58 protein-coding genes and 1 riboswitch (2 of these 59 only partly in view) are annotated in these 54,824 nt (G+C 70.0%); of the genes, 35 read left to right on the top strand and 23 right to left on the bottom strand.

The features are described from left to right. A protein-coding gene (locus tag ACZ7LU_RS20730; RefSeq protein WP_471917538.1) for an RNA polymerase sigma factor crosses the window boundary here: on the top strand, positions 1-803 show its 3' portion. Its footprint begins 430 nt before the window's first position; only the last 803 of its 1,233 coding nucleotides appear in the window; the start codon falls outside the window, past its left edge; its stop codon occupies positions 801-803. On the opposite strand, the gene ACZ7LU_RS20725 is transcribed toward ACZ7LU_RS20730, so the two are convergent. After that, positions 773-1,705, bottom strand: a complete 933-nt coding sequence (locus tag ACZ7LU_RS20725) for a LysR family transcriptional regulator (RefSeq protein WP_471917537.1) — start codon at positions 1,703-1,705, stop codon at positions 773-775. The genes ACZ7LU_RS20730 and ACZ7LU_RS20725 overlap by 31 nt on opposite strands. Positions 1,706-1,873: 168 nt before the next feature. Between ACZ7LU_RS20725 and ACZ7LU_RS20720 the strand changes: the two genes are divergently transcribed. Both ACZ7LU_RS20720 and ACZ7LU_RS20715 read left to right on the top strand, forming a co-directional pair. Further along, positions 1,874-2,629, top strand: a complete 756-nt coding sequence (locus tag ACZ7LU_RS20720) for a sulfite exporter TauE/SafE family protein (protein WP_468558373.1) — start codon at positions 1,874-1,876, stop codon at positions 2,627-2,629. A gap of 214 nt (positions 2,630-2,843) precedes the next feature. Then, positions 2,844-3,137, top strand: coding sequence for a plasmid mobilization protein (locus tag ACZ7LU_RS20715; protein WP_471114770.1), 294 nt, complete (start codon positions 2,844-2,846; stop codon positions 3,135-3,137). Positions 3,138-3,153: 16 nt separating this feature from the next. Here the strand turns inward: ACZ7LU_RS20715 and asnB are convergent, their stop codons facing one another. Further along, positions 3,154-4,998 (bottom strand): asparagine synthase (glutamine-hydrolyzing), encoded by a 1,845-nt coding sequence (gene asnB / locus ACZ7LU_RS20710; protein WP_471917536.1) that lies wholly within the window; start codon positions 4,996-4,998, stop codon positions 3,154-3,156. Between the two features lie 239 nt (positions 4,999-5,237). After that, positions 5,238-5,801: a TetR/AcrR family transcriptional regulator gene (locus ACZ7LU_RS20705; protein WP_471917773.1), complete on the bottom strand. Its 564-nt coding sequence runs from the start codon at positions 5,799-5,801 to the stop codon at positions 5,238-5,240. A gap of 174 nt (positions 5,802-5,975) precedes the next feature. On the opposite strand from ACZ7LU_RS20705, the gene ACZ7LU_RS20700 reads away from it, so the two are divergent. Further along, positions 5,976-6,920 carry a DMT family transporter gene (locus tag ACZ7LU_RS20700; protein ID WP_471917535.1) on the top strand — a complete coding sequence of 315 codons (945 nt, stop codon included), beginning with the start codon at positions 5,976-5,978 and terminating at the stop codon, positions 6,918-6,920. 106 nt (positions 6,921-7,026) lie between these two features. Here ACZ7LU_RS20700 and ACZ7LU_RS20695 read toward each other — a convergent pair whose 3' ends face one another. Further along, on the bottom strand, positions 7,027-8,487 hold the full coding sequence (locus ACZ7LU_RS20695; protein WP_471917534.1) for an MFS transporter: 1,461 nt from the start codon (positions 8,485-8,487) through the stop codon (positions 7,027-7,029). Between the two features lie 296 nt (positions 8,488-8,783). Here ACZ7LU_RS20695 and ACZ7LU_RS20690 point away from each other — a divergent pair, with 296 nt between their 5' ends. The 4 genes from ACZ7LU_RS20690 (at position 8,784) to ACZ7LU_RS20675 (ending at position 13,035) form a co-directional block, all read left to right on the top strand. Next, positions 8,784-9,668 carry a Gfo/Idh/MocA family protein gene (locus ACZ7LU_RS20690; protein WP_471917533.1) on the top strand — a complete coding sequence of 295 codons (885 nt, stop codon included), beginning with the start codon at positions 8,784-8,786 and terminating at the stop codon, positions 9,666-9,668. A 518-nt stretch (positions 9,669-10,186) separates the two neighbouring features. Further along, the gene (locus ACZ7LU_RS20685) at positions 10,187-11,008 is read left to right on the top strand and encodes an MmyB family transcriptional regulator (protein WP_398306648.1); all 822 of its coding nucleotides are present in this window, start codon (positions 10,187-10,189) and stop codon (positions 11,006-11,008) included. 117 nt (positions 11,009-11,125) lie between these two features. After that, positions 11,126-12,166: a PhlD gene (locus tag ACZ7LU_RS20680; RefSeq protein WP_471917532.1), complete on the top strand. Its 1,041-nt coding sequence runs from the start codon at positions 11,126-11,128 to the stop codon at positions 12,164-12,166. An 80-nt stretch (positions 12,167-12,246) separates the two neighbouring features. Further along, positions 12,247-13,035: a GNAT family N-acetyltransferase gene (locus ACZ7LU_RS20675; RefSeq protein WP_471917531.1), complete on the top strand. Its 789-nt coding sequence runs from the start codon at positions 12,247-12,249 to the stop codon at positions 13,033-13,035. Positions 13,036-13,068: 33 nt separating this feature from the next. Here ACZ7LU_RS20675 and ACZ7LU_RS20670 read toward each other — a convergent pair whose 3' ends face one another. Continuing rightward, positions 13,069-14,295, bottom strand: coding sequence for an acyl-CoA dehydrogenase family protein (locus ACZ7LU_RS20670; protein WP_471917530.1), 1,227 nt, complete (start codon positions 14,293-14,295; stop codon positions 13,069-13,071). 181 nt (positions 14,296-14,476) lie between these two features. On the opposite strand from ACZ7LU_RS20670, the gene ACZ7LU_RS20665 reads away from it, so the two are divergent. After that, positions 14,477-15,127, top strand: coding sequence for a TetR/AcrR family transcriptional regulator (locus ACZ7LU_RS20665; protein ID WP_398306656.1), 651 nt, complete (start codon positions 14,477-14,479; stop codon positions 15,125-15,127). A gap of 5 nt (positions 15,128-15,132) precedes the next feature. On the opposite strand, the gene def is transcribed toward ACZ7LU_RS20665, so the two are convergent. Next, positions 15,133-15,696 carry a peptide deformylase gene (def, locus tag ACZ7LU_RS20660; protein ID WP_471917529.1) on the bottom strand — a complete coding sequence of 188 codons (564 nt, stop codon included), beginning with the start codon at positions 15,694-15,696 and terminating at the stop codon, positions 15,133-15,135. Positions 15,697-15,848: 152 nt separating this feature from the next. Between def and ACZ7LU_RS20655 the strand changes: the two genes are divergently transcribed. The 5 genes from ACZ7LU_RS20655 to ACZ7LU_RS20635 all read left to right on the top strand — a co-directional run bounded on the left by ACZ7LU_RS20655 (position 15,849) and on the right by ACZ7LU_RS20635 (position 20,391). Next, a complete protein-coding gene (locus tag ACZ7LU_RS20655) occupies positions 15,849-17,087 on the top strand; it encodes a MurT ligase domain-containing protein (RefSeq protein WP_468308109.1) in 1,239 nt (412 codons plus the stop codon). 38 nt (positions 17,088-17,125) lie between these two features. Then, positions 17,126-17,854, top strand: a complete 729-nt coding sequence (locus tag ACZ7LU_RS20650; RefSeq protein ID WP_398306662.1) for a type 1 glutamine amidotransferase — start codon at positions 17,126-17,128, stop codon at positions 17,852-17,854. A 187-nt stretch (positions 17,855-18,041) separates the two neighbouring features. Further along, positions 18,042-19,067: a 6-phosphofructokinase gene (locus ACZ7LU_RS20645; RefSeq protein ID WP_398306664.1), complete on the top strand. Its 1,026-nt coding sequence runs from the start codon at positions 18,042-18,044 to the stop codon at positions 19,065-19,067. Between the two features lie 127 nt (positions 19,068-19,194). Beyond that, positions 19,195-20,145: a cytochrome c oxidase assembly protein gene (locus ACZ7LU_RS20640; RefSeq protein WP_468088825.1), complete on the top strand. Its 951-nt coding sequence runs from the start codon at positions 19,195-19,197 to the stop codon at positions 20,143-20,145. An 87-nt stretch (positions 20,146-20,232) separates the two neighbouring features. Beyond that, positions 20,233-20,391 (top strand): hypothetical protein, encoded by a 159-nt coding sequence (locus tag ACZ7LU_RS20635; RefSeq protein ID WP_398306668.1) that lies wholly within the window; start codon positions 20,233-20,235, stop codon positions 20,389-20,391. 68 nt (positions 20,392-20,459) lie between these two features. Here the strand turns inward: ACZ7LU_RS20635 and ACZ7LU_RS20630 are convergent, their stop codons facing one another. Continuing rightward, on the bottom strand, positions 20,460-20,858 hold the full coding sequence (locus ACZ7LU_RS20630; RefSeq protein ID WP_471917528.1) for an SSI family serine proteinase inhibitor: 399 nt from the start codon (positions 20,856-20,858) through the stop codon (positions 20,460-20,462). A gap of 244 nt (positions 20,859-21,102) precedes the next feature. On the opposite strand from ACZ7LU_RS20630, the gene ACZ7LU_RS20625 reads away from it, so the two are divergent. Both ACZ7LU_RS20625 and ACZ7LU_RS20620 read left to right on the top strand, forming a co-directional pair. Next, positions 21,103-21,852 carry a lysophospholipid acyltransferase family protein gene (locus ACZ7LU_RS20625; protein ID WP_398306672.1) on the top strand — a complete coding sequence of 250 codons (750 nt, stop codon included), beginning with the start codon at positions 21,103-21,105 and terminating at the stop codon, positions 21,850-21,852. Between the two features lie 80 nt (positions 21,853-21,932). Then, entirely contained in the window at positions 21,933-22,982 is a 1,050-nt protein-coding gene (locus ACZ7LU_RS20620; RefSeq protein ID WP_471917527.1) for an NAD-dependent epimerase/dehydratase family protein, read from the top strand. Between the two features lie 85 nt (positions 22,983-23,067). On the opposite strand, the gene ACZ7LU_RS20615 is transcribed toward ACZ7LU_RS20620, so the two are convergent. Both ACZ7LU_RS20615 and ACZ7LU_RS20610 read right to left on the bottom strand, forming a co-directional pair. Next, positions 23,068-24,696, bottom strand: a complete 1,629-nt coding sequence (locus ACZ7LU_RS20615; protein ID WP_398306675.1) for an alpha/beta hydrolase — start codon at positions 24,694-24,696, stop codon at positions 23,068-23,070. Positions 24,697-24,885: 189 nt separating this feature from the next. Then, a complete protein-coding gene (locus tag ACZ7LU_RS20610) occupies positions 24,886-25,623 on the bottom strand; it encodes a hypothetical protein (protein WP_471917526.1) in 738 nt (245 codons plus the stop codon). A gap of 1,692 nt (positions 25,624-27,315) precedes the next feature. Between ACZ7LU_RS20610 and ACZ7LU_RS20605 the strand changes: the two genes are divergently transcribed. The 4 genes from ACZ7LU_RS20605 to ACZ7LU_RS20590 all read left to right on the top strand — a co-directional run bounded on the left by ACZ7LU_RS20605 (position 27,316) and on the right by ACZ7LU_RS20590 (position 30,676). After that, positions 27,316-27,453 (top strand): hypothetical protein, encoded by a 138-nt coding sequence (locus ACZ7LU_RS20605; protein WP_471917525.1) that lies wholly within the window; start codon positions 27,316-27,318, stop codon positions 27,451-27,453. 113 nt (positions 27,454-27,566) lie between these two features. Further along, positions 27,567-28,997, top strand: a complete 1,431-nt coding sequence (locus ACZ7LU_RS20600) for an SRA domain-containing endonuclease (protein WP_471917524.1) — start codon at positions 27,567-27,569, stop codon at positions 28,995-28,997. Between the two features lie 187 nt (positions 28,998-29,184). After that, positions 29,185-30,189, top strand: coding sequence for a hypothetical protein (locus tag ACZ7LU_RS20595; RefSeq protein ID WP_471917523.1), 1,005 nt, complete (start codon positions 29,185-29,187; stop codon positions 30,187-30,189). Then, the gene (locus ACZ7LU_RS20590) at positions 30,173-30,676 is read left to right on the top strand and encodes a hypothetical protein (RefSeq protein ID WP_471917522.1); all 504 of its coding nucleotides are present in this window, start codon (positions 30,173-30,175) and stop codon (positions 30,674-30,676) included. Before ACZ7LU_RS20595 ends, ACZ7LU_RS20590 begins: the two co-directional genes overlap by 17 nt. Before the next feature lie 378 nt (positions 30,677-31,054). Here the strand turns inward: ACZ7LU_RS20590 and ACZ7LU_RS20585 are convergent, their stop codons facing one another. Together ACZ7LU_RS20585 and ACZ7LU_RS20580 are read right to left on the bottom strand one after the other, a co-directional pair. Further along, positions 31,055-31,549, bottom strand: coding sequence for a nucleoside deaminase (locus ACZ7LU_RS20585; protein WP_471917521.1), 495 nt, complete (start codon positions 31,547-31,549; stop codon positions 31,055-31,057). Next, the gene (locus tag ACZ7LU_RS20580; RefSeq protein WP_471917520.1) at positions 31,546-32,157 is read right to left on the bottom strand and encodes a DsbA family oxidoreductase; all 612 of its coding nucleotides are present in this window, start codon (positions 32,155-32,157) and stop codon (positions 31,546-31,548) included. The genes ACZ7LU_RS20585 and ACZ7LU_RS20580 overlap by 4 nt, the downstream gene beginning before the upstream one ends. Before the next feature lie 112 nt (positions 32,158-32,269). On the opposite strand from ACZ7LU_RS20580, the gene ACZ7LU_RS20575 reads away from it, so the two are divergent. The 4 genes from ACZ7LU_RS20575 to ACZ7LU_RS20560 all read left to right on the top strand — a co-directional run bounded on the left by ACZ7LU_RS20575 (position 32,270) and on the right by ACZ7LU_RS20560 (position 36,974). Beyond that, positions 32,270-32,629 (top strand): MerR family transcriptional regulator, encoded by a 360-nt coding sequence (locus ACZ7LU_RS20575; protein WP_398306681.1) that lies wholly within the window; start codon positions 32,270-32,272, stop codon positions 32,627-32,629. 163 nt (positions 32,630-32,792) lie between these two features. Beyond that, a complete protein-coding gene (locus ACZ7LU_RS20570) occupies positions 32,793-33,899 on the top strand; it encodes a hypothetical protein (RefSeq protein WP_471917519.1) in 1,107 nt (368 codons plus the stop codon). Between the two features lie 363 nt (positions 33,900-34,262). Beyond that, on the top strand, positions 34,263-35,096 hold the full coding sequence (locus ACZ7LU_RS20565; protein WP_468308062.1) for a PIG-L family deacetylase: 834 nt from the start codon (positions 34,263-34,265) through the stop codon (positions 35,094-35,096). Positions 35,097-35,225: 129 nt separating this feature from the next. Then, on the top strand, positions 35,226-36,974 hold the full coding sequence (locus ACZ7LU_RS20560) for a chitinase (RefSeq protein ID WP_471917518.1): 1,749 nt from the start codon (positions 35,226-35,228) through the stop codon (positions 36,972-36,974). Positions 36,975-36,993: 19 nt separating this feature from the next. On the opposite strand, the gene ACZ7LU_RS20555 is transcribed toward ACZ7LU_RS20560, so the two are convergent. The 8 genes from ACZ7LU_RS20555 to ACZ7LU_RS20520 all read right to left on the bottom strand — a co-directional run bounded on the left by ACZ7LU_RS20555 (position 36,994) and on the right by ACZ7LU_RS20520 (position 42,530). Beyond that, positions 36,994-37,779 (bottom strand): urease accessory protein UreD, encoded by a 786-nt coding sequence (locus ACZ7LU_RS20555; protein WP_471917772.1) that lies wholly within the window; start codon positions 37,777-37,779, stop codon positions 36,994-36,996. Between the two features lie 41 nt (positions 37,780-37,820). Further along, positions 37,821-38,504, bottom strand: a complete 684-nt coding sequence (gene ureG / locus ACZ7LU_RS20550; protein ID WP_398307086.1) for an urease accessory protein UreG — start codon at positions 38,502-38,504, stop codon at positions 37,821-37,823. Between the two features lie 67 nt (positions 38,505-38,571). Further along, positions 38,572-39,246 (bottom strand): urease accessory protein UreF, encoded by a 675-nt coding sequence (locus ACZ7LU_RS20545; protein ID WP_468088860.1) that lies wholly within the window; start codon positions 39,244-39,246, stop codon positions 38,572-38,574. 29 nt (positions 39,247-39,275) lie between these two features. Beyond that, complete coding sequence (locus ACZ7LU_RS20540) at positions 39,276-40,997, bottom strand: urease subunit alpha (RefSeq protein WP_398306691.1); 1,722 nt, start codon at positions 40,995-40,997, stop codon at positions 39,276-39,278. Then, a complete protein-coding gene (locus tag ACZ7LU_RS20535; RefSeq protein ID WP_398307088.1) occupies positions 40,990-41,301 on the bottom strand; it encodes an urease subunit beta in 312 nt (103 codons plus the stop codon). The genes ACZ7LU_RS20540 and ACZ7LU_RS20535 overlap by 8 nt, the downstream gene beginning before the upstream one ends. A gap of 50 nt (positions 41,302-41,351) precedes the next feature. Beyond that, positions 41,352-41,654 (bottom strand): urease subunit gamma, encoded by a 303-nt coding sequence (locus tag ACZ7LU_RS20530; RefSeq protein ID WP_398306692.1) that lies wholly within the window; start codon positions 41,652-41,654, stop codon positions 41,352-41,354. A gap of 222 nt (positions 41,655-41,876) precedes the next feature. Next, positions 41,877-42,089 (bottom strand): hypothetical protein, encoded by a 213-nt coding sequence (locus ACZ7LU_RS20525; protein WP_471917517.1) that lies wholly within the window; start codon positions 42,087-42,089, stop codon positions 41,877-41,879. A gap of 162 nt (positions 42,090-42,251) precedes the next feature. Beyond that, complete coding sequence (locus ACZ7LU_RS20520; protein ID WP_471917516.1) at positions 42,252-42,530, bottom strand: type II toxin-antitoxin system Phd/YefM family antitoxin; 279 nt, start codon at positions 42,528-42,530, stop codon at positions 42,252-42,254. A gap of 169 nt (positions 42,531-42,699) precedes the next feature. Between ACZ7LU_RS20520 and ACZ7LU_RS20515 the strand changes: the two genes are divergently transcribed. From ACZ7LU_RS20515 to ACZ7LU_RS20505, 3 genes are all read left to right on the top strand, one after another. Next, entirely contained in the window at positions 42,700-43,347 is a 648-nt protein-coding gene (locus tag ACZ7LU_RS20515) for an ATP-dependent Clp protease proteolytic subunit (protein ID WP_471917515.1), read from the top strand. 7 nt (positions 43,348-43,354) lie between these two features. Further along, entirely contained in the window at positions 43,355-43,663 is a 309-nt protein-coding gene (locus ACZ7LU_RS20510) for a hypothetical protein (protein ID WP_471917514.1), read from the top strand. A 357-nt stretch (positions 43,664-44,020) separates the two neighbouring features. Continuing rightward, positions 44,021-44,197, top strand: a riboswitch (cyclic di-AMP (ydaO/yuaA leader). Between the two features lie 3 nt (positions 44,198-44,200). Continuing rightward, entirely contained in the window at positions 44,201-44,674 is a 474-nt protein-coding gene (locus ACZ7LU_RS20505; RefSeq protein WP_398306700.1) for a C40 family peptidase, read from the top strand. A gap of 43 nt (positions 44,675-44,717) precedes the next feature. On the opposite strand, the gene ACZ7LU_RS20500 is transcribed toward ACZ7LU_RS20505, so the two are convergent. Next, positions 44,718-45,170: an ATP-binding protein gene (locus tag ACZ7LU_RS20500; RefSeq protein WP_398306702.1), complete on the bottom strand. Its 453-nt coding sequence runs from the start codon at positions 45,168-45,170 to the stop codon at positions 44,718-44,720. A 272-nt stretch (positions 45,171-45,442) separates the two neighbouring features. Here ACZ7LU_RS20500 and ACZ7LU_RS20495 point away from each other — a divergent pair, with 272 nt between their 5' ends. Next, a complete protein-coding gene (locus ACZ7LU_RS20495; RefSeq protein ID WP_398306704.1) occupies positions 45,443-46,306 on the top strand; it encodes a helix-turn-helix domain-containing protein in 864 nt (287 codons plus the stop codon). A 9-nt stretch (positions 46,307-46,315) separates the two neighbouring features. Further along, complete coding sequence (locus tag ACZ7LU_RS20490) at positions 46,316-46,540, top strand: DUF397 domain-containing protein (RefSeq protein ID WP_468088869.1); 225 nt, start codon at positions 46,316-46,318, stop codon at positions 46,538-46,540. A gap of 33 nt (positions 46,541-46,573) precedes the next feature. Here ACZ7LU_RS20490 and ACZ7LU_RS20485 read toward each other — a convergent pair whose 3' ends face one another. After that, complete coding sequence (locus tag ACZ7LU_RS20485; protein WP_471917513.1) at positions 46,574-47,803, bottom strand: 8-amino-7-oxononanoate synthase; 1,230 nt, start codon at positions 47,801-47,803, stop codon at positions 46,574-46,576. Between the two features lie 120 nt (positions 47,804-47,923). On the opposite strand from ACZ7LU_RS20485, the gene bioB reads away from it, so the two are divergent. The 5 genes from bioB to ACZ7LU_RS20460 all read left to right on the top strand — a co-directional run bounded on the left by bioB (position 47,924) and on the right by ACZ7LU_RS20460 (position 53,234). Next, positions 47,924-49,150 (top strand): biotin synthase BioB, encoded by a 1,227-nt coding sequence (gene bioB, locus ACZ7LU_RS20480; protein ID WP_471917512.1) that lies wholly within the window; start codon positions 47,924-47,926, stop codon positions 49,148-49,150. Next, positions 49,143-50,432 (top strand): adenosylmethionine--8-amino-7-oxononanoate transaminase, encoded by a 1,290-nt coding sequence (locus ACZ7LU_RS20475; protein ID WP_471917511.1) that lies wholly within the window; start codon positions 49,143-49,145, stop codon positions 50,430-50,432. The genes bioB and ACZ7LU_RS20475 overlap by 8 nt, the downstream gene beginning before the upstream one ends. 1 nt (position 50,433) lies before the next feature. After that, positions 50,434-51,168, top strand: coding sequence for a dethiobiotin synthase (bioD, locus tag ACZ7LU_RS20470; RefSeq protein WP_471917510.1), 735 nt, complete (start codon positions 50,434-50,436; stop codon positions 51,166-51,168). Positions 51,169-51,393: 225 nt separating this feature from the next. Beyond that, the gene (locus ACZ7LU_RS20465; protein WP_471917509.1) at positions 51,394-52,317 is read left to right on the top strand and encodes an esterase/lipase family protein; all 924 of its coding nucleotides are present in this window, start codon (positions 51,394-51,396) and stop codon (positions 52,315-52,317) included. Between the two features lie 245 nt (positions 52,318-52,562). Continuing rightward, positions 52,563-53,234, top strand: coding sequence for a class I SAM-dependent methyltransferase (locus ACZ7LU_RS20460; protein WP_471917508.1), 672 nt, complete (start codon positions 52,563-52,565; stop codon positions 53,232-53,234). Between the two features lie 7 nt (positions 53,235-53,241). On the opposite strand, the gene ACZ7LU_RS20455 is transcribed toward ACZ7LU_RS20460, so the two are convergent. After that, positions 53,242-53,613 carry a fic family toxin-antitoxin system, toxin component gene (locus tag ACZ7LU_RS20455; protein ID WP_398306719.1) on the bottom strand — a complete coding sequence of 124 codons (372 nt, stop codon included), beginning with the start codon at positions 53,611-53,613 and terminating at the stop codon, positions 53,242-53,244. A 4-nt stretch (positions 53,614-53,617) separates the two neighbouring features. Then, positions 53,618-53,866: an antitoxin gene (locus tag ACZ7LU_RS20450; protein ID WP_362988728.1), complete on the bottom strand. Its 249-nt coding sequence runs from the start codon at positions 53,864-53,866 to the stop codon at positions 53,618-53,620. 164 nt (positions 53,867-54,030) lie between these two features. Between ACZ7LU_RS20450 and ACZ7LU_RS20445 the strand changes: the two genes are divergently transcribed. After that, positions 54,031-54,824, top strand: partial view of an ABC transporter ATP-binding protein gene (locus ACZ7LU_RS20445; RefSeq protein ID WP_468314664.1) — the 5' portion only. It continues 76 nt past the right edge of the window; 794 of the gene's 870 nt are visible here — the first part of the coding sequence; its start codon is at positions 54,031-54,033; the stop codon falls past the right edge of the window.

The raw sequence follows: 54,824 nt of genomic DNA, 5'->3' as shown, positions 1-54,824 counted from the left end.
CCCGGGCGCATCTGGTGCCCCAGGCGACGATGGCGCAGAGAATTAGCCGGGCGAAGGCGCGGATCAAAGGGGTGCCCTTCTTGCAGCCGGGGCCCGAGGACCGCGACGCGCGGCTCACCGTGGTCCTCCAGGTGCTCTACCTGATCTTCAACGAGGGCTACACGGCGACCTCCGGCGAGGCCCTGCACCGCGCGGAACTCGCCCGCGAGGCGATCCGCCTGGCGCGTTCGGTACGCCGCCTCCTGCCCCACGAGGGCGCGGTGACGGGTCTGTTGGCGCTGATGCTGCTCACCGAGGCCCGCGGCGCGGCGCGGACGGGGCCGCACGGCGAGCTGATCCCGCTCGACGAGCAGGACCGCACCCGCTGGGACCGGGAGGCGATCACCGAGGGCACGGCGCTCGTCGAGGAGGCGCTGTCCCAAGGGCCGCCCGGCGCCTATCAGTTGCAGGCGGCGATCGCGGCGCTGCACGACGAGGCGGAGCACGCGGAGGCCACCGACTGGCCGCAGATCCTCGCCCTGTACGACGTTCTCGTACGCCGCGCGCCCGAGCCGATGGCCGAGCTGGGACATGCCGTGGCCTACGCGATGGTGCACGGGCCCCGGGCCGGGCTCGGTGAACTGGCCCCGCTGGAGGACCGACTGAAGGGCCATTACCGCCTGGAGGCCGTGCGCGCCCATCTGCTGGAGAAGGCGGGCGACACCGAAGGGGCCCGCGCCGCCTACCAGTTGGCGGCCCAGGGCACCCTCAGCCGCCCCGAGGCCCACTACCTTCAGACGCGCGCCGCCAGACTGGCTCCCTGAGCGGGGACCGCGCCGAGCGGCGCGCAGTGTTCGGCGACGGTGTCGGCGAAGGCGCGGGCCAGCGGGCTCAGCGCGTCCCAGCGGCGCACCGCCCAGCCCACCGAGAGCGGCGGCAGCTCCGGGACCGGGACAAGGCAGAGGCCCGCGGGGCCGCTCTCGCGCCAGCCGGGCAGCGCGGGCACGACGGCCTGGCCGAGCCCGAGCTCGGCGAGGAGGACGGCGGTGTCCCAGTCGGCGACGCTGGTGACGGTCGGCAGCACCACATCCAACTGGCCGAGGTGCGCGTCGAGTTGACCGCGCGAAGTCGAGCCCTCCGGGGGTGTGATGAGCTGTCCCGAGGCCAGCTCGGCGGGCTCGACGCGCGGGCGGCCGGCCAGCGGGTCGTCGGTCCGGACGGCGAGGACCCAGGGCAGCTCCACGACGGGCCGCTGCTCGATGCCGCGCACGGGTTCGCCGAGAGTGATCCAGGCGAGGTCCAGGTCGTCGGCGGCGAGCGCGTCGAAGCAGCCGCGGCTGGAGCTCACGGTCTGGAATTCCAGGCTGACGCGCGGATAGCGGTCCCGGAAACCGACGACGGCTTCGGCCATGAAGTGCCGTACGGAGGTGGCCCCTGTGGTGATCCGTACCGCGCCGCCGTCGCCGCGCACCTGCTCGCGCAGCCGGCGCACGGCGAGGTCGATGCCGCCGATGCCGTCGGCGGCGGCTGCCCGCAGGGTGCGCCCGGCCGAGGTGGGCACGACGCCCCGCGCGTGCCGCTCCAGGAGACTGACGCCGAGCTCCCGCTCCAGGCGTTTGACGTGCTGGCTCACCGCCGACTGCGTACAGGACAGGTCGCGGGCCACGGCACTGAGGCTGCCTGCGCGGCACACGGCGATGAAGATGCGAAGGTCGTCGAGGGTCACGAGGGCGAAGTTATCCCTTGGAGGGCTACAAGGAAACCTGAGGATTGACTTGGGTTTTCGCCGTGCACCAAGATCGTCCATGGCCCGGGCGGCGACCCGGCGACGGGCGTCGACCCGGGGTTCATGGATCCCCGGGGGCGCGGGCCATCGACTCGGGAAAGGTGACGTGTGGAAGCGCTCGAGATGGTGGCCGTCGGGGCCGCCGGTGTCGCGGCCGGCGGGCTCAACGCGGTGGTCGGGTCCGGCACCCTCATCACCTTCCCCACCCTGATGGCGTTCGGCCTCCCGCCGGTGCTCGCCAACGTGTCGAACAACCTCGGCCTGGTGCCGGGCACCCTGAGCGCCGCGTACGGCTACCGCCGTGAAATGAAAGGGCAGTTGAGACGCCTGGTCCGGTTCGGCGCGGCCTCCCTCATCGGCGGCCTGATCGGCGCGCTGCTCCTCCTGCGACTCCCCGCGGACGCCTTCCAGGCGGTGGTCCCGGCGCTCATCCTGACCGCGTGCCTGCTGGTCCTGCTGCAACCCTGGCTGAACCGCAGGCTCAAGAACCGCCGGAGCGAAGCGAACCGCGACGGCGGCGCCCCCATGTGGTGCGGAGTCCTCGTCACCGGCGTCTACGGCGGCTACTTCGGCGCGGCCCAAGGCGTGCTGCTCATGGCGCTCTTCGGCACCTTCCTCCCGGACGACCTGCAACGCCTCAACGCCGCGAAGAACGTCCTCGCCTCCCTCGTGAACGGTGTCGCGGCCGTCGTCTTCATCGCCGTCGCGGACATCGACTGGACGGCGGCCGGCCTGATCGCCGCGGGTTCGACAGTGGGCGGCCTGATCGGCGCCCGCTTCGGGCGCAAGCTCCCGCCGCTGGCCATGCGCACGTTCATCGTCGTCGTGGGGACGACGGCTTCAGTGATCATGCTCATGCAGTAGCGACGACGTAACGCAGGTCACAGCCCCGGCCCCCCGGGTCAGGGAACCCCGATCCATGGTTTATCGTTGAACATGATGTGACCCCGACCGAGATTCCCCCGTCCGGTCGGGGTCACATTCCATTCATGGGGACGTCTTCCCCTGTTTTCACGCCTTCGAGGGCGAATATGCCAACCGCACCGCGTCACACACGCCCGGGCGGCATCATGCGTCCATGGACGGTGCCAAGCCTGTGCAGGTCTTGTTCACGCCCGATGAGTACGCCGCGATCGCGCGTCACGCGGATCACCTCGGGATGCCGGTGGCCGAGTTCGTCCGCCGCGCCGTGACCGTCCGGACCGAGGAGCGGTCCGGCCCGTGCCAGACGTCCGACAGCCGGCGCGGAGCGGCCGTTCCGCCGGTCCAGCGGGGGCTGGGGAGGGACGGGACGCCCGCGCTCAAGCGGTTCCTCGACACCCTAGCCACCTCGGCCGAGCCGAAGGCCCTGGGAGGCGAGCGGGACCGGTGAGAGGTCGGGGCGGGAGTCAGCTGCTGAGGGTGATCTCCGGCTTGTAGAGGTCCAGCCAGAGCGCCAGGTCGAGCGTCCGCTCCAGGTCACGGCGGGAGGCCTGGGTGATCTGCGGCGCCTCCCGGTCGGCGGCCCGCGCGGCCCGCTCGCGGTCCACCAGATCGAAGACCGGGTGGCCGGGCCGGGCGAGCAGTTCCTTGACGTGGCCCTGGAGCGCGACCGCGTACTTGGGGTCCTGCGTCGACGGGTACGGGCTCTTCACCCGGTCGTAGACCGACCGCGGCAGCACATCGGCCGTCGCCTCCCGCAGCAGGCTCTTCTCCCTGCCGTCGAAGGACTTCAGCGCCCACGGCGTGTTGTACACGTACTCGACCAGACGGTGGTCGCAGAACGGGACGCGCACCTCGAGGCCGACGGCCATGCTCGCGCGGTCCTTGCGGTCCAGCAGGACGCGGACGAATCGCGTCAGGTGCAGATGGCACATCTTCCGCATCCGGTACTCGAAGTCGCTCTCGCCGTCCAGGCGTTGGATACCGGCGACGGCCGTCGCGTAGCTCTCCTTGATGTACGCGGGGAGGTCGAGCGCGGCGGTCAGGTCGGAGCGCAGGACACCGGCGTCGTCCCCGAAGTGGTCGGCGAACCGCACCAGCCAGGGGAAGGTGTCGGCCGTCCGCGCCGTCTCGTCGAAGAACTGCAGATAGCCTCCGAAGACCTCGTCCGCGGACTCCCCCGACAGCGCCACCGTGGAGTGCTCGCGGATGGCGCGGAAGAGGAGGTAGAGGGACGCGTCCATGTCGCCGAAGCCCATGGGGATGTCCCGTGCGCGGATCATCTTGGCGCGCACGTCCGGGTCGGCGAGGGCGTGCGAGTCCAGGACGATGTCGCGGTGCTCGGTGCCTGCCGACTTCGCCACGTCGTGCACGAAGGGCATGTCGGGCGTGGAGCGCAGCTCGTCGGCGACGAAGTTGTCGGCCTGGCCGACGAAGTCGACCGCGAAACTCCGCACCGTCTCGCCCGTCTCGGCCAGCTGACGCGCCGCGAGTGCCGTCATCGCCGAGGAGTCGAGGCCACCGGAGAGCAGCGTGCAGCGCGGCACGTCGGAGACGAGCTGGCGGCGCACGATGTCGTCGAGGAGCTCCCGCACCTTCGCGACGGACGCGTCGCGGTCGTCGGTGTGCGGACGCGTCTCCAGCGACCAGTAGACGTGCCGCCGCAGCCCCGCGCGGTCGACCGTCACGACGGTGCCGGGCTCGACCTCCCGCATGCCGTCCCACACGGCGTGCCCGGGCGTCTTGACGACCGTGAAGACCTCCCGCAGGCCGTCCAGGGTGACGCGGCGGCGGGCCAGCGGGTTGGCGAGGATCGCCTTGGGCTCGGAGCCGAACAGGACGCCGTCGGACGTCTCGTAGTAGTAGAAGGGCTTGATGCCCATGCGGTCCCGGATCATGACGAGCCTGTCGTGGCGCGCGTCCCAGATCGCGAAGGCGTACATGCCGTTCAGCCGCTCGGCGAGGGCCTCGCCCCATTCGAGATAGCCGCGCAGCACGACCTCGGTGTCGGACTCGGTGGTGAACCGGTGGCCGCGGCCCGCCAGTTCACGGCGGAGCTCGGTGAAGTTGTAGGTCTCGCCGGAGTAGACCAGGGCGACGGTGCCCGTCGGTGTCTCGACGGTCATGGGCTGGCGCCCGCCGGGCAGGTCGATGATCGCGAGGCGACGGTGTCCGAGCCCGGCGGGGCCGCCGGTCCACGTGCCGCGGTCGTCGGGACCGCGGCAGGACATCGTCTCCGTCATGGCGTCCAGGGTGGTGGACTCGGCCGTCAGATCACGGTCGAAGGAGACCCAGCCGGTGATGCCGCACATGCGCATTCCTTCCGCTCGCCGAACTAGGTGTATCTAGCACCTATATAGGCAGAGTGCGCCTCCGATTGCGTACGGTCAACGCGCCGACTGCGCGGCCGTCTCACCGACCCCGACGATTCCGGCCGCTTTTTACCAAGGCCAGAGCCGCGTCGAGCAGGGGTAGCCCCCTTTCGATCCGCCCCGGCGCGCAAGCCGCCCCTTCAGCGGAACGAAACATTCCGGCCATCGGCAAAGACTTGTCAACGATCCCCCTTGGCCGCCCTCAACAGCCCTGCGGCATCCTCGCGCGCCTGCTCGACGGCGGCGGGGAACACCTGGAGGCCGTGCGCCACGAGCGCGCCCTCGTGCAGCAGCATCAGCGTCCGCCCCAGGCGCGCCGCCCCGCGCGGCGCGATCTCTGCCGCGAGATCGGTGAAGAGCGCGAGCATCCAGGCCTTCTGGCCGGTGATGACCGCGTACGCGGGGTGGCCGGGGTCACTGATCTCGGCGTGCGCGTTGACCATGCCGCACCCCTTGGCCGAGTGCTCATCGACCCAGTCCCGCAAGGCGTCGAAGACGGCCAGGATCCGGGCGCCCGGCGATGGCGCGACCTCCAGATACGGGGCGAGGAAGGCACGCCAGCGCTCGTCCCGGTCGGCTAGGTACTCGACGACGATCTGCTCCTTGGAGCCGAACCGGTCGTAGAGGGTCTTCTTGGTCACCCCGGCCTCGGCGGCGATCAGGTCCACCCCCACGGCGTGGATGCCTCGCTCGTAGAAGAGCCGCCCCGCGGCGTCGAGGGCGCGGCGCGCGCCCGGCGTCATGACGATGCGGCGCGGCGCCGCCACCCCGCCCGCTTCCGTTCCGTGCATGCCGTTGCTCACGAGTCCATCTTAAGCCTGCAGTAGACCGATCTGTATACTCGACGTTCCACTGAGGTATACAGATCGGTCTACTGGCTCACCGGCTCAGCCGCATCGCACGACGGGGAGGAATCCATGAACGTCCTGCTGTCGGCCGCATTCGTACTCACCTGGAGCTCCGGGTTCATCGGCGCCAAACTGGGCGCGGGCAGCGCGTCCGCGGTGACGATCTTGATGTGGCGCTTCCTGCCCCTGGCCGTGGTGCTCGGGCTCGCCGCCCTGGTCCTCGCGCGTGCCTCCTGGCGGGGCCTGACGGCGCGTGACCTCGGCCGGCAGGCGGCTGTCGGCGCGCTGTCGCAGAGCGGCTACCTCCTCACCGTGTACTACGCCATCCAGCTCGGCGTCTCCAGCGGGACCACCGCGCTGATCGACGGCACCCAGCCGCTCGTCGCGGGAGCCCTCGCCGGGCCGCTGCTCGGCCAGTACGTCTCCCGCACCCAGTGGATCGGGCTCGTCCTCGGCGTGAGCGGAGTCGTCATCGTCACCGCCGCCGACTTCTCCGGCGGTGGCGGCGCCCCCTGGTGGGCCTATCTCGTGCCGTTCCTCGGCATGCTCTCGCTGGTGGCGGCGACGTTCCTGGACCGGCGCGCACCCCGCCCGGTCGGCCCTTCGGTGTCGATGACGGTCCACTGCGTCACCAGTGCCGTGGTCTTCACGGGACTCGCGCTGGCGGCGGGAGCCGCGACGCCGCCCGCCGAAGCGTCGTTCTGGACGGCCATCGGGTGGCTGGTGGCGCTCTCCACGTTCGGCGGGTACGGCCTGTACTGGCTGATCCTGCGGCGCTCCGGGGTCACCCAGGTCAACACCCTCATGTTCCTCATGGCTCCGGTGACCGCGCTCTGGGGCGCCCTGATGTTCGGCGAGCCCTTCGGCCCGCAGACGGTGTCGGGCCTGGCCGTCGGACTCGCGGCGGTGGTGGTCGTACGGCGGGGTGCGGGCCGGTCCGCCGCAGTCGCGCCGGGGGACCGGGTCAGGGCGGGGTCGGGAAGGCCCGCACGGCGGGCGCGTACCGGTCGGTGATCTCGTCGGTCTCCGCGGCAGGTGAGCAGGTGAGCAGGTGAGCAGGTGACGACCATGTGGCGGCCGGGCTCGGCGCGGGCGGTGCCGTTACGTTCCTCCCCTCATGTCACCTTCCCTCCAGTGCCGTCCCCTCGGCGGACCCGCCGCGCCGGGTGGTCCGTCGTGCGGTCTCCGGGGCCGGTTCCGAAGGTATGGCCAGGGCGACGGCGCAGGCGATGAGTGCGACCGTTCCCGCCAGGGTGAACGCGAGGTGGTAGCCGCCCAGCGTGGGGACCTGCACGCCGTCGACCGACGACGTGTGCCGGACGAGCACGGCGGCGACCGCCGCGCTGGAGAGACTCTGGCCGATCGTCCGCATCAGGACGTTGACGCCGTTCGCGGACGCGGTCTGCTCCACCGGCACCGCCCGCAGGATCAGCGTGGGCAGCGCCGAGTACGCGAAGGTCGTCCCGGTCGCCACGACCGCGGCGCCGACCACGATCACCCACAACTCCCGGCTGTCCACGATGCGTACGAGATAGCCGAGCGCCATGATCGCGCCGCCGACGGCAAGGGTCACCCGAGGGCCACGAGCCGTCGAGACGCGGGCCGACACCGGCGACAGGACCAGCATGACCACTCCGTTGGGCAGCAGGCACAGGCCGGTCGCCACGATCGAGAGCTCCAGGCCGTAACCACTGCCGACGGGCGCCTGCAACAGCTGCGCGGTCAGCAACGAGTTGGCGTAGAAGGCGAATCCGGCGAGCAGCGCGGTCACGTGCGGCAGTGCCACGCGGCGCCCGGACGCCAGGCGCAGATCCACCAGGGGCTGTTCCGTCCGCAGCTGCGTGCGCCACCACAGGGGCAGGATGACGACGGCACCCGCGAACAGGCCGAGGACCGGGCCGCTCCCCCACCCCCACTGGCCGCCCTGCGACACCGCGAGCAGCAAGCAGACCAGTCCGGCCGTGAGGCCCAGCGCGCCCCGGATGTCGAAGCGCCCCGGTGAACGCACGGGTGACTCCCGCACGGCCCACCGGGTGAGGAGGAGACCGAGGGTGCTCAGTGCCGCTGTGGCCCAGAACATGGCGTGCCAGTCCGCGTACTGCACGATGAGCGCGGCCAGCGGCAGACCGAGTGCGGCGCCGATCCCGACCGTCGAGCTCATCAGGGCGACGGCGGAAGCGGTGCGCCGCGGCGGGAGTTCGTCCCGCAGGATGCTGATGGACAGCGGCACCACCGCGGCGGAGCCGCCCTGCAGGGCGCGCGCCGCGATCAGCAACCGGACGTCGGACGTGAGCGCGCAGAGCACCGAGCCCGTGGCCATCAGGCCGAGGGCGAGCAGCAGGACGCGGCGCTTGCCGTACATGTCGCCGGCCCGGCCGAGGACCGCGCCGGCCAGCAGCGTCGCGGTGACCAGCCAGGACACGACCCCGGCCGAACTGCCGGTCAGCCGGGGCAGATCGGGCAGCAGCGGCACGACCACCGTCTGCGTGACGGCCATGAGGATGCCGCCGAAGGCCAGGACGGGAACGGTCAGCCGGGCTCGCAGCCCCCGTGCGTCACCCGGTTCCGGAACGGACCCCATGACGTCTCCCCCGCCCGATCATCTCTCGGCCCCGCCCGCACACGGTGAATTCGAATTCACCGTAGTGGGTGAATGGCAATTCACCACCGGGAATTCGCCCCGCAATCTCCACCTCAATCTCTCCCTCCACCTCTACCGATGGAATCGAAGATTCTGTGGGTCGGACCGGATGATCCCCGGATCGCCCCGTGCCCGGCCCCTGCCCGGCCCCTCCCTGGCCGTGAACCGCCTCGCCGGACCGGCGGACCACCGCCGCGGGAGGTCACCGTGGGGCGGCTTCGGTCATACTGCGGCCCATGAATCGACTCCGAATCGGCCTGGTGGGCACGGGTCCCTGGGCCTCCGCCACGCACGCCCCCGCACTGGCCCGGCACCCGGGCGTCGACCTCAGCGGCATCTGGGGACGCCGCCCCGAGGCGGCTGCCACCCTCGCGGCCGCGCACAAGACGACGGCGTACGCGGACGTGGACGAGTTGTTCGCCGTCAGCGACGCGGTGGCGTTCGCGGTACCGCCCGACGTACAGGCGCCGCTCGCCGCGCGGGCCGCGGCGGCGGGCTGCCACCTGCTGCTCGACAAGCCGGTGGCCACGACCGTCGACGGGGCACGGGACCTCGCCGCCGCGGTGGAGCGGGCCGGAGTGGCGTCCGTGGTCTTCTTCACGCTGCGCTTCGCCGCCGACACGTCGGCCTGGCTGTCCGAACAGGTCGCGACGGGCGGCTGGTTCACCGGCCGCGCCGACTGGTACGGCTCGTTCTACGGCCCGGACGGCACCGAGGCGTTCTCGTCACCGTGGCGTGCGAGCCGGGGCGGCCTGTGGGACGTGGGCCCGCACGCCCTGTCCATGCTGATACCCGTACTCGGCGACGTGAGCGCCGTGACGGCCGCGCCGGGCCCCGGCGACACGGCCCATCTGATCCTGCGGCACACCGGCGGCGCGTCCAGCACGGCGACGCTGAGCCTGACGGCACCGGCGAAGTGCGCGGGGCTGACCGTCGAGCTGCGCGGCGAGAGCGGCACCGTTGTGCTGCCGACGTGGGAGCCGGGCGAGGCGTTCCGGACGGCGGTCGACCAGCTCGTCGAGTCGGCGGGCAGCGGCACGGCGCACCCGTGCGATGTCCGGTTCGGGCTGCGGGTCACCGAGATCCTGGCGCAGGCGGAGGAGCACATCACGGCCGCGTGATCCGCCCGGCACCAGCGAGGTGAGCCGGGATCCGGCCGAGTCCGGCCATGGGGTTCGGCGAGAGCGGCCACGGCGTCCGCCCGGGGCAACCACGGGCGGCCGGTACCGTGGCCGCTACGTAATGGCGAGTGACGGCACCGACCGCAGCCGGGGATCCTACGGAGCCACCGCGGGAAGTAGCGCCGTGCGGTCCTGCGCTGCTCCGATTCCGACCACTCCGACGACTCGGGCCGAAATACGAACAGTTGTCCCACACGCTTCCCGCATCAGCCTCAGTAGGCCTAGGGGGTACCCAATGCCGGGGAATTTCAGCCATTCTCGAACTCCCCGGACAAGATGCCCCGCTGTTGCGCACGGGCGTCACCCGACGATCAAACCTGCAGGTCGGTGACCCCGCACGCTCCATGATGCCCCAGCGACTGATCGTTTTCTTCGGGCAATGTTTACTACCAAAGCCGATGTGAATATTTAGACTGATCACGCTCCAACTCGGCGTGCACCAAGAGGGATTACCCACCATGAACAAGACGGCGCTCCGCGCTCTGCTCCGCGAACGACGCGCCCTCATAGCCCCCGAATCGCACGGCTTCGCCCGCCCCACAGGTCAGGGCCGGCGCGCCCCCGGCCTGTCCCAGCACCAGGTCGACCAGTTGCTCCACCGCACGTTCGGGACGTATCACCGCCTCGAGTCCGGCAATTACCCCAATCCGCCGACCTCGTTGCTCCGGGACGTGGCCCGCCTCTTCGGGCTCAACGAACAGGAGTGGGTCTCCCTCTGCCGCTACGCACTGCTCCAGGACCCGCCGGGACCGCTGCATCTCTCCTCCGGCAAGGAGGTGCCCGGAGTCTGGCAGGAGGCCGTCGACGGGATCGGTCACATGGCCTACGTGACGGACGCGTCCTGGGAGATGCTCGCCTACAACACGGCCTTCGCGGGCATGTTCCCGAACGGCAAGGTGCCGGGCAACACGCTGCGCTGGATGCTCCTCGACCCGCACGGCCGCGAGACGCTGATGAACTGGCACACCGCTTGGGCCCCCATGGTGCTGCCGCAGCTGCGGGCGGCGCTCGCCACCAGGCCCGACGACGACATACTGCGGCAGATCGAGAAGGAGATCCTCGCCGATCCCGAGCTCGCCGACCTCTACACCGCGGGCAACTCCCACCCGCACCCCGACGGTGACGAGCGCCCCCTGCTGCACGCCCTGGAAGGCCCCGGCTGGGTCACCATGTGTGCCGCTCAGCCCCTGACGGCGCCCGGCTCCCGGCTGATGATCCTGGTGTTCCACCGCGGCACGCAGCGCACCCACTCGCGCGCGTCCATTCTCCGCTCGGACTGACGCGCCCTGCCCCGGGCGGACCACCCCCGCACACGGCGCTCAACAGGGCACTTCGGCCCCAGTGCAGTACGTTGGCCACATCCCCACCCGCTCTGCCGATCCTCGGGGAGCCGCCTCGTGACCGCTCACGTACTCAGACCCCGTACCGTCCTCGGCGACCACAAGGTCACCACGGCCGAGATCGCCGACGATGTGAGCAGGCACCACGCCGACCACCCGCGGCTGCGCGCGATCCTCCGCGTCATCGGCAACAGCGGTGTCCAGACCCGCCACTTCACCCGCCCCCTCGATTCCCCCACCGTCTCCGGCACCGCCGACGTCGGGGAGCGCGCCCGCACCGCCTTCGGCGACGCGCTCGCCATGGCGGAACGGGCCGCGACCGGGGCCCTGGCCGACGCGGGGCTCGCCGCGCGGGACATCGACGCGATCGTCACCACGCACACCACGAGCTGGGCCGTCCCCCACCTCGACATCAACCTGGTCTCCCGGCTCGGCCTCCGCCCCGACCTGCGGCGCGTCGCACTCGCCACGGTGGCCTGCACGGGCGGCACCCAGGCGCTCGCCCGCGCCGCCGACCTCGTCGCCGCGCGACCGGGCAGCAAGGTCCTCGTGGTGGCCGCCGAGGTGCTCTCCAGCATCTACCACCACAGCGACACCACCATCGAATCGATGATCTACAAGGCGCTGTTCGGCGACGCGGCCGCCGCCACGATCGTCACCGACACACCGCTGGGGCCCGGTCTCGCCGTCGAGGACACCTTCGAGTACGTCCTGCCGGACAGTGTCGAACGCCAGCGCGGCCGGATCTCCACCGACGGCATCCACTTCGACTCCACGAAACAGGTCCTGGCCGCCGTCACCGACGTGCTGCCCCCGCTCCTGGAGTGGCTCGGGCCGCGCCGGCCCGACTTCGCCCTCATCCACCCCGGCAGCCCCCGCATCATCGACGACACGGCGGACGCCCTGCGCCTGGACGAGCACGCCGCACGGCACTCCACGGACACGCTCAGCCACGAGGGAAACCTCGGCGGCGTGAGCATTCTGCGCGTCCTGGAACGCACCCACGCCGATCCCCCGCACGACGGCGCACACGGCGCGGCCGTCGCCTTCGGCCCCGGCTTCGCCACCGCGGCCGCGCGCTGCCGCTGGCAGGCATGACCCACAGCCGCTGACAGGGCCGAGCCCGCCGCCCGCCAAAACCGGTTGCCGCCACCGCACCGCCCTGCTGAGGTGACCCCATGGATCATGCAGCGGTATTGACCGCGTACGACCGGCAGCTACGGCACGACACGCAGGGCGAGGGCGGCGACACGCGGGTCGAGCGGACCGGCGGTGTCGTGCGGGTGACCGGCTCGGCACACGACTGGAACGGCGTCCTGTGGGCCGGCATCGACGCGTCGACGGCCGACGCCGTCATAGCGGAGCAGGTGCGCCACTACACCGCGGCCGGGCGCGAGTTCGAGTGGAAGCTGCACTCCTACGACCAACCCGCCGACCTCGCCGAACGCCTCCTCGCGGCCGGCTTCGAGGCCGAGCCGGTGGAGACCGTGATGGTCGCCGAGGCCGCCTCGCTGCCCGCGGGGCCCGAACTGCCCGACGGCGTGCGGCTGCTCCCGGTGACGGACGCCGAGGGCGTGCGGCTCATGGCCGAAGCCCACCTCGCGGCCTTCGGGGAGGGCGACGCCGCGCTGAGCGAGCACCTCGCCCGGCGCGTGCTCGCCCAGCTCACCGAGGCGCCCGACGACATCGTCGCGGTCGTCGCCATGGCCGGTGACCGGCCGGTGTGCGGAGCGCGGATGGAGTTCCGTCCCGGCACCGACTTCGCCGGCCTCTGGGGCGGCGGCACCGATCCGCAGTGGCGCGGCAAGGGCATCTACCGCGCGACGGTGGCCCACCGCGCCCGCATCGCCGTCGAGCGCGGCTACCGCTATCTCCAGGTCGACGCCTCCGCCGACAGCCGCCCCATCCTGGACCGCCTCGGTTTCACCACGCTCTGCACGACCACGCCGTACGTGTACCAGCCGTAGGGACGCCCGCGCGGGCCGCGCCGGCGCGCCGGTCTAGCGGATCGGCATCCCCGACAGCGTGCGCGCGATGACGAGGCGCTGGATCTCGCTCGTGCCCTCGAAGATCGTGTAGATCGCGGCGTCGCGGTGCATGCGCTCCACCGGGTACTCGCGGGTGTAGCCGTTGCCGCCGAGGATCTGCACGGCCTGCGCGGTGACCTTCTTCGCGACCTCGCTCGCGTACAGCTTCGACATGGAGCCCTCGGCCGACTCGAACTTCTTGCCGGTCGTGGCCATCCAGGAGGCGCGCCACACCAGGAGGCGGGCCGCGTCGATCTGGGTGCGCATGTCGGCGAGCTGGAAGGCGACGCCCTGGTTGTCGATGATCGGGCGGCCGAACTGGGTGCGCGTCTTGGCGTACTCCAGGGCCTCCTCGTACGCGGCGCGGGCCGTGCCCACCGCCATGGCGCCGACCGCCGGACGGGACGCCTCGAACGTGGCCATCGCGGCGTTCTTCACGCGCTCGCCGCCGGACTTGGCGCGCTCGCGGGCGCGGGCGAGGCGCTCGTCGAGCTTCTCCTTGCCGCCGAGCAGGCAGTGGCCGGGGACGCGTGCGTCCTCCAGGACGACCTCGGCGGTGTGCGAGGCACGGATGCCGTGCTTCTTGAACTTCTGGCCCTGCGCGAGGCCGGGGGTGTTCGGCGGGACGATGAAGGAGGCGTGGCCCTTCGAGCCGAGCTCGGGGTCGACGACCGCGACGACGACGTGGACGTTGGCGATGCCGCCGTTGGTCGCCCAAGTCTTCGTGCCGTTGAGGATCCACTCGTCCTTGGCCTCGTCGTAGACGGCGCGGGTGCGCATCGCGGCCACGTCGGAGCCCGCGTCGGGCTCGGAGGAGCAGAAGGCGGCGACCTTGACGTCGTTCACGTCGCCGTACATCTGCGGGATCCAGGTGCCGATCTGCTCCTCGGTGCCGTTGGCGAGCACGCCGACGGCGGCCAGGCCGGTGCCCATGATGGACAGGCCGATGCCCGCGTCACCCCAGAAGATCTCCTCGGTGGCCATCGGGATGCCGAGGCCGGAGGGGTCGAAGAACTGCTGGGCATAGAAATCGAGCGAGTAGATCCCTATCTTCGCCGCTTCCTGGATGATGGGCCACGGGGTCTCTTCGCGCTCGTCCCATTCGGCGGCCGCGGGGCGGATCACCTCGGCGGCGAATCCGTGGAGCCAGTCACGGACTTCCTTCTGTTCGTCGTTGAGCTCCATGGTGAACTCGGCCATGACCCCTCCAGGACCTGCGATCAGCTGCGGCTGCGATCAGCCACGGCGTTACTTGCGGTAACCAGAAGTGTGTTACCGGCCAGTAGTCCATGTCAACTCCCGGCGGCCCGTTCGATGCCTGTCGGCCGCCGGGTGTTACGTTGCGCGTGCGTCACCGATTCAGCACGGGCGGGGAGAAACGATGGAGACCACGCAGCAGACCGATCAGCCACGGTCCGCGGATCATCAGCGGCGTCGGCGGGAGCTGCTCGAGGCCGCGGACCGGGTCGTGCTCCGCGACGGCCCCGGCGCCTCGATGAACGCCATCGCCGCCGAGGCGGGCATCACCAAGCCGATCCTCTACCGCCACTTCGGCGACAAGGGCGGCCTCTACGCCGCGCTCGCCAAGCGGCACACCGACGCACTCCTCGAAGCCCTGCGCGCCGCCCTCGACGCACCCGCCGAGCGCAGGGAGCGGGTCGAGGCGACGCTCGACACCTATCTCTCGGCGATCGAGGCACGCCCCCAGGTCTACCGCTTCCTCATGCATCCGTCGGAGGCCCCCTCACCCGGCGAGCAGGGCTTCGACGTCGGCCTGCACTCGGCCCCCCTGCTGCGCCGCCTCGGCGAGGAGCTCGCCGAGGTCATCGAGGAGCGCGTCGACCTCGGGCCGGAGAGCGCCGAGCTCGCCCGGGTGTGGGGGCACGGCATCGTCGGCATGATGCACGCGGCCGGCGACTGGTGGCTCGGCGAACGGCCGTGCTCACGCGCCCAGTTGGTGCGCAGCCTCGCCGACCTGCTGTGGGGCCGGCTCGCGGCGGCGGGCAACCGCGTCGGCGGTCCCGGGTTCTGAGCCCTTCAGGAGTTCCCGCTCCCGGCCTCTCGGGAGTTCCACGAAGCCCTGGCGGCGGCCCGCAGCACCCTGCGGCGCCGCCAGCCCGTGAGGCGGTCGGTGTAGACACCGCCGTCCAAGTGGTCGCACTCGTGCTGGAGACAGCGCGCGAACCAGCCCGTCCCGTGCACCCGCACGGGCTCCCCCCGCACATCGACGCCCTCGACCACGGCGTGGTCGAAACGCGGCGTGCCCGCTTCGAGTCCCGGCAGCGACAGGCAGCCCTCCGGGCCGCGCACCGTGACGCCGTCCACCTCGACGAGTGTCGGGTTGACCACGTGCCCGAGGTGCCGGACGTCCTCGTCGTCGGGGCAGTCGTACACGAACACCCGCCGGCCCACGCCGATCTGGTTCGCGGCGAGTCCCACGCCCCGCGCGGCGTACATCGTCGCGAACATGTCCTCGACGAGACGCGCCAGTTCGGGCCCGAAGTCGGTGACCTCCTCGCAGGCCGTGTGCAGCACGGGGTCACCGAGCAGGGTCAGAGGTCGTACGCGCCCCGAGGCGCCCGGGATCGTGCCGTGTCGCATGGCGGCAAGAGTACGGTCCTCGGCATGGAGCGGCACCGCCGAGGTGCCGAGGTGGTGCCGTGATTCGGGCTTGTCAGTGGATCTCGATAGGCTGAGCAGCGAAACGATGCCGGGGGCAGGCGCGGCGCCGTACGCAAGGAGGATCTCGACAGATGTCAGGCAACACGGACCCGCTGTCGCCGCGGGCCAAGCTGGCCGTGACGGCGGGCAAGGCGGCCGCGGCGGTCTCGCGGGCTGCCGGCCGCGGCAGCGGATCGGTGATCGGCGGCAAGGTCGCGCTCAAGCTCGACCCCGAGCTGCTCGGACGGCTCGCCACGCACCTGGACGTGGTCCTCGTGTCGGCCACCAACGGCAAGACGACCACCACGCGCCTGATCGCCGAGGCGCTGCGGGCCAGCGGCCCCGTCGTCTCGAACGCGCTCGGTGCGAACATGCCCGCCGGAATCACCTCGGCGCTCGCCGGCGGGTCCGACGCCAGGTTCGGTGTGATCGAGGTCGACGAGAAGTACCTCGCGGGTGTCGCCCGTGACGTCGACCCCAAGGCGATCGCCCTGCTGAACCTCTCGCGCGACCAGCTGGACCGCGCCGCCGAGACCCGCATGCTCGCCGAGAAGTGGCGCGAGGGCCTGGCGGGCTCCAAGGCCGTCGTCATCGCCAACGCCGACGACCCGCTGGTCGTCTGGGCGGCCTCCTCCTCACCGAACGTGGTGTGGGTGGCCGCAGGCCAGGAGTGGAAGGACGACGCCTGGTCGTGCCCGTCCTGCGGCGGCGTCATGCAGCGCCCCGGGGACGACTGGTTCTGCGGCGAGTGCGGCTTCCGCCGCCCGGCGCCCAGCTGGGTGCTCTCCGGCGACCACGTCCTGGACCCGCACGGCTCGGCCTGGCCGATCCACCTCCAGCTGCCCGGCCGCGCCAACAAGGCCAACGCCGCCACCTCGGCGGCCGTCGCCGCCGTCTTCGGCGTGCCTCCGCAGGTCGCCCTGGAGCGGATGTACCAGGTGCAGGCGGTCGCCGGACGCTACGACGTCGTGCAGTTCCAGGGCCGCGACCTGCGCCTGCTCCTGGCGAAGAACCCGGCGGGCTGGCTCGAAACGTTTTCGCTGATCGACCCGCCGCCCACCCCGGTGATCCTTTCCGTGAACGCCCGGGGGGCGGACGGCACGGACACCTCCTGGCTCTGGGACGTCGACTACACCCGGCTCGCCGGTCACCCGATCTTCGTGCTCGGCGACCGCAAGCTGGACCTGGCCGTCCGCCTGGAGGTCGCGAACCTGGACTTCCGGGTCTGCGAGAGCGTCGACGAGGCGGTGCAGTTCGCCCCGCCGGGACGCATCGAGACGATCGCGAACTACACCGCGTTCCAGGACCTGCGCCGCCGCGTCGGCAACTGACCCGCCCGGCCTCTAGATCTTCGTAGGGACAAATGAGCATGAGCGACAACAGCCTGCGGCTGGTGTGGGTCTACCCCGACCTGCTGAGCACGTACGGAGACCAGGGCAACGCCCTGGTCGTGGAGCGCCGCGCCCACCAGCGCGGCCTCCAGGTCGAGCGCTACGACGTACGCAGCGACCAGCCGGTGCCCACCTCCGGCGACATCTACCTGATCGGTGGCGGCGAGGACCGCCCGCAGCGCCTCGCGGCCGAGCGGCTGCGCCGCGACGGCGGCCTGCAGCGCGCGGTGGGCAACGGAGCGATCGTCTTCTCGGTCTGCGCCGGCTACCAGATCCTGGGCAACGAGTTCATCAACGACCTCGGCCAGCGCGAGCCCGGTCTCGGCCTCCTCGACGTGGTCTCCACCCGCGGCGAGGGCGACCGGTGCGTCGGCGACGTGCTCGCCGACATCGACCCGCAGCTGGGCCTGCCCCCGCTGACCGGCTTCGAGAACCACCAGGGCATCACGCACGTCGGCCCGGCCGCGCGGCCCTTCGCCCGCGTCACCCTCGGCCGGGGCAACGGCACGGGCGACGGCACCGAGGGCGCGTACAACGGCACGGTCTTCGGGACGTACATGCACGGCCCCGTCCTCGCCCGCAACCCGCTCATCGCGGACCTGCTGCTCAAGCTGGCCCTCGATGTGAACGCGCTGCCGCCGACGGACGACCGGTGGTACGAGGCGCTGCGCGCCGAGCGCATCAACGCCGCGCAGCAGCCCGCGTAACACCCCGGAACACCCCGGAACACGCCGGATCGAAGCCCGCTTGACGCCCCGCCCGCACATGTGAGCGGGGCCGTCCAGCCTTCGGACGCGAGGTGCGGCCCCGCCCCCCGGCGCCTATAGGGTGGCGGGGATCCAGCCGGACGACGTGGTCCGGTCATCGACCCACGTTGCAAAGGTATTCCGGGCAATGCGCATTGGTGTCCTGACCTCCGGCGGCGACTGCCCCGGCCTGAACGCCGTCATCCGCTCCGTCGTGCACCGCGCGGTGGTGGACCACGGCGACGAGGTCATCGGCTTCCACGACGGCTGGAAAGGCCTCCTGGAGTGCGACTACCGCAAGCTGGACCTCGACGCGGTGGGCGGCATCCTCGCCCGCGGCGGAACGATCCTCGGCTCCTCGCGCGTCCAGCCCGCGCACCTGCGGGACGGCGTGGAGCGCGCCAGGGGGCACGTCGCCGAGCTCGGCCTCGACGCGATCATCCCGATCGGCGGCGAGGGCACCCTCAAGGCGGCCCGGCTCCTCTCCGACGCGGGCCTGCCCATCGTCGGAGTGCCCAAGACCATCGACAACGACATCGCGGTCACGGACGTCACCTTCGGCTTCGACACGGCCGTCGGCGTCGCGACCGAGGCCCTCGACCGCCTCAAGACCACCGCGGAGTCGCATCAGCGCGTGCTCATCGTCGAGGTGATGGGGCGGCACACCGGCTGGATCGCCCTGCACTCGGGCATGGCGGCGGGCGCGCACGCCATCGTCGTCCCGGAGCGCCCCTTCGACATCGAGGAGCTGGCCGCGAAGGTCGGTGAGCGCTTCTCCGCCGGCAAGAAGTTCGCCATCGTCGTGGCCGCCGAGGGCGCCAAGCCTCGCGCGGGCTCCATGGAGTTCGACGAGGGCGGCAAGGACGTCTACGGCCACGAGCGGTTCGCCGGCATCGCCCGGCAGCTCTCCCTCGAACTGGAGCAGCGCCTCGGCAAGGAGGCCCGCCCGGTCATCCTCGGCCACGTGCAGCGCGGCGGCACCCCCACGGCGTACGACCGCGTCCTCGCGACCCGCTTCGGCTGGCACGCCGTGGAGGCCGTGCACCGCGGCGAGTTCGGCCACATGACCGCCCTGCGCGGCACGGACATCACGATGGTGCCGCTGGCCGAGGCCGTCGAGACGCTGAAGACGGTGCCCGAGGAGCGGTACGCCGAAGCGGAGTGCGTGCTCTAGTTTCCGTCGCCCCGCGTACTACTCGCCTTATTCGCTTTACTCGCCCCCGGTCGCAGCAGCGGCCGGGGGCGGTTCTACTCTGGTGCGGACACACGTCGCACAATCCGCACGAATCAGGAGCCACTGGATGGATCACAGCGGGCACGGCATGAACATGGATCTGCCGCCGTTCACGCTGGGGCGAGGCCTCGAACTGTCGGCCGATCCCTTCTTCCTCATCGGCTGCCTGGTGGCGCTCGCCCTGTACGGGTGGGGGGTGGCGCGGCTCGTGCGGCGCGGCGACAAGTGGCCGGTGGGCCGCACGATCTCGTTCGTGCTCGGCATCCTGACCGTGCTGCTCGTGATGTGCACCAAGCTCAACGACTACGGCATGGTCATGTTCAGCGTGCACATGGTGCAGCACATGGTGATCAGCATGCTGTCGCCGATCCTGCTGCTACTCGGTGCGCCCATCACGCTGGCGCTGCGCGCGCTGCCGGTCGCCTCCCGCGGCAGCAAGGGCCCGCGCGAGTGGCTGCTCTGGCTGCTGCACAGCCGGTACATCAAGATCATCACGCATCCCGCGTTCACGATCCCGCTGTTCATCGCGAGCCTGTACGCGCTCTACTTCACGCCGCTCTTCGACACGCTGATGGGCTCCAAGCCGGGCCACATCGGGATGATGGTCCACTTCCTCGCCGTCGGCCTGGTCTTCTTCTGGCCGATCATGGGTGTCGACCCGGGGCCGCACCGGCCGGGCTACATCATGCGGATGCTGGAGCTGTTCGCGGGCATGCCGTTCCACGCGTTCTTCGGCATCGCGCTGATGATGGCGACGCAGCCGATGATCGGCACGTACATGCACCCGCCCGCCTCGCTCGGCATCGACGCGCTGGAGGACCAGGAGGCGGCGGGCGGCATCGCCTGGGCGTTCAGCGAGATCCCGTCCGTGGTGGTCCTGGTAGCCCTGCTCTTCCAGTGGCGGCGCTCCGAGGACCGTGAGGCGCGGCGCAAGGACCGTGCCGCGGACCGCGACGGTGACAAGGAGCTGGAGGCGTACAACGCCTATCTGGCCTCACTGGCCGCTCGCGGACGCTAGCGCCAGAGGGTCTTCCCGGGTCACGATGGTCTTCGGACCGCGGTCCGGGCGCGTGGGCGCCGCGGACTGCCGGGAGGAGGCTGAGCGATGCCCGGTTCCACGAAGACCATGGGTGGGTTCACCATCGGAGGCCTGGTCATGGTGACGGCCTATACAGCGGCGCTCGGGAGCAACGGCTGGTTGTGGTTCGGCTGGGTCGTGCTCGGTCTGATCACACTGGCGATGGTGCTGTCGCGCGCCGCATGAGCGCGGTACCGCGCGACAGCCGCCACGACGCGCGAAGCCCTGCCACGGAACTGTCAGAAGCGCGGGGCTCAGAAGCGGAAGACGTGGCCGGTGTCCGCGTCGAGCGCGCAGGCGTTCGGGTACGTCTTGCGCCAGCCGACCGGCCGGCCCTTGTACGACCCGGTCACCTTCACGCTGACCGGCTCGTACTCCTTCGTGCACGCGTGCGGGTCGTCGGGGAGCGCGTCGAAGTTCCCCCTCGCCCGAGCGATCGCCTCGCAGGCCTCGGCCGCCTGCGGGTGGGGACCCGACGGCCCGGGCTCGCAGCGCAGCAGCACACCGCGGATCCAGGTGTTCTGGGCGCCGGTGACGGTGAGGAAGAGGCCGCGCTTCGGGGCCGGGGCCGGGTCCGCCGCCTGGGCGGGAGTGAGCGCGCCGAGGGAGCCGAGGGAGAGCAGAGCGGCGGCGGCGAGGGCGAACGGACGCATGGGGAACCTCCGGGATACAGGTCGGACGCGACGGCGTCTGCGACGTCGACCGGGACGGTGACGTTCCGTGGCGTCGACGACGCCGGGGCGAGCCCAGGGCACCCCTCGTACGCGCCGCCCGGCGAACCGCCGCGCCGGTCGTTCCCCCGCTCGGCCCCGCGCAAGGGCCCGAACGGGCTCTCGCATCCGCGCCACCGATTGACTACCGTGCGTCGGCACCGGGACGAGGGGGAAGGCTGCCGCCATGTTCTACCTACTGCTCAAGCACGTGATCCTCGGCCCGCTGCTCCGGCTGATGTTCCGGCCCAGAATCGAGGGCCTGGAACATGTGCCGGACTCCGGCGCGGCGATCGTCGCGGGCAACCACCTGTCGTTCTCCGACCACTTCCTTATGCCGGCGATCATCAAGCGCCGCATCACGTTCCTCGCGAAGGCCGAGTACTTCACGGGGCCGGGCATCAAGGGACGGCTGACGGCCGCGTTCTTCCGCAGCGCCGGGCAGATCCCGGTGGACCGGTCCGGCAAGGAGGCGGGGCAGGCGGCGATCCGTGAGGGCCTCTGCGTGCTGCGCAAGGGCGAACTGCTCGGCATCTATCCGGAGGGCACCCGCTCGCACGACGGCCGGCTGTACAAGGGCAAGGTCGGCGTCGCGGCGATGGCGCTCAAGGCCCAGGTGCCGGTCGTGCCGTGCGCCATGATCGGCACGTTCGAGGCGCAGCCACCGGGCCAGAAGGTCCCGAACCTCAAGCGGGTGACGATCCGCTTCGGCGAACCCCTCGACTTCTCCCGATACGTCGGCATGGACAACGAGAAGGCCGTCCTCCGCGCCGTCACCGACGAGATCATGTACGCGATCCTCGGGCTCTCCGGGCAGGAGTACGTCGACAAGTACGCGGCGGTCGTGAAGGCGGAGGAAGCGGCGGAGGCCGAGCGTGAGCGCGCGGCGGCGGGCGCCAGGGAGCGCCGCAGGTTCCCGAAGCCGCCACTGAGCTGAGCACCGCTCCCCTGCCTTCGCCCGTCTGCCGAGAGCAGATCCCTCTTCGGCGCACGTATGCCGGGACGTACGGTCCGATCATGAAGAAGACATTGGTGATCGGCGCGACGGGGCAGATCGGGCGCGTGGCGGTGCGAGCCCTCGCGGAGGACGGCTGGGCGGTGCTGGCGGCGTCGCGGGGTGCGGACCGCGACGTACGGTGGCCCGAGGACGTACGAACGGTGCGGCTCGACCGGGAGGACGACACGGCACTCGCCGAGGCGCTGGGAGACGGCGTGGATCTCGTGGTCGACACGGTGGCGTTCACCGCGGCGCACGCCCGGCAGTACGCCGGCCTCGGCGATCGGATCGGGGCGGCCGTGGTGCTCTCCAGCGGAGCGGTCTACCGGGACGGGCGGGGCCGCAGCTTCGACACCCAGGACCAGCCGGACGGCTTTCCCGAGTACCCGGTGCCGATCCCGGAGAGCCAGCCCACCGTCGAGCCCGGTGACTCGACGTACGGCACCCGGAAGATCCGGATCGAGCGGGAACTCCTGGCGCTCGGCGAGCAGCTGCCCGTGACGCTGCTGCGGGCCGGGGCGGTCTACGGCCCGTACTGTCGTACGCCGCGCGAGCTGTACTTCGTGAAGCGGAACCTGGACGGGCGGCGTACGCGCGTACTGGCGCACGGTGGACTCAGCCGCTTCCATCCGGTGAGCGTCCACAACATCGCGGAGCTGGTGCGGCTCGCCGCCGCGCGGCCCGGTTCCCGGGTACTCAACGCGGGCGATCCCGACGCGCCCACGGTCGCGGAGATGGGCGCGGCGATCGACGCCGTGATGGGGGTCGGGGGCGAGACGGTGACTGTGACGGTGCCGGGTGCGGCGCCGGCCCGGAACGTCGGCGTCACGCCCTGGACCACGCCGCACCCGGTGGTCTACGACATGTCCGCGGCGGAGCGGGAACTGGGCTACCGCGCCGTGACGACGTACACCGACTCGGTGGCGGAGACAGTGGGCTGGCTCGCCGAGCGGCTGGGCGACCGCGACTGGCGTGAGGCGTTTCCGAAGATGGCGAAGAACTACGATCCGTCGGTCGACCTCTTCGACTACGCGGCGGAGGACGAGTGGCTGGAGCGGCAGAGGTCCTGAGGCCGGGCACGGGGGCAGGTGCGGGGGCGGCCGCCGCCGGAAGTCGATCCGGTGACGGCCGCCCGCGCGTCTGCGCGTCTGCGCGTTACGGCTTCGGCGTGGCGTGCGGGGCGCAGGTCACGTCGGAGGCGTCGAGTTTGCCGGTCAACAGGTAGGTGTCGACGCGGTCGTTGAGGCACGGGTTGGCGATGTTGGTGATGCCGTGCGAGCCAGCGTCCTTCTCCGTGATCAGGCGGGAGCCCTTCAGGCGCTCGTGCAGTTCGACGGCGCCGGGGTAGGGCGTGGCGGCGTCACGGGTGGACTGGACGATCAGCGTCTGCGGCAGGCCCTTGTGGGTGCGGATCTCCAGCGGCCGCTGCTGCTTGCTCGACCAGGTCGCGCACGGCAGGTTCATCCAGGCGTTGCCCCAGGTGAAGAAGGGGCTGGTCCGGTGGATGCGGGTGTTGTCGCGGTCCCACTTCTTCCAGCTGCGGGGCCACTTGGCGTCGGCGCACTCGACGGCCGTGTAGACCGCGTTGCTGTTCTCCTGGGCGATGTTGCCCGCGGTGTCGGCCATGTCGGGGCTCGCCGCCTCGACGAGGGGCTTCGGGTCACCGGCGACGTACTTGCTCCAGTTCGTGGCGATCTCGACCCAGTACGAGTCGTAGTACGGCGCGTTCTGGAAGTAGGAGTGCAACTCGGCCGGGCCGACGACGCCGTCCAGGGGCTGCTTCTTCGCGGTGGCGCGGAGCTTGTCCCACTGGGCGCGGACCTTGTCGTAGGTGTCGCCGAGGTGGAAGGCGGCGTCGTTCTTCGCGACCCACGTCATCCAGTCGATGAGGCGCTTCTCGAAGGCGACGTCCTGGTCGAGGTTGACCTCGTACCAGATCTTGTCCGTACGCGGGTTCACCACGGAGTCGAAGACCATGCGGCGCACGTGCGTCGGGTACAGGGTGCTGTAGACCGCGCCCAGGTAAGTGCCGTAGGAGACGCCGAGGAAGTTCAGCTTCTTCTCGCCGAGCGCGGCGCGGATGACGTCCAGGTCGCGGGCCGTGTTGGGCGTCGTCATGTGCGGGAGGAGGTCACCGCTGCGCTCCTGGCAGCCGTCCGCGTACTCGGCGGCGAGCTTGCGCTGGGCGCGCTTGTCGGCCTCGCTGTCGGGGATCGGGTCCAGCTTCGGCGCCTTGACGAACTCCTGCGGGTCCACGCAGGAGACGGGGGCCGAGTGGCCGACGCCGCGCGGCTCGAAGCCCACGAAGTCGTACGCCTTCGCCGTCTTCTCCCAGAGCTTGCTCTTGGTGACGACGCGACGCGGAAAGCGCAGGCCGGAGGCGCCGGGGCCGCCGGGGTTGTAGACGAGGGCGCCCTGGCGCTCGCTCTTGCCGCCGGTGTTGCCGATCCGGTCGACGGCGAGCTTGATCTTCCTGCCGTTGGGCTTGGCGTAGTCGAGCGGGACGGTGACCCAGCCGCACTGGATGGGCTTCTCCAGACCCCAGTCGGCGGGGCAGTCCCGCCAGTCGATCCCGGCCTTCGCGGCACGCTGCGCGGCGATGGCGGCGCCTCGGGCCTCACGGTCCTTGCCGGAACCGGAATGGGACGTGCCGTCGGCGGTCGCCGTGGGTGCGGCGACGCCGCCCGCTATCAGCGTCGCCACGACGAGACCACCCGCGGATCCGAGCACCGCCGTCCGCCGCCTGCTCCCTGGGCTCCTTCTCAAGTGAGGCCTCCCGCACATAGATTCGAACACTGTCGATCAGTACGGGGATCCTTGCGCCTGAGGGGCGCCGGGGACAGGCACGGCGGGGGTTCTTTACCAATCCGATAAACGGATTGATCCGACCCGGTGAGCGGTCGCCGCAAGTCAGAGGCCCGGTCCCCCTATGGGATCGGGCCTCTGACGTCCTGTGAGTGTCCAACTGAGTGACTACGGCTCCCGTGGCCACGGAGTGGCCGCGGCGAAGATGTGGTCTAGCGCGGTGAGGTATCCCGCCATGAGCGGTGCGGGGCCGATCCGGCGCAGGTGCAGCACGGGGGAGAGTGCAGGCGCCAGGCCGTCGACTGGTGTGGTGACCAACATTTCGTCATCGGCTCGAACCAGGTCTGCCCGCAGTTCCGGATGTGCCACAACCTTGATGCCGGGAACCTCAAGTAGCGAGGGGAAGACGTCCGCTACCGTGGCCAGCCTTACTGAGTCGGGAGTGGAAGCGGCCAAGCGGACGCGTACACCGGCCTCAACCTTTTCGGCGAGCACCTTTCGCAGATCCCAGACAGCATCGGCGAGGAAGACGACGTTGGCAGACGCGAGATCGATCACGCTTGTGGCACTGAGCAGCGTCGTGCGCCATAGGTCGTACGGGACCGCACCACGGCTTGGGTAGCAGGCCAGAAGCTCATCACGTGGGCTCACACTGGAACGATGCCGTTCGTCCAGCCTCGGCCACAAGTAGTACGGGTCGGTGCCGAGCGCCTTCGCCGCAGCATGGGCATTGCGCGCATGGGGAGTGCGGGTAGTCGCGATCCACCGGTCCACACTCTTCGGGTCGATCCCCAAGTGGGTTGCTAATCCTTCCACGGTGACGTTGGCGGCGATCATTGCGCCACGCAGACGCTCGTTCGCCGGTGCATGATCTTCTGCCAGGATGGAGGCAGGTCGATTCGACATGGCTAGGACTCCTTCGAATCGGTCGGGCCGTGTCCGCTCCAACCGGGCACGGCCCGCTTGCTGCTTGTTCAGCTACCCGTGGGCTCGTTCGATTTCGCCCAACGTGCGACCGTGGCCCGTGGGATGCCTGTTAATTCTTCGATGCGGCGATATGGGAGGCCGACACTCACCGCATCAGCTACCGCGGGCCGGAGTTCGGCCTCGACCTCTCGGAGTTCCTTTGCTAGCAAACGGCGTCGCTCGCCGGGGCCTACGATCCGTCGCACTGCCGCCGCTCGCCGTTCTTCGGGAGTGTCGTCGGACGCCGACGGGTATGTGGTGCTAGGCCTATTGGGCCCTGATCGGAGTTGCGGCGCTGGGGACTTGCGTCGCTGCCTACCTCGCCGAGTGGACATGAACTAATAGTGTGCGGGTGTCCCAAGTGAGACAACCCTCCCGTCGAGAGACGCATATGCCAGTTCGGGACGAGCGGAAACGTACTGGTGGAAGCGATATCAGTCCTCACGGAGAGCCGTGCGGTAGAACTTTCCCTACTTCATCAAGGCTCGCTGCGCTCGCGGCCGTCCATGGCCAGCCGCGAGCGCCAACCATCCCTTGGCCGGGGCTTTGGCCCCTGGTGAAAGCGGGTGAGCCCACCGCGCACCGCCACCACGATCCGGCCTTGGAGGGGGAAGACCTCAAAAGCCGTAGGACCTCAAGCGCACGCACGGACACAAGCACCCCATCAAGACCACAGACCCGAGCCGTCCCCGAAGGGGATCAATCCAAGGACCGAGGGCCACACATCAGCGGGGCGGCGCCGGTCGGCCGCCGCCCCGCTGCCTCCATGTCTCCGCCACCGGCTGCGCGGCGGCGTCCGCCCGTCACCACCCACAAGCGGCCAAAACCCAGCACCGGGCCATAGGGCACAGGGGAGAGCCGCACAGCAGGTCACAGAAGCTTTGGGTTACCGAATAGGCCGGATCGCGGCGGCGGCACACAGCGGGCTAACCCACCACCCGTGGCCACGGCCCCAAGCCGGGATGGTGGACCCCACTGGAGCTGTGGCCGGCCCCCTGCCGCACGCCTCGAAGGCAGCAGGAAGACCACCCCGGCAGCGCACCCGGGCAGGACCCGCACCGCCAGCCGAGCCCGCGGGAGCTTCCAGCGCGCCAGCACGGGATCACCCTGCCGGCCGTGGACCACCATTCGCCGCGGTGGGCAGGAGGCGGGGGAAGGAGAGGTGGGATGGGGGTGGGGAAGGTGGTGGGCTGGGGCGGTCGGTTCCACGGCTTTAGGCAGCCACTTTGGGGCGAGCCTCTAAGATCATGGCCCCGATTCGGACCTTGCGGGCAGGTCCACTGACTGCCCGAATCGCGATGAGCTTAAGGGGCCATGATCACTCGCCCCAAAGCAGCTCCAGCCCAAAGCCGCTCCACCGACCGCGAAGCCAGGGTGCAGGCTGCGGAGGGTGCCGTATCGGCATACAGGTAGTAGGTGTGACCGGGCAGGTGGTCAGCCAACCGGCGTCGTGGGTCGGCTCAGTGGGGGTGCCTGCCGGTCGGCACCGCTGTCCTGATGCCCAAGGGCAGCACGAACCTGGGAGGGCGCACAAGGTCGTTCAGACAGTGGGGTGCTCCACCTTGTGCGCCCTCCCAGAACCGTGCCGGGCGAAGCCCATCAGGACAACGGCACCGACCTAGGGAGCACACCATGACCTGCACCAACCCCCAGTGCGACGACGGCATCGTTCCCAACCCGTACGCCGAGGACCCCGAGGACGTCACCCTCTGCCCGGACGAGAACCCCGGCTACGACCCCCGCGACTTCCTCGACTACTGCGAAGGCTAAGCACCACGGGCCCCGGCTCAGGTCGGGGCCCAAAACCGCTCCACCGTCCGCGTGGGCAACGTCCCATGAGGACCCGAGCACGACAACGATCGGCTTCCGTACCACTCAAGCCCATGACCAGGGATGTTCTGGGCTCAAAGTCCGTTGTCAGTGCCGTGATCTACAGTCTCCTTCACGACGCGACCGACCCCGGGGGACTCATGGCTACTTGGCTGCTGAACTGCAACCCGAAGACTTTCAAGCTTGACGAATACCGCGACGCCGGCGAGGTTCTGACCTCGTGGACTATCGCCCGGCACAAGGACGAGGTTGCGGCGGGTGATGAGTTCGTCCTGTGGGTGAGCGGTCCCAGCGCAGGTATCGCGGCCTACGGCCACTTCACCGGTTCGGCAGAGTACGGGCAGGTGGATGAACGCTATTGGACGACAAATCCTGGCCAGAAGCACTTCGTACCCCTCGAAGTCGACAGATGGCTTGACCTACGCATCCCTAAAGCGCAGCTAGTCGGCGACGCGCGCATGGCCGGAGCAACGATCCTTCGCCAGCCCTTCGCGGGCAGCCCTCACCGCTTGACTGACGACCAATGGCAGGCCATTCGCGAGGCCATCGACGTTTCTGAGTCCAGCGACCCGGATTGGCACCTGAATCCCGGCGACACTATCCGTCGCACGGATCTGCATGCGCTCTATGGCGGGAGCACCCAGAATGGGATCTCGCCTTCTGGGACGTCAGACAACATCCTCATCTTTACAGCGGCGAGCTCAGGTCACCAGCACGGCTACTTCGACACCTGGAACGAGGACGGGACTTTTCACTACACCGGCGAAGGCCAGACTGGCAACCAGAGGATGGTTCGAGGAAACAAGGCCATCCTTGAACACCGCGAGACTGGCAAGCGCCTGCGCCTCTTCGAGGGGGCCCGCGGGACGGTGCGCTACCTCGGCGAGTGGATGCTAGACCCGGAGCATGCTTACACGTGGGCAGAAGCACCGGAGACGGGAGGCGGCCCCCTGCGGCAAGTCATCCACTTCCACCTCGTTCCCGTACGGGTGACTATTACAACGCCGGAGGTGGGGATCGGCCAGAGCTACGCTGTCGTAGACGAAGACGTCTCACCCACGCCGGCAGTCCCGAGTACGCCGGACCCCGACCTTGTTGGTCGCAACCTGTCGACGCACCGCAGGCTCCAGAACCATCTGGCTCAGGAGGCACAGAACCGTGGACTGACCGCCTTGTCCCCTGGCCCCACTGATCCCGATTTCGATCTTGCTTGGCGCGACGATCAGAACCGCTTCACTGTCTGCGAGGTTAAGTCCCTAACACGCGCCAACGAGGCGCGCCAGCTCCGAGCCGGGCTTGGCCAGGTCTTGGACTACAAGGACCAACTGCGCGACCGCGCCACAGACGTAACAGCGGTTCTCTGGATCGAGCGCGAGCCGACCGAGATCAGGTGGGTCACCCTTTGCCGGCAGGTTGGTGTCGTGCTCGCGTGGCCCGATCGGGAAGACACGGCCTTCTCCCGTGCCCACCACAGCACCGAGTAGATCCGCCCCGGCTCACGCCGAGGCTTCTGATCTTGCTCCGGCACCTCCCCAGCTCTCGAAGCCCGCGACCCTGTCGGCGACGGTAAGGAGTGGTCACAGTCTCCTCCACCCCATCCACTTCGCTGACGGATGAGCCGAACAGGCGCCACTGTGCGATGATCTGACGCTCAGTCTGGGAGGTGCAGCGATGTCCAAGCATACGTTCGCAAGCTACGCGGTCAGGATCCGTCGAAGCCGAGAGAAAGACTTTCTTCCTCTTAACAATTTCGACGGAGGCGGCGCGGACCTACTGAAAGAATTCTATGGCTTCTTTCAGCACCTGCAGGAGCGACCGCATGAAATCCCAGATAAGGAGCGTTCCCTCGAAGCGCACGACATTTACACGAAGGATCGCTCCCTACGAGTCAAACTGGCGCACGGTTCATACGGCGCACAATCCAGGATCCGGGATCGAAATTCTGGGCAAATCGTGTTCCAAAAAGAAGAAGACCATGTAGATCTCACCGATCTCCGGAATTACTTGATTTTGCCTGAGGACTGGAATGCCGGCCTTCTATTCACTGAGCGCTTTCAGGGAAACGGCGTTATCGCGTCACTAGGAGAATCCTTCAAGAAGGCATTCGCGGGCAAGTACCACGGGTATACGCTGGAGATCAACAGCATGACTTCAGAGGCCGCATTCGGCGTGTACATGGAAACGGGCGAACTTAAGAAGATCCGACTAGTTCGGCATGCCATCCCGGATGACGTTGCAGATGCGCTAGGAATGGGCAACACGGAGAGGGATTTGGGGTCCCTCGAACTGATGCTGCGCCCCCCACGAACCGGATCTTTCCACAAGAAGAAGATCCAATCCGTACTCAGTGGGGAAACAGATGTTTCATCCCTCTTGGAGTGGCGTGAGGTTACCTTCCGAGAGATGAAGGTCGAGGTGAAGATTGCCAACTCCACGCGAACCCTGTCAGTCTCGTCTGGTACAACACCTGCCATGCTCTATGACCTCGACTCCGAGATGCAGCGGGATGGAGTGACCGAGTTGAGCGATACATATGCATATCGGAAGGCAGAAGAGCTCGCAGAAGATCTAGGCGACAACATGGGACTCTCCCGCGATCGAATGCGCCGCGCTTTCCAGTGGCCAGGCGTTTGGGATCACTACAGGCTGGAGGTCCCTGTTGACCACAATGATTGACCTCACCCCAATCATAAAAGACCATCTTAACTCGCTGCGCAGTCACGCAACAGGCAAGATCATGTGGAAGCAAGTGGCGTTCTTTTACGGACCGCCCGTACTGCTTTCGTCAGGCGGATGTGCCCTCAACTGGAGAATCAGTGGAGTCGATAACATCCTGGCCGCTTTCGCCATCTTGACTGGACTTCTATTCAATCTGCTGGTACTGCTATTTGACGTAGCAGCTAAGGCCGCCGCAAGCGTCGGTGGCACAACAGATCAGAACACTCGACTGAAACTCGCTAAAGAGCTACAAGCGAATGTCACCTACACGCTACTCCTCGCGCTCGCGGCCACTACCATCCTCGGCGTGTGCGCAGGAATGAACATCGACAAGTTGAATCGGTGGGTCGGCGCAGCGATCCTGCTTCTCCTTTCGCATTTCACGCTTACGCTGCTAATGATCCTGAAACGCATCCGATCAGCTTTCTTAAATTCCGTAAGCTGAATACGACTTGCCAATCCACGAGATAATCACGACGTGAGATCATGGCGGCTCGCAGAGCCACTAACCAAAACAATGGAAGTCAACGACGCCGTCATTACCGTACTCGCTGAGCATCTTCTAAACGCCTAGCCACATCCACAGCATCGCAGTGCTGAGTGTCTAACTGCGTGACAACGCCGGCGAACAACGGCACACACCCACGCACGCCCACGGACCATCGCAGCACCTCAGCGGCACATAGACCCACGGCCACGCGCTCCCCCTGATTACCAATCCGATAAACGGATTGATCCGACCCGGTGAGCGGGTCGTGACCGTCACCGGTGGGCGGGCTGCTGGTGTCCTTGATGTGGCGTGGGTTACGGGAGGGGTGGCGGGTTAGGGGTGGTCGGTGAAGTCGGGGGTGTGCAGGGCGAGGTAGCGGATGAAAGGGGTCAGGCTCCGCTCCACGGTGAGGTGTCGGGCCGTTGTCGCCAAGGGCAGTCGGTCGGTTCCGTCGGCCTCGTAGCCGGCCCGGTAGTCGAAGCCCCACGCGGCGGCGGTGTCGCGGTCGACGGCGAAGCGGACGGCGGCGATGCCGTGAGCGGCGGCGACGCGGTAGCACAGGGCGCACGGCTCCCCCGTCGCGAGCAGGGTCGCTCCCCGCAGAGCGGCACGGCCGCGGGCCCGGACGGCCTGCCGCAGGGCGACGATCTCCGCGTGAGCGGTGGGGTCGCCGGTCTCTTGGACGAGGTTCACGCCGGGGTCGGAGACCCACCCGTCGTCGGCGACGAGCACTCCGACGAAGGGGACCCCGCCGGACTCGACCCTGCGGACGCAGGCCTCCACGGCGTCGGCCATCAGAGCCGTGAGCCGGGGCGTGTCCGCGCTCACGCGGCGGCCGCTTCGCGCAGGGCCCGGCGGATCACGCCCTCGGTGGCGACGCCTTCGATGCGCCGGGTGCCGATGACGATCGTGGGGACGACGGTGATGTTCATCCGCGCCGACTCGGCCAGTGCGCGCCGGTGCCGCTCCGCGTACTCCTGCTCGTCGAGGGCCGCCGCATAGGCGACCGGGTCGAGTCCGGCCTCCTCGGCCAGGCGGGCCAGGACCGCGCGGTCCCCGATGTCGAGGTCGTCACGGAAGAACGCCGTCATCACGCGACGGTGATAGGCGCGTGCCCGCCCTTGCTCCGAGGCGTACTGGGCGCCCCGGAAGGCCCGTTCGGTGTAGGGCTGCGGCGAGACGGTCGGCAATCGCATCGGTACTTGGTGGTGGTGCGCCATCGGGTACACGGCACGTTCCCAGATGTCGGGCAGGTACGGGTCCTCCGGCCGCAGGGTGGCCGCCGGCCGGGCCCGCAACTCGTGGGCGTGGTAGACGACTTCGACATCGGGCCGATCGGCGATCGCGCGCTCGACCAGCTCGTCGGCGATCAGGCAGAACGGGCAGACGTAGTCCGACCACAGATGGATCCGAGCGGGATGGGTCTGAGCAGTCACGTCGGCCTCCGGCCCTCCGAAGCACCCCGGCGGGTGCGACACCCAGATCGTGTAACTTCACGCCGGTGTCAACTTCAAGGAACGGAAGTCGGCGAACAGTTCAGGAGGTTTCATGCGTATCGGTGAGCTGGCGGAGGCCAGCGGCGTCAGCACGCGGTCTCTGCGGTATTACGAGTCGCACGGGCTCATACGCTCCGAGCGCACCCCCGGCGGGTGGCGCGACTTCGACAGCTCGATGGTGGAGCGGGTCGTCATGATCCAGCACCTGTTCGCCGCCGGTCTGGGCAGCGCCACCATCGACGAAGTGCTGCCCTGCATGGAGGCCCCGCCCGAAGAGCGCAACGGCGTCATGGAGCAGCTGTTCGCCCAGGAGGCCGAGCGCCTGGAGGCCAAGCGACGCGACATCGACCGGGAACTCGACACGCTGCAGGCGCTCCGCATCGAAACGGCCTTGCCCGGCGAAGCCCCGTAGCCGACAGGCGGTAGGCAGTAGGCAGTAGGCGATAGCAGCGCGCGTCCGGGCCGTCGGGCGGAGAGTCGGCGGGCGGAGATCTGGGAGTTCCCTCACTATCCCGCATGTGGTACACCGTGTGTGATCAACCCGTCGCTTTACGCAACGACTTCGGGAGCCGTGCATGCAGGGACAGGACCAGAAGCCGGCCGTCGTCCACCGAGGCAGGACCCTGGCGTGGGAGGGGTTCTGCATGGGGCCGGAGCTGCTGTCGCGCGCGGAACTTGAGCAGGTCTCACTGCGCCTGCTCGGGCTGGACCTGGCCGGCGCTGCGGAGGCGGCCCGTGCCGAGCTGGTGCCGTTCGGCGCGCCCTGCGGACAGGTGCCGGCCATCGTGCTCGGTACCGCGTCCACGCTGAAGGGCTGCTTCGAGGCCGATGTGGCCCACTTGGCCCAGGGCCGGTCGCCGGACGACTTCTCGGCGTACAACGAGGCACGGTCGGTGTATCTGGCCGCGCCGGGCGACCTGGTCGTGGGGCGCGGGGAGCCGTGGCAGCAGGCCGTGGCGGCGTCCGAGGCAGTTCCCGTACAAGTGCCCGAGATGCGCTATTACTACCTGACCCACGCACTCCTTGCGATGGCGGTCGCCTCTCCCCCGGACCGGCCGGCCGCACCGCTGGAGCAGCTGATCCGACAGCTGCGCGCGGCACCGCAGACAGTGGTACGGCTCTTCGCGATCGACCCCGAGGCGCGGATGCTGCTGCTGTGGCTGAAGCGCGCGGCGGGCCTGGAGCGGCTGCGCTTGGACGCCAACGGGCCGGAGTTCGCCGAGGGGTGGAACCGCAAGACGACGCTGTATCCGATGGTCGAGGACCCGGTGGAAGTGCCCGCGCCACGACCGGATGACGACCCGTACGCCACCCTGGCCACCGAGGCCGGAGCAACCGCGTTCCACCGAAAGTTCGGCGTCTGTCTGCCGCGGTTGCCCAAGCTACTCGATCACCCGGGGGCCGAGGCCGACAAGACGCTGCTGCGCGAGCGCCATGGATTGCCGCTGGGCTGCTTCAAGCCCGCCGAGGCGCTGACCGGCAGCCGCATCCGTGTCGCGGTGCCGTTGGCCGACGACGCGGCGCTGGACGCACTGGCGGACCAGGCGATGGAGACCGACGAGGGCTACGTCCTGGAGGCGCACACCGACTACCTGCGCCACCGTGCCCCCATTACGAGTTCATCCTGGCGCCTTCCGCCCACGTGGTGGCGGGAGAGCTCGCCGAGGGCGGCACGGATCTGATCATTGGCAGATCATTGCCAGGAGGGCGGCACAGGCAATTCGAGCCGTTCACAAGGCTGTCCCACCTATGCAATTCAACATGAAACGATCTAAGGGGTCGGGTTCAGCGGGAGATTCGCCGGGGGGTTGACCACGTCGAATTCGAAGACGTATGGGTGGGCGAGATCAATTCCGGCGAGGCGGGCGACCGCCCGGCCGGGCCGACGCATCGTCCGGCGCATGCCATGAAGACCGAGTGGCCGCCCCGGGAACAGCCTGTCCGGTCGGCGCTGTTGCACCGACCAGGGGCCTCGTCGCCCCTGGTTTGCGGTATGACCGCCGCGTTATTCGATCAAGACCTTACTTCTGCAGGAGGACCGACTCATGGCCGACCGGCCTTTGACGCTCATGGCAGTACACGCCCACCCCGACGACGAGGCCACCGGAACCGGAGGGATCCTCGCGCGGTACGCGGCGGAGGGTGTGCGCACGGTTCTCGTGACGTGTACCGACGGCAGTTGTGGTGACGGGCCGGGGGGTGTGAAGCCCGGTGAGCCCGGACACGACCCGGCGGCCGTCGCTCTGATGCGCCGTCACGAACTCAAGGCGAGCTGCGACGTCCTGAAGATCAGCGATCTGGAGATGCTGGACTATGCCGACTCCGGGATGATGGGCTGGCCGAGCAACGACGCCCCCGGGTCCTTCTGGCAGACCCCCGTCGAGGAAGGCGCCGCCCGTCTCGCGGAGCTCATGCGGCACTACCGACCCGATGTGGTCGTCACCTACGACGAGAACGGCTTCTACGGACACCCCGACCACATCCAGGCCCACCGCATCACGATGGCGGCGCTGGAGATGACCTCGCTGACACCGAAGGTGTACTGGACGACGATGCCCCGCTCGGGAATGCAGCGGTTCGGCGAGATCATGCGCGAGTTCGGTGAGGACATGCCCGAGCCCGATCCCGCCGAGGCCGCCGCGCTGGCCGACATCGGCCTCCCCGACGACGAGATCACCACGTGGGTGGACACCACCGCGTTCAGCGGCCAGAAGTTCGACGCACTGGCCGCGCACGCCAGTCAGGGCGAGAACATCTTCTTCCTCAAGATGGGCAAGGAGAGGTTCGGCGAGCTGATGGGCATGGAGACCTTCGTACGCGTCAAGGACACCACCGGCGCGACCGTGCCCGAGAACGATCTCTTCGCCGGGCTGCGCTGACGCCCCACGCTCACACGGGTTCGGCTCTCCCGAGGTCTTGACAACTTGATTGGTCTGGACCAACGATGCGCACAGCAGCGGTGGCCACCGTCGTTCACTTCCTCCCCCACCCCTCCCTGGAGGCACCCCGTGGACCGTGTACGTCAGGGCAGAGCCGGTGTTCGACGGAGACTCGGTGCGGCGATCGCCGTCGGCGCGGCCGCCGCGCTCGCCGTCACCGGGCTCGCCGCACCCGCACAGTCGGCGGACGCCAAGACGGCCGACGTCAGCGCGGCGAACGCCACAGCAGACGTCAACGTCGTCAAGAACGCCGGGTTCGAGTCGGACCTGAGCAACTGGACCTGCGCCGCCGGCAGCGGCGCCGTCGTCTCCTCCCCCGTGCACGGCGGCACGAAGGCGCTCAAGGCCACCCCGTCCGGCCAGGGCACCGCCGAGTGCTCACAGATCGTCGCGGTGAAGCCCAACTCGACGTACAAGATCAGCAGTTGGGTGCAGGGCAGCTACGCCTACCTCGGCGCCCGCGGCACCGGTACCACCGACGTGTCGACCTGGACGCCCGGCACCTCGTCCTGGCAGCAGCTCTCCACCAGCTTCACCACCGGCGCGAACACCACGTCGGTCACCGTGTACACGCACGGCTGGTACGGGCAGAGCGCTTACTACGTGGACGATGTGAGCGTCTTTGGGCCCGACGGGGGCGGCGGCACCGACCCGGTAGAGATACCCGCCGTGCCGGCCGGACTCGCGGCGGGCGCGACGACGCCCACGACGGTGGACCTGTCCTGGACCCCGGTGTCCAAGGCCACCGGTTACACCGTCTACCGCGACGGCACGAAGGTCGCCTCCACCAGCGGCGCCTCCACGACCGTCACCGGCCTCACCCCCGACACCGCCTACAGCTTCCAGGTGAGCGCGTCGAACGCGGCGGGTGAGTCCGCCAAGTCGACGGCCGTGACCGCACGGACCGCCAAGGGCGACGGCGGCGGGGACAGCACCGTGCCCAGGCACGCGCTGACCGGCTACTGGCAGAACTTCGACAACGGCGCCACCGTGCAGAAGCTGCGGGACGTGTCCTCGCAGTACGACATCATCGCCGTCTCCTTCGCCGACGCCACGCCCACCCCCGGGCAGATCACCTTCAACCTGGACCCGGCCGTCGGCTATGCCTCCACCGCCGACTTCAAGGCGGACATCGCCGCGAAGAAGGCAGCGGGCAAGTCCGTCATCCTCTCGGTCGGCGGCGAGAAGGGCACCATCTCCGTCAACAGTGACGCCTCCGCGACGGCGTTCGCGAACAGCGCCTACGCGCTGATGCAGGAGTACGGGTTCAACGGCGTCGACATCGACCTGGAGAACGGCCTCAACCCCACCTACATGACGAAGGCGCTGCGCCAGCTCGCGGCGAAGGCGGGCCCGAAGATGGTGCTCACGATGGCGCCGCAGACCATCGACATGCAGTCCACCTCCGGCGGCTACTTCCAGACGGCGCTGAACGTGAAGGACATCCTCACGGTCGTCAACATGCAGTACTACAACAGCGGTTCGATGCTGGGCTGCGACGGCAAGGTCTACAGCCAGGGCAGCGTGGACTTCCTGACCGCGCTCGCCTGCATCCAGCTGGAGGGCGGCCTCGACCCGTCGCAGGTCGGGATCGGCGTCCCCGCCTCGACGCGTGGCGCGGGCAGCGGTTATGTGGCTCCGTCGGTCGTGAACAACGCCCTGGACTGCCTGACCCGCGGCACCGGCTGCGGCTCCTTCAAGCCGTCCAAGACGTACCCGGCGCTGCGCGGCGCCATGACATGGTCCACGAACTGGGACGCGACCGCGGGCAACGCGTGGTCGAACGCCGTCGGCCCGAAGGTGCACAGCCTTCCCTAGTGAACGGGTAGGGAACGGGTCAGCCCAGGCGGCGTACAGCCTCGTCCATCACCCCGCGCACCAGGAGCGCATCCGGCGCGACAGCGGTGACCAGCACCCCGGGGCCCGCGAGCGGCGTGATGGCGGCCCACTCCCCCAGCGGCCCCGCGGATGGCTTCTCGTGCGCGAACTCCGGTCGTACGACGATCAGTTGCCCGAGCGCCCGGTGGCCGGCGAGGACCGCCGGGCCGTCCCAGCCACCGGGCGCGCCGGGGCCGCAGGACAGCTCCTGGTCGAGGAGGAGCTGTCCCGCGCGGCGCACGGTGAGGCGGCTCGTCAGACGGCCGGGGGCTTCGCCCGTGCGGCCGAGGACCTGCTCCTCACGCAGCACCAGGCGCGCACCGGCGGCGAGCTCGGCGCGCGTGGTGACACGCAGGTCGCTGTCGCACACGGAGATCAACTGCTCGGGCAGCCAGTACAGTTCTGCGCCGTCGGCGACGGTGAGGCGTACGTCGTAGCGCGCGGTCGCCCGGGTCTGGCCCGGCAGCGCGAGGGTGGCCGCCGCCGATGCGATGTGCAGTGCCGAGCCCTGGTGGGCGGTGGCCTCGACGGTGAGGTGGTCACCGCCGAGGGGACCGCTCATCGCGCCGACGAGCGTGACGCGCGCCGCGTGGCCGGTGGAGCGGGTGCGGCGCAGCGCGAGCGGGCCCTCGCCGTCGAGGACGGGGAGCGACGTGCCGCCCCGGCCGTCGGCACGCGCCTCCAGGCGGGCGGTCGCGCGGATGCCCGCGCCGCCCGCCTCGGCGCCGGTCGCGGCCGACGACAGCAGGCTCGTGTCCGTGGCGACCCGGGGGGCCAGGTCGACCGTCACGCCGACGCGGTCCACGTCGCGTACTGCTCGCGCACCCACGCGGCGACCGGGCCGACGCCCTCGCCGGACCTCAACGACTGAAAGATCACGGGGAGTTCGGCGCGCTGCGCCTTCGCGTCGGCGGCCATCCGGGCGAGGTCGGAGCCGACGTGCGGGGCGAGGTCGGTCTTGTTGACGACGAGCAGGTCGGCCGTGGAGACACCGGGGCCGCCCTTGCGCGGGATGTCGTCGCCACCCGCGACGTCGATGACGAAGATCTGCGCGTCGACGAGGCCCTTGGAGAAGGTGGCCGTGAGGTTGTCGCCGCCGGACTCGACGAGGATCAGGTCGAGCGGACCGACCTCGTCCTCCAGGTCCTCGACGGCCTCCAGGTTGGCGGAGATGTCGTCGCGGATCGCGGTGTGCGGGCAGGCGCCGGTCTCCACGGCGGTGATGCGCTCGGGCGGCAGGACGGCCTCGCGGAGCAGGAACTCGGCGTCCTCGCGGGTGTAGATGTCGTTGGTGACGACGGCGAGGGAGAGCTCGTCGCGCAGTTCGCGGCAGAGCGCCGCGACGGTCGCCGTCTTCCCGGAGCCGACCGGGCCGCCGAGCCCGATGCGCAGCGCGCGGCGGCGGCCGTCGGGACGGTGGGCGTCGGCGGAGACGGCGGCGGGGCCGTCGTGGGAGTGGTCGAGGTGCAGCATGACAGCTCCATGGGTCGGGGGTGGGCCGCCGGAGGGGGCGGGCAGGGGCAGTGGATCGGGGGTGCTACGACGCGAAGAGGCGTACCGGCCAGGCCGCGTGTACCTCCGCGCTGATCTCCAGGAGCGGCGCGGAGGCCGCGGGCAGCGCGTCGACGCCCTCGTGGACGGCGCGTCTCGCCGCGTCGGCGGCCTGGAGTGCCACGTGGTCGACGTCGGGCGTGAGCCGGGCCAGGACCGCCGTGGCGTCGAAGGGGTCGAGGCTGAGCAGCCGCACGGTGGCGGTCGCCGGTCCGCTGATCCCTTCGTACGCCGAGCAGTACGCCGCGTCCTCGGGCCCGAGTCCGGCGGCGCGGGCGGCGAGTCCGAGGACGACGGGCTGGTGGGCGCCTTTAGGGAACTGCCGGGCCAGCGCGTCGAGTTCGGGGTGCGGCCAGGTGGCGCGGGCGGCCCGCATCATCTGCCGGCCGAGGCGCCGCGCGGCGGTGCGCAGGGCGGGCGAGGGCGTGCGGGCGTCCGCCACCGAGTCCAGGGCGCTCGGGTCGACTCCGAGGGCGGCGGCCGCCGCCAGGGCGGCCGACACGAGCCCCGAGGTGTGCAGCCGGCCCCGGCAGAAGGCCTCCAGGCTCGCGGCGCCGGTGATGCGGCCCGCCTTGACGGCCGCCTCGGCGCCGCCGGAGTGGGCGTGCCCGCCGGCGGGGAAACGGCCGTCGGCCAGGACGAGAAGTGCTGCTCTGGACATGGGTGGGGTCGCCTGGTGTCGTCGGGCCGTCAGAAGAGGAAGTAGCGCTGCGCGAGCGGGAGTTCGGCGGCGGGCGACGGTTCGACGAGTTCGCCGTCGATGGTGACGGCGAAGCTGTCTGCGGCGACCTCGACCCGGGGCAGCGCGTCGTTCTCGCGCATGTCGGCCTTGCTGCGGCCGCGGGTGGAGCGGATCGCGGCGAACGGCTTGGCCAGACCGAGGCGCTCCGGAAGGCCGTCGTCCAGCGCCGACTGGGTCACGAAGTTGACCGAGTTGAGTGCCGGGGCCCCGCCGTGCGCCCCGAACATGCGGCGCGGCAGGACCGGCTGCGGGGTGGGGATGGAGGCGTTGGCGTCGCCCATCTGCGCGTACGCGATCTGTCCGCCCTTGAGGACGAGCTGCGGCTTGACGCCGAAGAAGGCCGGTTCCCACAGCACCAGGTCGGCGAGTTTGCCGGGCTCGACCGAGCCGAGCTCGTGGTCGATGCCCTGGGCGACGGCCGCGTTGATCGTGTACTTGGCGACATAGCGACGTGCGCGGTGGTTGTCGGCGCGGGTGTCCCCCGGCAGGAATCCGCGGCGCCGCTTCATGACGTGCGCGGTCTGCCAGGTGCGCATGATGACCTCGCCGATGCGCCCCATGGCCTGGGAGTCCGAGGACATGATCGAGATGGCGCCGAGGTCGTGGAGGATGTCCTCCGCGCCGATCGTGGTGGGCCGGATCCGGGACTCGGCGAAGGCGAGGTCCTCGGGGACGGCCGGGTTGAGGTGGTGGCAGACCATCAGCATGTCGAGGTGCTCCTCGACGGTGTTGACGGTGTGCGGCCGGGTCGGGTTGGTGGAGCTCGGCAGCATGTTGGGCAGCGAGACCGCCGTGATCATGTCGGGGGCGTGGCCGCCGCCCGCGCCCTCGACGTGGAAGGCGTGCAGGGTGCGGCCCGCGACGGCGTCGAAGGTGGCGTCGATGAATCCCGCCTCGTTCAACGTGTCGGTGTGGACGGCGAGTTGGGCGCCGGTCTCCTCGCAGACGTTCAGGCAGGCGTCGATCGTGGCGGGTGTGGCGCCCCAGTCCTCGTGGATCTTGAAGCTGACGGCTCCGGCGCGGAGCTGGGCGTGCATCGACTCGGCGTTGACGGTGTTGCCCTTGCCGAGGAAGCCGATGTTGACGGGGCTGGACTCCAGCGCCGCGAACATCCGGGACAGGTGCCAGGCGCCGGGCGTGATGGTGGTCGCCTTGCTGCCCTCGGCGGGCCCGGTGCCGCCGCCGAAGAGGGTGGTGACGCCGGAGGCGAGCGCCTCGTCGACGATGGTCGGCGAGATGAAGTGGATGTGGGTGTCGATGCCGCCCGCGGTGAGGATCTTGCCGTTGCCCGCGATGACCTCGGTCTCGGGGCCGATGACGAGATCGGGGTGGACGCCGTCCATCGTGTCCGGGTTGCCGGACTTGCCGATGCCGGTGACGCGGCCGTCGCGGATGCCGATGTCGGCCTTGACGATCCCCCAGTGGTCGATGATCACCGCGCCGGTGATGACGGTGTCGGGGGCGCCTTCGGCGCGGGTGGTGCGGGACTGGCCCATCGACTCGCGGATGACCTTGCCGCCGCCGAAGACGGACTCGTCGCCGGAGCGGCCGGGGCCGCCCGAGCGGTCCTCCTCGATCTCGATGAGCAGGTCGGTGTCGGCGAGCCGGATGCGGTCGCCGGTCGTGGGGCCGAAGAGATCCGCGTACGCGGCACGGGACAGCTCAGGCATCGAGGGCACCTCCGGTCTCGCCACGCAGACCGGGCACCACGCGCTTGCCGGCCAGCGGGACGAGTTCGACGTCGACGGGGATTCCGGGCTCGAAGCGCACGGCGGTTCCCGCGGCGATGTTGAGCCGCTTTCCGTGCGCGGCGCCGCGGTCGAAGTCCAGACCCGGGTTGGCCTCGGCGAAGTGGTAGTGGGAGCCGACCTGGACGGGGCGGTCGGCGGCGTTGAGGACGGTGAGGCGGGTGACCTCGCGGTTCTCGTTGAAGGGGACGGGCTCGTCCGCGAAGAGGATCTCTCCGGGGACCAGGCCGTGGGCGGTGCCGTGCGATGCGGCATGCATGAGGCGCGAGACTCCCGTCAGACGATCGGCTCGTGGACAGTGACGAGCTTCGTGCCGTCCGGGAAGGTGGCCTCGACCTGGACGTCGTGGATCATCTCCGGGATGCCGTCCATGACGTCGTCCCGGGTGAGGATCCGCCGCCCCGAGGACATCAGCTCGGCGACGGTGCGGCCGTCGCGGGCGCCTTCGAGGATGTGGGAGGTGATGAGGGCGATCGCCTCGGGGTGGTTGAGCCGCAGTCCCCGCGCCCTTCGCTTCTCGGCCACATCCGCGGCCACATGGATGAGCAGTCTCTCCTGCTCGTGCGGGGTCAGTTGCACGCGTCCCACCTCACAGTCCTCGCTCCGAACCGTGCGGGGTCCGGCTGCCGCGGCCACCGCGACGGATATAGATGTAACACACAGCGAGTGCACGCGATCTTGCGCACCCAGGTCAGAAAACCCGCTGGTGGCGTGGCACGGGAGAGTAGTTGGGAGGAGTTTCAACGAGGTTAACCAGTCGTTGACCGCCCCATGACCGTCAGCTGGGCTCCGCCATACCCATCAGGGCCCGCAGCCCGCACCACACCCCGTGACCTGCCGCTCGGCGCCGAAGGACCGGGTCCGTACCGGATCCGTATACGACGCGATCGTCGCCGCGTCCGGCGTGCCGAAGCTGCTCACCGCGACGGCTGCGAACCCGGTCGTCGCGCAGTGGCCGCGGCAGGCCGTACGGGAACAGGCCCCCGGCTCCACCGCGGTGCCGACGGCGGCCACGCTCGCGCACAGCCGACTCGGCGGGCACGCCAGCAACTGGTGCGCGGCACCGGGGGCGTTGGGTCTGACGACGCTCGCAGCGAGCGCTACCGTCGCCGGGCTCGCGGCCTGCTCGGCGCCGCGGGCGTCGGGGCCGGCCCCGACGCTCGGGCGGATGTTCCGCTACGTCGCGCTCGGGCCGCGGTGTTCGGCCGCGATGCCGAACCGCTGCCGCTCCGACGGGGCGGGCGACGTCGACTCGATCGAGGTGACGGTACTGACCGTCCGCTCCTCGGAGGCCTCCGCGAGCCCTTCGAGGCGTTCGAGGTCGGCGGCGGAGACCAGCGCCACGAGCGGCTTGCCGTGCCGGGTGACGACGACCCGCTCGCCGCCGTAGACGACGCGGTTGATCAGCTCGGCGAGCTCTGCGCGGGCTTGCGTCACCGGAATCTCGTAGGCCATGCGTCCAGCTTAGACGCCGCTCTTCACACGCTCCGGGCGCGAGCGACCTCCACGGACGTCCTGATCGTCGAATCCGACACCGCGCACCGGGCCCGCATCTAACGTACGTCCTGTACATTTTTTACAGAGCCGGACCGCACCGTGGCGACCGGAAGAAGAGAGGCGCGTCATGAATCACTCGTCCGCCCGTCCAGCTGCCCGTCATGTCCTGCCCGAGTTCACCGAACGCACCAGTTCGGGAGCGCGGACCATGGACCCGTACTCCAAGCTCCTCGAAGAGCGGATCGTCTTCCTCGGCACCCCCGTCGACGCCACCTCGGCGAACGACGTGATGGCGCAGTTCATGCACCTGGAGTACCAGGCGCCGGACCGCGACATCTCGCTGTACATCAACTCCCCCGGCGGCTCGTTCAGTGCGATGACCGCGATCTACGACACGATGCGGTTCGTCAGCTGCGACGTGGAGACGATCTGCCTGGGCCAGGCCGCGTCGGGCGCCGCCGTCCTGCTCGCCGCCGGCACTCCCGGCAAGCGGTTCGCGCTGCCCGGCGTGCGCGTCCTGATCCACCAGCCGGCCATCTCCGAACCGATCCAGGGCCAGGCCACGGATCTGGCGATCCAGGCCGACGAACTCCTGCGCACCAGGAGGCAGTTGGAGGACATGCTCGTACGACACACAGGGCAGAGCCCGGAGCGGGTCACCGCCGACATCGAACGGGACAAGATCTTCGACGCCCCGGCGGCCCTGGAGTACGGGCTCGTGGACCGGATCATCCCGAGCCGCAAGACCTCGCTCGCCGCCCGCGACCCGAGGTGAGCCACCGATGCTGCCGCCCGAACTGCCGCCCCTGCCCGCCCTCACCCACGCCGAGGCGGAGGTGATCGACCGCTATCTCGAAGTCGTCGACCTGCTCGGCCGCATCAATCCGGCCCGCGCCGAGCACACCTACCGCGGACTGCGCGCCGCCCAGGCCCTGGTCGGCCGGGCCACCGCCCTGCGGGACGCGCTCGCCCTCATGCACCAGCGGGGCGAGACTGAGGTGCACGCACCGACCCTGGCCCGGGCACTGCGCGTCCTCGACGGCGAGCGGCGGGCGGGACGACTCACCGTGCCACCGCCGCAAGGCTCCTGAAATCCCGTCGGCAGCCCGGCGCCCGACACCGGAACGTCCGGGACCGCTTCGAAACGGACCAGTCGGGCTACCCCGGACGGCGTACCCGGACGTCGTCATCCGCACGGTCCGAAGTTGCGTCCAGCGAGTACAGCAAGGGCGGAATTGTGTATTCCGCTGCTGGTCGAGCGGTCGTCAGAGAAGGCGGCGGAACGTCGAATTCGGCAGTGTCCACCTGAACAGGTCAGTCGTGAGGAGCCTCACAAAACGCCGTTTCGGCTCGGTTTTCGGACCTGTTTCGGGTCAAGATCCCTTCCGACGACAAGCCCCCGCCACAGCGGCGGGGCGGTCCGGGCGGACGCCGAGTCCTGCCGCCACCCGGATGACCGGTCGACATCGGTGCAACGGCAGGAGTGGAGGACCCAGGTACGACGGGCCCGTCCGGGAAGTCCGGACGACGCCCTTGGGGTGAAGCCGCAGAGCACGACGCGGCCGGGCATCTTCGCCTGCCCGAACCCGACAGGTCATCCTTCACAGGCGGCTGACGAAGGGTTGCGCATGACCGCGCTGAATCATGTTCCGTCGCTGCTCAGCAGGACCGGTGCCGCATCGGCCCTCACGCTCGCCGTCGTAGGCGGCACCGTCGTGGCCCCCGGGCTCACGGCGGAGGCCGAGGCAGCGACGCACGGAACGAAGGCGCTCAAGATCGCGGCGTCCAAGAAGGGCTCCCCGTACGGCTACGGGGCAGCCGGACCCAACCGGTTCGACTGCTCGGGGCTGACGCTCTACTCGTTCAAGAAGACGGGCAAGAAGCTGCCTCGCACGGCCGCCGCGCAGTACAACAAGACCAAGCACATCTCCAGGTCCCAGCGGACCCGTGGTGATCTGGTGTTCTTCCACTCCGGCAGGAACGTCTACCACGTCGGGATCTACGCGGGTAACAACCGCATCTGGCACGCCCCCAAGAGGGGGACCGTGGTGCGCCTGGAGAAGATCTGGTCCAACAGCGTCTGGTACGGCAGGGTGCGCTGACCGCACCGTCCAGCGCGGCGTTCGTGGGCCGCGGCCGAGCCGGTCAGCGGTCGTCGTCACGCGAGCCGCGCTGGACAGGTGCCTGCCAGGGCAGTGCGATCCATACGGTCTTGCCGCCCTCGTCGGTGGGGCTGACGGAGAGCCTGCCGCCGCACTCGGCCGCCAGCCAGCGGATGATGACCATGCCGCGGCCGTTGTCCTGCTGGACGGCCGCGGGGAGCCGCTTGGGGTAGCGGGGGTGGCTGTCGGTGACACCGATGCGCAGCTGCTCGTCACGGTCGAGTTCGAGGTCCACGGTGAAGGTGGGCGACTGCCCCAGGGTGTGCTGCACGGCGTTGGTGGCGAGTTCGGAGACGATCAGTCTGATCGTGTCGGCCACCTCGGCGTCGCCGGGCAGGCCCCATTCCGCGAGCACGCGGGAGACGAATTTCCGGGCGGCGGGGACCGAGACAGGATCGCTCGGCAGGGTGACTGAGGCTTCCTGGTGGTCTGCCATGGCGACGTTGTCCCTTTCCCACCGGGACCGGTCTCCGGCTCGCGGCGGATGACTCGAGGACAGTCCCGGACTGGTGCTTCGCGCCAGCCTGCCACTCCTTGGCCGGTCACGGGTGGCGATCCACCGAGATGTGCATATATCTGTCGCTCGAAGCGGTGAACTCTGCTACGGCAGACCGTATTTGGGCGGGAGAGCGGTACTTCCTCTAATCTCGCCTACTGCCCTGCCCTGCCGCCGGGAGATCCGACGGCTCCGTCCGAAAGGAGACGGGCATGCAGTACGGCCCCGCGGTGCGCCGTCGACAGCTCGGCGCCGCCCTGCGCGCCCTGCGCGGTCACGCGGGGCTCACCAGCAGCGAGGCCGCGGCCAGGGTCGGCTGGCACCAGTCCAAGGTGAGCCGGATCGAGACGGGCCGCAGCGGCGTGAAGGCCGCCGACGTGCGGCTGCTGATGGAGGCATATCAGGTCAAGGATCCGCAGCGCAGCGAGCTGCTCATCGCGTTCGCCGGCGCCGACGACCCCGGCGCGGGGCGTCATCACTGGTGGAAGGCGTATCGCGATCTACTGCCCGCCACCTACCGCGATTTCATCAGTCTGGAATCGCAGGCGAGTTGGGTGCGCACGCTGGAGACCTCCGTGGTTCCCGGCCTGCTGCAGACCTCCGAGTACGCACGCGCGGTGACCCGGGCCGCGCTCGGCGAGCTACCGGAGGAGCAGGTCGAGGCGCTGGTGGAGGTCCGGCTGGCCCGGCAGGACGTGCTGCGCGCCGATCCGCCGCTGCGGTTGAGCGTGGTCATGGACGAGGCAGTGCTGCGGCGGCCGGTGGGCGGCGCGCAGGTCTTCGCGGGGCAGTTGGTTCGGTTGAGGGAGGCGTCCCACATGCCTCACGTCCGGCTTCAGGTGTTGCCGTTCGCCGCAGGTGAGCATGTGGGTCTGATCGGTCCTTTCGTTATTTTTTCATTTCCGGACATTGCTGATCTGGATGTGGTTGTTCTCGACCATTTGACGAGTAGCCTCTATCTCGAACGGAAAGAAGACCTCCAGGCGTACACGGAGGCCTTCAACTCCCTTCAGGTACAAGCGCTCTCACCCGAGGACTCAACGGATTTCATCGCCGGGCTATGCGACGGCGCGTAAGGAGGCAAAATGACCGCAATGCCTCGGTACGTACCTTCCAGCACGATCATTCAAGGTGCGCGGTGGCAGCGCAGCAGCTACAGCAACGGAATGAACAACTGTGTCGAGACGGCCACCCTCGACTCGGGTCCGCTGAACGGCCTGCGTGCCGTACGTGATTCGAAGAACACCGCAGGGCCAGCCCTGCTCTTCTCCCCCGGCCCCTGGGAGTCGTTCATCAACTGCCTCCGGTGAGCGGTCCCCGGCCCTTCACGGGCCCGGCACGCTTCATCGGGGTGCGTTGCGGCTGATCACCCGTACCGCACCGGCGATCTGTGCGTCGGTGAGATCGGCGCGGGCGGTCAGCCGCAGCCGTGAGATGCCGTCCGGCACCGACGGCGGCCGGAAACAGCCCACGGCAAGACCCTCCGCCCGGCAGTCGGCGGCCCACCGCACGGCCCGCTCCGGTGACGGCGCGCACACGGAGACGACGGCGGCGTCGGGTCGTACCGCCGACAGACCCTCGGCCGTGAGACGGCGATGCAGCTCAGCCGCGACCTCGCGGGCCCGTGCGGCCCGGCCCGGCTCGCGGCGCAGCAGGCGCAGGGCCGCGAGCGCGGCGCCGGCCGCGGCGGGCGCGAGGCCGGTGTCGAAGATGAAGGTGCGGGCGGCGTTCACCAGGTGCTCGATGACCCTGGCGGGGCCCAGTACGGCGCCGCCCTGGCTGCCGAGGGACTTCGAGAGGGTCAGGGTGACCACGGTGTCGTCCGCGCCCGCGAGACCCGCCGCGTACGGGGCGCCCCGGCCGCCGTCGCCCAGCACCCCGAGGCCATGGGCGTCGTCGACGATCAGCCCCGCGCCGAAGCCCCGGCAGACCCCGGCCAGTTCCGCGAGCGGCGCCATGTCGCCGTCGACCGAGAACACCGAGTCGGACACCAGGACGGCGGGGCCGCCGTGCGCGTCCAGCGTCTTGCGGACCGCCTCCGGGTCGGCGTGCGGCACCACCTGCGTCGTCCCGCGCGCCAGCCGGCACCCGTCGATCAGGGACGCGTGGTTGCCCGCGTCGGAGACGATCAGCGAGCCGTGCGGGGCGAGCGCGGTGACGGCGGCGAGGTTCGCCGCGTAACCGGAGGAGAAGACGAGGGCCGCATCGGCGCCGCAGAAATCGGCGAGCTCACGCTCCAGTTCGGCGTGCAGCTCCGTGGACCCTGTGACGAGCCGGGACCCGGTGGCGCCGCCGCCCCAGCGCCGGGCCGCGGCAGCCGCGCCCTCGGTGACCTCGGGATGCCGGGTCAGACCCAGGTAGTCGTTTCCCGCCAGATCAAGGAGGCCGTCCGCGGCGGCGGGGCGCGGGCGCAGGGTGCGGACGAGTCCGGCGTCCGCGCGCAGCCGCGCCTGCTCGTCGAGCCAGCCGAACGCGGTGCGCGGTGCGCCGTCGAGGGCGTCGTCGGAGGCGTCGTCGGACGCTCTGCCCGGCGCGGTGGACGCGCCCGTCACGGGGTGCCTGTTTGTAGACATTGCACAGACCTTAGCCGTCGTGCCACCTGGCCAGGGTGTGGCAATACCCACACCTCAAACCGTTTCTGTTGTGCGAACTCTCCTTGGCCCGGCAGGCTGCCGTGCGTAAGGATCAGCGCCATGGACCTGCTGAACACGCTGGTGGACAAGGGGCTTCGGCGCGAACTGCCGACCCGTGAAGAGGCGCTGGCCGTCCTGGCCACCTCCGACGACGAACTCCTGGACGTAGTGGCCGCCGCCGGGAAGGTACGGCGGCAGTGGTTCGGGCGACGGGTGAAACTCAACTATCTGGTCAACCTCAAGTCGGGCCTGTGCCCCGAGGACTGCTCGTACTGTTCGCAGCGCCTCGGCTCCAAGGCCGAGATCCTCAAATACACCTGGCTGAAGCCCGACGAGGCCTCGCAGGCCGCGGCGGCCGGGGTCGCGGGCGGTGCCAAGCGGGTCTGTCTGGTCGCCAGCGGCCGCGGCCCCACGGACCGTGACGTCGACCGGGTCGCGCAGACCATCGCGGCCGTCAAGGAGCAGAACGAGGGCGTCGAGGTGTGCGCCTGCCTCGGCCTGCTCTCGGACGGGCAGGCGGAGCGGCTGCGGGGTGCGGGCGCCGACGCGTACAACCACAACCTGAACACGTCCGAGGCGACGTACGCGGACATCACCAAGACCCACACGTACGCCGACCGCGTCGACACCGTGCAGAAGGCGCACGCGGCGGGACTCTCCGCCTGCTCGGGGCTGATCGCGGGCATGGGCGAGAAGGACGAGGACCTGGTCGACGTCGTCTTCTCGCTGCGCGAGCTCGACCCGGACTCGGTGCCGGTGAACTTCCTGATCCCCTTCGAAGGCACGCCGCTGGCCAAGGAGTGGAACCTCACGCCGCAGCGCTGTCTGCGCATCCTCGCGATGGTCCGCTTCGTCTGCCCGGACATCGAGGTGCGCATCGCGGGCGGCCGGGAGGTCCATCTGCGCTCGATGCAGCCGCTCGCCCTCCACATCGCCAACTCCATCTTCCTCGGCGACTACCTGACCAGCGAGGGCCAGGCCGGCAAGGCCGACCTGGAGATGATCGCGGACGCCGGCTTCGAGGTCGAGGGCACGGACCAGGTGACGCTGCCGCAGCACCGCGCCGACGCGTCGGCCGCGGCCGCGGGGGGCTGCGGCTCGCACGACGGGGGCGGCTGCGGCTCGCACGAGGGGGGTGCCTGTGGTCCCTGCGGGAGCTCCGAGCCGGCCGCCGAGGCTCCGGCGGAACCCGCGGCGGCGCCCGCGGCCGGTTCCCACGAGGCACGTACGGACCTGGTGGCGGTACGCCGCCGGGGCGCGGGAACGGACCTGGCCCCCAATGCCTGACCTCTCCACGGCGGACCTGCTCGCCCTCGACCGGCAGCACGTCTGGCACCCCTACGGGCCGATGCCGGGCCGCCAGGAACCCCTGGTCGTCGAGTCCGCGAGCGGCGTCCGGATGCGCCTGGCCGGCGGCGGCACCGAGCTGATCGACGGCATGTCGTCCTGGTGGTCGGCGATCCACGGGTACAACCACCCCGTGCTCAACGACGCGGTGCGCGGCCAGCTGGACCGCATGAGCCACGTCATGTTCGGCGGACTGACGCACGAGCCCGCCGTCACGCTCGCCAAACGCCTCGTCGACATCACGCCCGACGGTCTGGAGCACGTCTTCCTCTCCGACTCGGGCTCCGTCGCGGTCGAGGTCGCGGTCAAGATGTGCCTGCAGCACTGGCGCTCGCTCGGCCGGCCCGAGAAGCGGCGGATGCTGACGTGGCGCGGCGGCTACCACGGCGACACGTGGCAGCCGATGGCCGTGTGCGACCCCGAGGGCGGCATGCACGAGCTGTGGCAGGGGGTGCTGCCGCGGCAGGTGTTCGCGGACGCGCCGCCGAGCGGGTTCGACGCGTACGAGGAGTCGTACGCCGAGCACCTCCACGAGCTCATCGGGCGGCACGCCCACGAACTCGCCGCGGTGATCGTCGAACCCGTGGTGCAGGGGGCCGGTGGGATGCGGTTCCACTCCCCCGGCTACCTCCGCGCCCTCCGGGAGGCGTGCGACGCCCACGACGTGCTGCTGGTGTTCGACGAGATCGCGACGGGCTTCGGCCGTACGGGCGCGCTGTTCGCGGCCGACCACGCGGGTGTCTCCCCCGACGTGATGTGCCTCGGCAAGGCGCTGACCGGCGGCTATCTGTCGATGGCGGCGACGCTGTGCACGCCGCGGGTCGCCGACGGCATCTCGCAGGGCGAGGTGCCGGTCCTCGCGCACGGGCCGACGTTCATGGGCAATCCGCTCGCCGCGGCGGTGGCCGGCGCCTCGATCGACCTGCTGCTCGGGCAGGACTGGCCGACCGAGGTCAAGCGCATCGAGTCGGGCCTGCGGAACGGCCTGGCCGAGGCGGCCGCTCTCCCCTCGGTACGTGAGGTCCGTGTCCTCGGGGCGATCGGTGTCGTACAGCTCGACCACCCGGTGGACATGGCCGCGGCGACGCGTGCGGCGGTGCGCGAGGGTGTGTGGGTGCGGCCGTTCCGCGACCTGATCTACACGATGCCGCCGTTCGTCACGGGCGACGACGACGTGGCACGGATCGCCCGCGCGGTGTGCGCGGCGGCGAAGGAGGGGTGACGTGACGGTGATCGTGGTGTCCGGTACGGGCACGGAGATCGGCAAGACGGTGACGACCGCCGCGGTGGCCGCGGTCGCCCTGGCGGCCGGGCGCAGCGTCGCCATGCTCAAGCCGGCACAGACCGGGGTGGCGCCCTGCGGGCCGGGCGACGCGCAGGAGGTGACGCGGCTCGCGGGGGACGGCGTCACCACCCTCGAACTCGCCCGTTACCCCGAGCCGTTGGCCCCCGACGTCGCGGCGCGGCGGGCCGGCCTCGCGCAGGTCCACCCGCAGGACGTGGCCGACGCGGCCGCGAAGCTCGCGACCGAGCACGACCTGGTCCTTGTCGAGGGGGCGGGCGGGCTGCTGGTGCGCCTCGACGACGAGGGCGGCACCCTCGTGGACGCGGCCCGACTCCTGGACGCGCCGGTCCTGCTGGTCGTCACGGCGGGTCTCGGCACGCTCAACTCGACGGCGCTGGCGGCGGAAGCGCTGCGGGCACGTGGTGTGCGCCAGCTGGGACCCGTGGTCGGCAGCTGGCCGTCCGACCCCGACCTGGCATCCCGCTGCAACCTCGCGGACCTGCCGAAGGACGCGGGCACACCACTCCTCGGCGCGATCCCGGCCGGAGCAGCATCGCTCACCGCCTCCCGATTCCGCGCCGAGGCGGCCGGTTGGCTGGGGCCGGAGCTGGGAGGTACGTGGGACGGAACGGCGTTCACGGAGCGGGAGGCGCCGGGGGCGTGGGGGCGGTGAGTCCGCGTCCCGGGTGACGGGAGCGGGAGGGGAGGAGCGCGTGTCGCTCCTCCCCTCCCGCCGTGACCGGGCATCGGCTAGCGAAGATCCCCGAATACCACGCTGGTTTACCCACTGCTGCGCGCGGTTGACGTCGGCATCAACCCCCCGTTGGATGCGACCTTGTTGAGCCCCGCAATATTTTTGGCGGCGACCGTATCAGCGAAAGCACAGGGGGTAGGGGAAATGAGAACCCAGCAATTACCGCGGCTGTTGTCCGTGTTCCTGGCCGTGCTGACAACTCTTGCCGTCGGCGGAACGGCGACCGCAGCCGCATCGTCCGGCGCCGCCTCAGGAAAGGTGGCAGCCGCGGTGCCGCCGCGAAACGACTCGTCCGACGATCCGGTCTACTTCCTCAAGGGCTATCTCGGGGCATCATCGGATGCGAAGGGCACCGATTGCATGGATTCCTGGGGACCGGCCAACAAACTCTTCGAAGAAGAGGGCTGGACCGGCCCCCTCCACTTCGTCGGGTATTATTCCGGCGACACGAACTGCAATACCCGGCTCCTCGACGACGGCACCAAGAACACCTCCCTCAAGGAACTGGGAAGGCTGCTCGCCTGGGACATCCACCGCGCGTACTCCCAGGTCGGGCAGTCGGTGGACATCGTCTCGCACTCCATGGGCGGTCTGATCGCGCAGGCGGCCATCACCGGGGTCGAGCGTGGTGAGCCCGGGTGGCCGCCCTACATCTACGTCGAGGACGCGGTCAGCATCGCCGGTCCGCACGCCGGTACCGCATTCGCCTATGCCTGCGACCCGTTCGAGCCGACCACCCAGTGCCGTGAGATGAGGCCGGGCTCCGACTTCCTCGACTGGACGGGCGAGAACCCGCAATCCGCTCAGGGAACCGACTGGACCGTCATCGGTGCGGCGGCCGACTGGAAAATAGGTCTGTCCGCGATGGGAATGTCGGCGGACCACCGGGTGTGGTATCCCGAGACCGACGCCACCGAGGGCTGGACGCACGAGAATCTCAACGAGATAACCACCGGGGTCTACCCCCAGTGGTATCAGAACGTGCCCGAACGGCCCAAGAGCGACCGGACCGGCGCGGCTCCCGCCCGCGTAGCGATGAACGCCCTTTACTGGTGCGAGAAATGGTAGGCCGAGAAGTGGTAGGCCGAGCGGCACACCGGTGCACATAGTCGGATTGCGCCGGAGCATCGCGAAGACCGTCCAGGCCGGCCGAGGTCCCGCCGGCCTGGACGAGCACCGGCTCCCCCGCACCCGTGGCACATGGACGTGATCGGCGGGGGTCCGGAGGCGGGCACGGCGGCCGCGCGCCGGGGACACGTGCCCCGCATTCGGGGCACCATGGCCATATCCGCTCGCTCCGCCGAGGAGGTCCCATGTCGCCGCGCTCCGCAAGGTCCGTGCCCCGGGATGCCGTGCACCACCCCGTCTTCGCCCGGTTCTACGCTCGGCAGAGCGTGGCCGCCGAGCCCCTCATCAGTGGGCACCGGCGGGAGCTGCTCGCCGGGCTCGCCGGGCGGGTGATCGAAGTCGGTGCGGGCAACGGGCTCAACTTCCCGTACTACCCGGGCGAGGTCTCCGAGGTCGTGGCGATCGAACCGGAGCGTGTTCTGCGGCGGCTCGCGGTCTCCGCGGCCCTGCGCGCGGACGTGCCGGTGGACGTCGTGCCCGGCGCCGCGGAGGCGCTGCCCGTCAAGAGCGAGGCGTTCGACGCGGCTGTCGTCTCACTCGTGCTGTGCAGTGTGCGGGACGTGCGGCGGGCGCTCGGCGAGCTGCGGCGGGTGCTGCGGCCCGGCGGTGAGCTGCGGTTCTTCGAGCACGGCCGGGCACCGGGCAGGCTGATGTCGGTCACCCAGCGCGTCCTGGACCGGACGGTGTGGCCGCCGCTGTTCGGTGGCTGTCACGTCGCACGGGATCCGCTGGCGGCCCTGCGCGACGCCGGGTTCGAACTCGGCGCGCACCGGCGGTTCCTGGTCCCGGCGAAGGGGCCGCGCCTGCCGACGTCGTACTGCGTGCTGGGCACGGCTCACCGGCCCGACCTCGCCTGACGCCGGCTCACAGGCTCCACTGGCGCAGCTGGTCCGCTATGGCGTGCACGCTCGCGCCGTCCTCCTTCACCAGGCGGGCCAGCTCGCGCACCTGCTCGGGGGAGGTGACGACCTTCAGACCGCTGGAGACGAGGTAGGCGTAGGCGACGGAGGAGGCGAAGAGGGCGTTGGAGCGTTCGAGTGCGGGAATGTGGAGCAGGACCTGGAGGAGCGCGGCCGCGCGGTCGTGCGGGGTTTCGTAGACGGGCACGCCGAATATCTCCGCCTCGTGTCTGCTGACGGCGGCGACGAGCGCGCCCCAGTCGGTGACCTGCGGGTCTCCTGGCGTCTTGTGTTCGGCGACCATCAGGAGCCAGGCGAGGTCGATTCTGAGGTCCAACGGCTCAGCAGCGACCTTCACGCACCGGGCGGCTGCCCTCGCGCTCGACGCCGAACTCCTCGGCGAACACCGATTCGTACTGCTTCATGAAGTCGGCGGCGGCCTCGACGAAGGTGTGGCCGATTTCCCCGGCGTCCTGTTTGACGAGTTCTTCGATGTAGCGGTTGACGCTCATGCCGCGGGCCAGGGCGCGCTCCCGCGCGGCCCGGGCGGTGTCCTCGTCCACCCGCACGTTCAGCTGTGTCTTCGCCATACCGTCAAGCTAGCGCCGGGGTGCTAGCACCACAAGACCGCCATGACCTTGCCCCTTACATGCGTTTCGGGGCCCGACCTCGGAGGGATACCGGACACCCGGGCGGCCCCACTACTCTCGGCGGGGTTACGGGAGTTGGAACGGCCACAACCCAGGAGGCCGCCTTGTCCACACCTGCTTCGACACCGGCCGCGGGCCGTCCGGAGCCCGCCGGGATCGCCGCGCGTGCCCGCGGCCTCACCAAGGCGTACGGCTCGGGCGAGACGACCGTGCTCGCCCTCGACTCGGTCGACGTGGACATCACGCGCGAGCGCTTCACGGCCGTCATGGGCCCCTCCGGTTCGGGGAAGTCCACCCTGATGCACTGCCTCGCCGGCCTCGACAGCGTCTCGGCGGGCCAGGTGTGGCTCGGCGACACGGAGATCACGGGCCTCAAGGAGCGGGAACTGACCCGGCTGCGGCGCGACCGCGTCGGCTTCATGTTCCAGTCCTTCAACCTCATCCCCACGCTCAACGCCCTGGAGAACATGACGCTGCCGATGGACATCGCGGGGCAGCGGCCCGACCGCGATTGGCTGGAGCACGTCATCGACACACTGGGGCTGCGGGACCGGCTCAAGCACCGTCCCGCGCAGCTGTCCGGCGGGCAGCAGCAGCGGGTGGCGTGCGCGCGGGCGCTGGCCGCCAAACCCGAGCTGATCTTCGCCGACGAGCCGACGGGCAACCTCGACTCACGGGCCGGGCTCGAAGTCCTCGGCTTCCTGCGCGAGGCGGTGGACCAGCTCGGCCAGACCGTCGTGATGGTGACCCACGATCCCGGCGCGGCCGCCCACTCCGATCTGGTGCTCTTCCTCGGCGACGGCCGGATCGTGGACGACATGGAGCGGCCGACGGCGGAGGCGGTGCTCGAACGCATGAAGCGGTTCGACGCCCTGCACACGGTGGCATCGGGCGCGCC

The organism is Streptomyces sp. NPDC039462 (assembly GCF_055639375.1).
The sequence above is the reverse complement of the archived record's forward strand: the minus strand, read 5'-3'. Positions and strand labels throughout refer to the sequence as shown.

Excerpts from the sequence above, each read along its gene's own strand:
- ACZ7LU_RS20635 (WP_398306668.1), top strand. The coding sequence starts at position 20,233 with ATGCCCGGTTCCACGAAGACCATGGGTGGGTTCACCATCGGAGGCCTG.
- ACZ7LU_RS20475 (WP_471917511.1), top strand. The coding sequence starts at position 49,143 with ATGCCTGACCTCTCCACGGCGGACCTGCTCGCCCTCGACCGGCAGCAC.
- ACZ7LU_RS20625 (WP_398306672.1), top strand. The coding sequence starts at position 21,103 with ATGTTCTACCTACTGCTCAAGCACGTGATCCTCGGCCCGCTGCTCCGG.
- ACZ7LU_RS20600 (WP_471917524.1), top strand. The coding sequence starts at position 27,567 with ATGACCAGGGATGTTCTGGGCTCAAAGTCCGTTGTCAGTGCCGTGATC.
- ACZ7LU_RS20495 (WP_398306704.1), top strand. The coding sequence starts at position 45,443 with ATGCAGTACGGCCCCGCGGTGCGCCGTCGACAGCTCGGCGCCGCCCTG.
- ACZ7LU_RS20655 (WP_468308109.1), top strand. The coding sequence starts at position 15,849 with ATGTCAGGCAACACGGACCCGCTGTCGCCGCGGGCCAAGCTGGCCGTG.
- ACZ7LU_RS20695 (WP_471917534.1), bottom strand. The coding sequence starts at position 8,487 with ATGGGGTCCGTTCCGGAACCGGGTGACGCACGGGGGCTGCGAGCCCGG.
- ACZ7LU_RS20485 (WP_471917513.1), bottom strand. The coding sequence starts at position 47,803 with ATGTCTACAAACAGGCACCCCGTGACGGGCGCGTCCACCGCGCCGGGC.
- ACZ7LU_RS20575 (WP_398306681.1), top strand. The coding sequence starts at position 32,270 with ATGCGTATCGGTGAGCTGGCGGAGGCCAGCGGCGTCAGCACGCGGTCT.
- ACZ7LU_RS20715 (WP_471114770.1), top strand. The coding sequence starts at position 2,844 with ATGGACGGTGCCAAGCCTGTGCAGGTCTTGTTCACGCCCGATGAGTAC.
- ACZ7LU_RS20500 (WP_398306702.1), bottom strand. The coding sequence starts at position 45,170 with ATGGCAGACCACCAGGAAGCCTCAGTCACCCTGCCGAGCGATCCTGTC.
- ACZ7LU_RS20465 (WP_471917509.1), top strand. The coding sequence starts at position 51,394 with ATGAGAACCCAGCAATTACCGCGGCTGTTGTCCGTGTTCCTGGCCGTG.
- ACZ7LU_RS20610 (WP_471917526.1), bottom strand. The coding sequence starts at position 25,623 with ATGTCGAATCGACCTGCCTCCATCCTGGCAGAAGATCATGCACCGGCG.
- ACZ7LU_RS20450 (WP_362988728.1), bottom strand. The coding sequence starts at position 53,866 with ATGGCGAAGACACAGCTGAACGTGCGGGTGGACGAGGACACCGCCCGG.
- ACZ7LU_RS20640 (WP_468088825.1), top strand. The coding sequence starts at position 19,195 with ATGGATCACAGCGGGCACGGCATGAACATGGATCTGCCGCCGTTCACG.
- ACZ7LU_RS20565 (WP_468308062.1), top strand. The coding sequence starts at position 34,263 with ATGGCCGACCGGCCTTTGACGCTCATGGCAGTACACGCCCACCCCGAC.
- ACZ7LU_RS20650 (WP_398306662.1), top strand. The coding sequence starts at position 17,126 with ATGAGCGACAACAGCCTGCGGCTGGTGTGGGTCTACCCCGACCTGCTG.
- ACZ7LU_RS20520 (WP_471917516.1), bottom strand. The coding sequence starts at position 42,530 with ATGGCCTACGAGATTCCGGTGACGCAAGCCCGCGCAGAGCTCGCCGAG.
- ACZ7LU_RS20515 (WP_471917515.1), top strand. The coding sequence starts at position 42,700 with ATGAATCACTCGTCCGCCCGTCCAGCTGCCCGTCATGTCCTGCCCGAG.
- ACZ7LU_RS20460 (WP_471917508.1), top strand. The coding sequence starts at position 52,563 with ATGTCGCCGCGCTCCGCAAGGTCCGTGCCCCGGGATGCCGTGCACCAC.
- ACZ7LU_RS20665 (WP_398306656.1), top strand. The coding sequence starts at position 14,477 with ATGGAGACCACGCAGCAGACCGATCAGCCACGGTCCGCGGATCATCAG.
- ACZ7LU_RS20670 (WP_471917530.1), bottom strand. The coding sequence starts at position 14,295 with ATGGCCGAGTTCACCATGGAGCTCAACGACGAACAGAAGGAAGTCCGT.
- ACZ7LU_RS20620 (WP_471917527.1), top strand. The coding sequence starts at position 21,933 with ATGAAGAAGACATTGGTGATCGGCGCGACGGGGCAGATCGGGCGCGTG.
- ACZ7LU_RS20505 (WP_398306700.1), top strand. The coding sequence starts at position 44,201 with ATGACCGCGCTGAATCATGTTCCGTCGCTGCTCAGCAGGACCGGTGCC.
- ACZ7LU_RS20595 (WP_471917523.1), top strand. The coding sequence starts at position 29,185 with ATGTCCAAGCATACGTTCGCAAGCTACGCGGTCAGGATCCGTCGAAGC.
- ACZ7LU_RS20510 (WP_471917514.1), top strand. The coding sequence starts at position 43,355 with ATGCTGCCGCCCGAACTGCCGCCCCTGCCCGCCCTCACCCACGCCGAG.
- ACZ7LU_RS20700 (WP_471917535.1), top strand. The coding sequence starts at position 5,976 with ATGAACGTCCTGCTGTCGGCCGCATTCGTACTCACCTGGAGCTCCGGG.
- ACZ7LU_RS20605 (WP_471917525.1), top strand. The coding sequence starts at position 27,316 with ATGACCTGCACCAACCCCCAGTGCGACGACGGCATCGTTCCCAACCCG.
- ACZ7LU_RS20675 (WP_471917531.1), top strand. The coding sequence starts at position 12,247 with ATGGATCATGCAGCGGTATTGACCGCGTACGACCGGCAGCTACGGCAC.
- ACZ7LU_RS20545 (WP_468088860.1), bottom strand. The coding sequence starts at position 39,246 with ATGTCCAGAGCAGCACTTCTCGTCCTGGCCGACGGCCGTTTCCCCGCC.
- ACZ7LU_RS20630 (WP_471917528.1), bottom strand. The coding sequence starts at position 20,858 with ATGCGTCCGTTCGCCCTCGCCGCCGCCGCTCTGCTCTCCCTCGGCTCC.
- ACZ7LU_RS20690 (WP_471917533.1), top strand. The coding sequence starts at position 8,784 with ATGAATCGACTCCGAATCGGCCTGGTGGGCACGGGTCCCTGGGCCTCC.
- asnB (WP_471917536.1), bottom strand. The coding sequence starts at position 4,998 with ATGTGCGGCATCACCGGCTGGGTCTCCTTCGACCGTGATCTGACGGCC.
- bioB (WP_471917512.1), top strand. The coding sequence starts at position 47,924 with ATGGACCTGCTGAACACGCTGGTGGACAAGGGGCTTCGGCGCGAACTG.
- ACZ7LU_RS20540 (WP_398306691.1), bottom strand. The coding sequence starts at position 40,997 with ATGCCTGAGCTGTCCCGTGCCGCGTACGCGGATCTCTTCGGCCCCACG.
- ACZ7LU_RS20685 (WP_398306648.1), top strand. The coding sequence starts at position 10,187 with ATGAACAAGACGGCGCTCCGCGCTCTGCTCCGCGAACGACGCGCCCTC.
- ACZ7LU_RS20705 (WP_471917773.1), bottom strand. The coding sequence starts at position 5,801 with ATGACGCCGGGCGCGCGCCGCGCCCTCGACGCCGCGGGGCGGCTCTTC.
- ACZ7LU_RS20645 (WP_398306664.1), top strand. The coding sequence starts at position 18,042 with ATGCGCATTGGTGTCCTGACCTCCGGCGGCGACTGCCCCGGCCTGAAC.
- def (WP_471917529.1), bottom strand. The coding sequence starts at position 15,696 with ATGCGACACGGCACGATCCCGGGCGCCTCGGGGCGCGTACGACCTCTG.
- ACZ7LU_RS20570 (WP_471917519.1), top strand. The coding sequence starts at position 32,793 with ATGCAGGGACAGGACCAGAAGCCGGCCGTCGTCCACCGAGGCAGGACC.
- ACZ7LU_RS20490 (WP_468088869.1), top strand. The coding sequence starts at position 46,316 with ATGACCGCAATGCCTCGGTACGTACCTTCCAGCACGATCATTCAAGGT.
- ACZ7LU_RS20615 (WP_398306675.1), bottom strand. The coding sequence starts at position 24,696 with ATGTGCGGGAGGCCTCACTTGAGAAGGAGCCCAGGGAGCAGGCGGCGG.